The organism is Opitutus sp. GAS368, from assembly GCF_900104925.1.
Classification (GTDB): domain Bacteria; phylum Verrucomicrobiota; class Verrucomicrobiia; order Opitutales; family Opitutaceae; genus Lacunisphaera.
This window is the reverse complement of the sequence record NZ_LT629735.1, coordinates 2446655-2504325: the sequence shown is the minus strand read 5'-3', so window position 1 is coordinate 2504325 and position 57671 is coordinate 2446655. Positions and strand designations below refer to the sequence as shown.

42 protein-coding genes, 2 tRNA genes and 1 pseudogene (2 of these 45 running past the window's edge) are annotated in these 57671 nt (G+C 65.8%); 20 read left to right on the top strand and 25 right to left on the bottom strand.

Annotation, left to right across the window (positions count from 1 at the left end; all coding sequences use genetic code 11):
- The 11 genes from BLU29_RS10735 to BLU29_RS10685 all read right to left on the bottom strand — a co-directional run.
- On the bottom strand, positions 1–2551 hold the 5' portion of the coding sequence (locus BLU29_RS10735; protein ID WP_091057644.1) for an FG-GAP-like repeat-containing protein. The gene continues 935 nt to the left of window position 1, outside the view; only the first 2551 of its 3486 coding nucleotides appear in the window; the start codon lies at positions 2549–2551; the stop codon falls past the left edge of the window.
- A 390-nt stretch (positions 2552–2941) separates the two neighbouring features.
- Positions 2942–4033: a LacI family DNA-binding transcriptional regulator gene (locus BLU29_RS10730; RefSeq protein ID WP_172830254.1), complete on the bottom strand. Its 1092-nt coding sequence runs from the start codon at positions 4031–4033 to the stop codon at positions 2942–2944.
- Between the two features lie 396 nt (positions 4034–4429).
- The gene (locus tag BLU29_RS10725) at positions 4430–5914 is read right to left on the bottom strand and encodes a DUF255 domain-containing protein (RefSeq protein ID WP_157693791.1); all 1485 of its coding nucleotides are present in this window, start codon (positions 5912–5914) and stop codon (positions 4430–4432) included.
- A 94-nt stretch (positions 5915–6008) separates the two neighbouring features.
- The gene (locus BLU29_RS10720) at positions 6009–7550 is read right to left on the bottom strand and encodes an alginate export family protein (RefSeq protein ID WP_091057638.1); all 1542 of its coding nucleotides are present in this window, start codon (positions 7548–7550) and stop codon (positions 6009–6011) included.
- Positions 7551–7558: 8 nt separating this feature from the next.
- Entirely contained in the window at positions 7559–10864 is a 3306-nt protein-coding gene (locus tag BLU29_RS10715; protein WP_091057635.1) for a VCBS repeat-containing protein, read from the bottom strand.
- A gap of 8 nt (positions 10865–10872) precedes the next feature.
- Positions 10873–11697, bottom strand: a complete 825-nt coding sequence (locus BLU29_RS10710; RefSeq protein WP_157693790.1) for a hypothetical protein — start codon at positions 11695–11697, stop codon at positions 10873–10875.
- 5 nt (positions 11698–11702) lie between these two features.
- The gene (locus tag BLU29_RS10705) at positions 11703–12968 is read right to left on the bottom strand and encodes a vanadium-dependent haloperoxidase (RefSeq protein ID WP_091057630.1); all 1266 of its coding nucleotides are present in this window, start codon (positions 12966–12968) and stop codon (positions 11703–11705) included.
- Positions 12969–13127: 159 nt separating this feature from the next.
- Positions 13128–13209 (bottom strand) — tRNA-Leu (locus BLU29_RS10700).
- 99 nt (positions 13210–13308) lie between these two features.
- Positions 13309–14865 (bottom strand): amidase, encoded by a 1557-nt coding sequence (locus BLU29_RS10695; RefSeq protein ID WP_091057627.1) that lies wholly within the window; start codon positions 14863–14865, stop codon positions 13309–13311.
- Positions 14866–14951: 86 nt separating this feature from the next.
- Entirely contained in the window at positions 14952–15908 is a 957-nt protein-coding gene (locus BLU29_RS10690) for an IS110 family transposase (RefSeq protein WP_091054872.1), read from the bottom strand.
- A gap of 401 nt (positions 15909–16309) precedes the next feature.
- Positions 16310–17209, bottom strand: coding sequence for a phosphatidylserine decarboxylase (locus tag BLU29_RS10685; RefSeq protein WP_091057626.1), 900 nt, complete (start codon positions 17207–17209; stop codon positions 16310–16312).
- Between the two features lie 82 nt (positions 17210–17291).
- Between BLU29_RS10685 and BLU29_RS10680 the strand changes: the two genes are divergently transcribed.
- Positions 17292–17675: a DUF4260 domain-containing protein gene (locus BLU29_RS10680; RefSeq protein WP_091057624.1), complete on the top strand. Its 384-nt coding sequence runs from the start codon at positions 17292–17294 to the stop codon at positions 17673–17675.
- Here BLU29_RS10680 and clcA read toward each other — a convergent pair.
- Positions 17672–18985 (bottom strand): H(+)/Cl(-) exchange transporter ClcA, encoded by a 1314-nt coding sequence (gene clcA, locus BLU29_RS10675; RefSeq protein ID WP_091057621.1) that lies wholly within the window; start codon positions 18983–18985, stop codon positions 17672–17674. The genes BLU29_RS10680 and clcA overlap by 4 nt on opposite strands.
- Positions 18986–19034: 49 nt before the next feature.
- Complete coding sequence (gene clpB, locus BLU29_RS10670; protein WP_091057620.1) at positions 19035–21620, bottom strand: ATP-dependent chaperone ClpB; 2586 nt, start codon at positions 21618–21620, stop codon at positions 19035–19037.
- Between the two features lie 490 nt (positions 21621–22110).
- On the opposite strand from clpB, the gene hflX reads away from it, so the two are divergent.
- From hflX to BLU29_RS10620, 10 genes are read left to right on the top strand one after another with little or no spacing between them, the layout of a single operon-like run.
- Complete coding sequence (gene hflX, locus BLU29_RS10665; protein ID WP_091057617.1) at positions 22111–23442, top strand: GTPase HflX; 1332 nt, start codon at positions 22111–22113, stop codon at positions 23440–23442.
- Complete coding sequence (locus BLU29_RS10660; protein ID WP_091057615.1) at positions 23439–24623, top strand: molybdopterin molybdotransferase MoeA; 1185 nt, start codon at positions 23439–23441, stop codon at positions 24621–24623. Before hflX ends, BLU29_RS10660 begins: the two co-directional genes overlap by 4 nt.
- The gene (gene moaC, locus BLU29_RS10655; RefSeq protein ID WP_091057613.1) at positions 24620–25078 is read left to right on the top strand and encodes a cyclic pyranopterin monophosphate synthase MoaC; all 459 of its coding nucleotides are present in this window, start codon (positions 24620–24622) and stop codon (positions 25076–25078) included. Before BLU29_RS10660 ends, moaC begins: the two co-directional genes overlap by 4 nt.
- Positions 25075–25575 carry a molybdopterin adenylyltransferase gene (gene mog / locus BLU29_RS10650; protein WP_091057610.1) on the top strand — a complete coding sequence of 167 codons (501 nt, stop codon included), beginning with the start codon at positions 25075–25077 and terminating at the stop codon, positions 25573–25575. The genes moaC and mog overlap by 4 nt, the downstream gene beginning before the upstream one ends.
- Before the next feature lie 19 nt (positions 25576–25594).
- Complete coding sequence (locus tag BLU29_RS10645; protein ID WP_172830253.1) at positions 25595–26743, top strand: putative sulfate/molybdate transporter; 1149 nt, start codon at positions 25595–25597, stop codon at positions 26741–26743.
- A 33-nt stretch (positions 26744–26776) separates the two neighbouring features.
- Positions 26777–27757 (top strand): GTP 3',8-cyclase MoaA, encoded by a 981-nt coding sequence (gene moaA, locus BLU29_RS10640; RefSeq protein ID WP_091057606.1) that lies wholly within the window; start codon positions 26777–26779, stop codon positions 27755–27757.
- A gap of 7 nt (positions 27758–27764) precedes the next feature.
- Entirely contained in the window at positions 27765–28016 is a 252-nt protein-coding gene (locus tag BLU29_RS10635) for a MoaD/ThiS family protein (protein WP_091057603.1), read from the top strand.
- Positions 28017–28019: 3 nt separating this feature from the next.
- Entirely contained in the window at positions 28020–29522 is a 1503-nt protein-coding gene (locus tag BLU29_RS10630; RefSeq protein WP_091057602.1) for a ThiF family adenylyltransferase, read from the top strand.
- Positions 29523–29530: 8 nt separating this feature from the next.
- Complete coding sequence (locus tag BLU29_RS10625; RefSeq protein WP_091057599.1) at positions 29531–30535, top strand: XdhC/CoxI family protein; 1005 nt, start codon at positions 29531–29533, stop codon at positions 30533–30535.
- Positions 30525–31139: a nucleotidyltransferase family protein gene (locus BLU29_RS10620; RefSeq protein ID WP_091057596.1), complete on the top strand. Its 615-nt coding sequence runs from the start codon at positions 30525–30527 to the stop codon at positions 31137–31139. The genes BLU29_RS10625 and BLU29_RS10620 overlap by 11 nt, the downstream gene beginning before the upstream one ends.
- Position 31140: 1 nt before the next feature.
- Here the strand turns inward: BLU29_RS10620 and BLU29_RS10615 are convergent, their stop codons facing one another.
- Both BLU29_RS10615 and BLU29_RS10610 read right to left on the bottom strand, forming a co-directional pair.
- A complete protein-coding gene (locus tag BLU29_RS10615) occupies positions 31141–31887 on the bottom strand; it encodes a YdcF family protein (protein ID WP_091057594.1) in 747 nt (248 codons plus the stop codon).
- A 5-nt stretch (positions 31888–31892) separates the two neighbouring features.
- Entirely contained in the window at positions 31893–32168 is a 276-nt protein-coding gene (locus BLU29_RS10610) for a GIY-YIG nuclease family protein (RefSeq protein ID WP_091057592.1), read from the bottom strand.
- Between the two features lie 101 nt (positions 32169–32269).
- Here BLU29_RS10610 and BLU29_RS10605 point away from each other — a divergent pair.
- A tRNA-Gln gene (locus BLU29_RS10605) sits at positions 32270–32343 on the top strand.
- A 312-nt stretch (positions 32344–32655) separates the two neighbouring features.
- Here the strand turns inward: BLU29_RS10605 and BLU29_RS10600 are convergent.
- Complete coding sequence (locus BLU29_RS10600; protein ID WP_091057590.1) at positions 32656–33828, bottom strand: DNA-binding transcriptional regulator; 1173 nt, start codon at positions 33826–33828, stop codon at positions 32656–32658.
- Between the two features lie 103 nt (positions 33829–33931).
- Here BLU29_RS10600 and xylA point away from each other — a divergent pair, with 103 nt between their 5' ends.
- The 8 genes from xylA to BLU29_RS10560 all read left to right on the top strand — a co-directional run bounded on the left by xylA (position 33932) and on the right by BLU29_RS10560 (position 45112).
- Complete coding sequence (gene xylA, locus BLU29_RS10595) at positions 33932–35260, top strand: xylose isomerase (RefSeq protein ID WP_091057587.1); 1329 nt, start codon at positions 33932–33934, stop codon at positions 35258–35260.
- A gap of 15 nt (positions 35261–35275) precedes the next feature.
- Positions 35276–36769, top strand: a complete 1494-nt coding sequence (gene xylB / locus BLU29_RS10590; RefSeq protein WP_091057585.1) for a xylulokinase — start codon at positions 35276–35278, stop codon at positions 36767–36769.
- 313 nt (positions 36770–37082) lie between these two features.
- Entirely contained in the window at positions 37083–39227 is a 2145-nt protein-coding gene (nqrF, locus tag BLU29_RS10585) for an NADH:ubiquinone reductase (Na(+)-transporting) subunit F (RefSeq protein WP_197677692.1), read from the top strand.
- A 162-nt stretch (positions 39228–39389) separates the two neighbouring features.
- Entirely contained in the window at positions 39390–40193 is an 804-nt protein-coding gene (locus BLU29_RS10580; protein ID WP_197677691.1) for a hypothetical protein, read from the top strand.
- Complete coding sequence (locus BLU29_RS10575) at positions 40190–41092, top strand: NAD(P)-dependent oxidoreductase (protein ID WP_091057578.1); 903 nt, start codon at positions 40190–40192, stop codon at positions 41090–41092. Before BLU29_RS10580 ends, BLU29_RS10575 begins: the two co-directional genes overlap by 4 nt.
- Positions 41092–42240, top strand: coding sequence for a cellulase-like family protein (locus tag BLU29_RS10570; protein WP_157693788.1), 1149 nt, complete (start codon positions 41092–41094; stop codon positions 42238–42240). The genes BLU29_RS10575 and BLU29_RS10570 overlap by 1 nt, the downstream gene beginning before the upstream one ends.
- 33 nt (positions 42241–42273) lie before the next feature.
- On the top strand, positions 42274–43059 hold the full coding sequence (locus BLU29_RS10565; protein WP_091057572.1) for an SDR family oxidoreductase: 786 nt from the start codon (positions 42274–42276) through the stop codon (positions 43057–43059).
- A gap of 40 nt (positions 43060–43099) precedes the next feature.
- Complete coding sequence (locus BLU29_RS10560) at positions 43100–45112, top strand: beta-galactosidase (RefSeq protein ID WP_091061092.1); 2013 nt, start codon at positions 43100–43102, stop codon at positions 45110–45112.
- Here the strand turns inward: BLU29_RS10560 and BLU29_RS18815 are convergent.
- From BLU29_RS18815 to BLU29_RS10515, 9 genes and pseudogenes are all read right to left on the bottom strand, one after another.
- Positions 45109–46284: pseudogene (locus BLU29_RS18815) on the bottom strand (Gfo/Idh/MocA family oxidoreductase). The gene BLU29_RS10560 and the pseudogene BLU29_RS18815 overlap by 4 nt on opposite strands.
- A 16-nt stretch (positions 46285–46300) precedes the next feature.
- A complete protein-coding gene (locus BLU29_RS10550) occupies positions 46301–48235 on the bottom strand; it encodes a right-handed parallel beta-helix repeat-containing protein (RefSeq protein ID WP_091061090.1) in 1935 nt (644 codons plus the stop codon).
- A 17-nt stretch (positions 48236–48252) separates the two neighbouring features.
- The gene (locus tag BLU29_RS10545; RefSeq protein WP_157693787.1) at positions 48253–49647 is read right to left on the bottom strand and encodes a sugar porter family MFS transporter; all 1395 of its coding nucleotides are present in this window, start codon (positions 49645–49647) and stop codon (positions 48253–48255) included.
- Between the two features lie 58 nt (positions 49648–49705).
- Positions 49706–51976: a glycoside hydrolase family 3 N-terminal domain-containing protein gene (locus BLU29_RS10540; protein ID WP_091057567.1), complete on the bottom strand. Its 2271-nt coding sequence runs from the start codon at positions 51974–51976 to the stop codon at positions 49706–49708.
- A 36-nt stretch (positions 51977–52012) separates the two neighbouring features.
- The gene (locus BLU29_RS10535) at positions 52013–53536 is read right to left on the bottom strand and encodes an MFS transporter (RefSeq protein ID WP_091057566.1); all 1524 of its coding nucleotides are present in this window, start codon (positions 53534–53536) and stop codon (positions 52013–52015) included.
- Positions 53537–53563: 27 nt separating this feature from the next.
- Positions 53564–54502 carry an aldo/keto reductase gene (locus tag BLU29_RS10530; RefSeq protein ID WP_091057563.1) on the bottom strand — a complete coding sequence of 313 codons (939 nt, stop codon included), beginning with the start codon at positions 54500–54502 and terminating at the stop codon, positions 53564–53566.
- Positions 54503–54513: 11 nt separating this feature from the next.
- Positions 54514–56211 (bottom strand): sodium/solute symporter, encoded by a 1698-nt coding sequence (locus tag BLU29_RS10525; RefSeq protein WP_091057562.1) that lies wholly within the window; start codon positions 56209–56211, stop codon positions 54514–54516.
- A gap of 6 nt (positions 56212–56217) precedes the next feature.
- Positions 56218–57267 carry an alcohol dehydrogenase catalytic domain-containing protein gene (locus tag BLU29_RS10520; RefSeq protein ID WP_091057559.1) on the bottom strand — a complete coding sequence of 350 codons (1050 nt, stop codon included), beginning with the start codon at positions 57265–57267 and terminating at the stop codon, positions 56218–56220.
- Positions 57264–57671: the final stretch of an amidohydrolase family protein gene (locus tag BLU29_RS10515; RefSeq protein WP_091057558.1), read on the bottom strand. 441 nt of this gene lie beyond the right edge of the window; only the last 408 of its 849 coding nucleotides appear in the window; its start codon lies off the right edge, out of view; it ends in the stop codon at positions 57264–57266. Before BLU29_RS10515 ends, BLU29_RS10520 begins: the two co-directional genes overlap by 4 nt.

Here is a 57671-nt window from a genome sequence, read left to right as displayed (position 1 = left end):
CGACGTAGTCGATCCGGCCATCTTCGTTAAAATCCGCCGCGGCGATCGAAGTCCACCACCCGGTGCCCGCCGCGGCAAAGCCCGCCTTCTCTGTCCAGTCTTCGAACCCTTTGCCCTGATTGTTATGGAAATACTTCACGTTGCCCCACTCCAGCGTCAGCAGCAGGTCCGGCCACCCGTCGCCGTCCACGTCACTCCAGAGAGCTGATGTGACCATGCCGACTGCGCGCAAACCGGGCGCGAGTGTGTCGGTCACGTCCTCAAACCGGCCGCCATGATTCACGAGCAAGGCGCTGCTCGGGGCGAGGGGGTAGAGTCCGGGTACGACTTTCGCTCCCAGGAAAACATCAAGAAGTCCGTCGCGATTGAAATCTGCCGCGGCCACCGCGCCGACGCTGAGGGAAAGCGGAGGCAGGGCGTCAGCCGGGGCCGGTCGCAAATTTCCGTGACCATCGTTGAGATAGAGCCGGGGTTGATAGGCCGGGGAACCCGCGGGCTGGCCGACGCCGGAAGCGGTGAGCAAAAGATCATTCGTGCCGTCGCCATCGGCATCGAAAATAAGCGAGGGTCCGTCATTGACCGGCATATCGCCGGCGAGGGCCCGGACGGGACCGCCGACGAATTGATTGTCCGGACCAGCAAGACGAACCTGCGCCGCGTCGAGGGGCGTGCCGCCGAAAATCAGATCGTCTTTCCCGTCGCCGTTCAAATCACCGACCGCGACACCGGGCCCGCGTCGATTCTGGCGAACCGGGAGAAGTGAATTCGCACCCAACTCATCCACCGCATTTTCGTGGGCGACAAGGGAGAGGTTCATCGCCTGGCTCACCTCGGTGAATTGTCCGGTCGGCCGCACCGGTGGGTTGGCCGGAAGCGCCGCGGGTGCGGCCGGTTCGGTGACGGTGAATTTGCGGTCGACGGCGAGATTGGCAAACGACTGGATCTGGCCACTGGGCCACGAGACTGTGACCCGCTTGATGAGCGTGGATTCGCCCAGGCCGAAATGCAGCACGGGTTCGGAACTCGAAAGGACACCCCGGGCCAGTACCAGCTGCCGGACTTGAATGCCGGCATCGGTTTCAATGCGGATCACGGCTCCGACCCCGAAGCGGTTCGATTGTGTGCCCCGCAGGGCGAAAATCACCCGATGACCGGTGTCGGAATCATTGCGCAGCACGGTGACCCCTTTCTTATAGTTGGTGTAGACGAGATCGAGATCACCGTCACCGTCGAGGTCGCCGAAGGCCGCGCCGAAGCTCACCCCATTCTCATCGAGGCCCCAGGCTTTGCTGACGTTTTCAAATTTCAAATCGCCGAGATTGCGGAAGGCGAGGTTGTGTTCGACGAGCACCGGGGCGTTGCGTTGCATCCGTTGCCTTTCCGCCAGCGATTGGGCGGACCCGAGGCGGGAGATCAGGTCGGTGTTGTGCAATTCCCGGTGCATGCCATTGGTCACGTGCAGGTCGAGCCGGCCGTCATTGTCGAGGTCTTCGAAGCGCACGGACCAGGTCCAGTCGGTGGCATCCAGGCCCGTGAGAAAAGCCGCCTCCAGGCAGTGGCCCGTGCCGGTATTCAAGTACAGCGCGTTGTGGTAGTATTGCGGCACCGCCGTGGAACTATCCGGAGGATCCAGCGACTGGCCGCGGGTTGGAGCCATGGTGCGCTGGTCTTTCTGATGGGTGGTGGCCGCCATTTCCGTGGCCATCAGGTCGATGAGGCCGTCGTTGTTCAAATCGCCCAGATCCGAGCCCATGGAAGAATAGGGCATATGGGGCACCACTTGATCGATGACGTTGGTGAAGGTGCCGTCGCGGTTGTTGTGATAGAGAACGTCGGGCGCGGCGAAATCGTTCGCGACATAAATATCCGGCCAGCCGTCGCCGTCGTAATCCCACCAAATGGCCGAGTGGCCTTGGGCTTCCCCGCTGATGCCCGCGCGATCGGTGACGTTGGTGAAGGTGCCGTCGCGGTTGTTATGAAAGAGCAGGTTGCGTTGTCCGTTCGGATGCGTGGCTCCGTCGAGCAGGTTGGTTTGGATGAGCACGTCGAGCCATCCGTCACGGTCGTAGTCGCAAAAAGCAGCCATCACCGAGGCATCCTTCACATCCAGCCCGTAGGCATGGGCCTCTTCCTTGAAGGTCCCGTCACCCTGGTTGATGTAGAGCAGATTGGGCGCGTTGTACCGGCAGACATAGATGTCCAGGAGCCCGTCATTGTTCACATCAACGAACGTCGCCCCCTGTTTCCAGATGGCCGCAGCCTCGCCCTTGTCTTCCACCCCGGCCTTCGCCGTGACATCTTCGAACTTCCAGTTGCCGAGATTGCGAAACAGCCGGCAACTCTCCGTCTTGCTGACCACAAATATGTCCGGCCGGCCGTCGCCATCATAGTCGCCGATCGCGACGCCCGTACCGATTGCGCCGACGGCGAATTCGTCATAGTGACCCTGGCCCATGCGGGGATCCTTGTAACCGGTCTTATTTTCCCGGGGATCAGCATAGTTATTTTCAGTTATGATGCCGGTGTCGGCGGGAGACAGCGTGGCAAACATCGTTTTGCCTCTGGGCCCGGAGCGGGCGGCCAGCGGTGATTCACTCAGCCCCGGAACTGATACCTCCGCACTCATGGGCAAAGCGGTGAAGAGGGCGCCGATGAAAATGAAACAGGACGGTATGGGCCAATGGGCACCCCTTGCCGGGGAAATATGGGTGGACTCGACCGGCGACATGCAGTGGGCAAATACAACGAACCACGAGCAGGGAGAGTCAAGGATTGGCTGATAGCGAAGGTGATCGGACCGGGCGGTGAGTCCCTTCACCGCCGCGCATGGGCGCATGTTTACGGCGCGGATCCGACGTCGCCCCGTTCGACAAGCTCAGGGCTACGACGGACAAGGCGGAGTTCGCGCCCTACCCATCTTCTATCTTCCTTCTCCCAACCCTCAGCTCTCAACTCTCAGCTTTTCGCCCGCCTGCCGCGGGCGGCGCAATGTCTGTCCGTCGTGCCAGTGACCGTGCACCTGCAGCGTCCGGGGCAACTGCGGGATGCCGCGTTCGCCCGCCTGCAGCTTGGAAAACAGCAGATCGACGGCCGCCCGGCCGATTTCCTCGGCGTGCTGTTGCACCCCGCTCCAATCCGCGTGCACCCGCGTGACGTCGAGTGACACCAGGCTGATATCCTGCGGCACGGTGCGCCCGGGGCGGGTCAGCCAGGCGTCCATGTGATTGGGCTGGTTGCGGAAGGTCGAGAGGGTCAGCACGCAATCCACCTCGTGCTGGTCGACCCATTTCAGGAATTGGTCGGGGTTCATCTCCGCGGGCAGAAACGGGGGAATGGCGGCGAGGGACGGAAAGGCCGCGCGCAGCCCGGCATAACCGAGGGACCACCGGCCGCCGGTGATCTCGTCCTGGTATTTCTCGATGGCGAGACCAATGCGGGTGCAGCCGCATTCCGTGATCGTGCGGGCGGCCATGATCACCGCCTCGGTGTGATCGCTCAGCACGCAGTCGAGTCGCGGCGAGGCGATGCGATGGCCGACCTGGACAATGGCAAAGTCGTCCCACGGCAGCGTGATCTCGTGCGGCTCCACCGGGAAGGCCGCCAGGAGGACGCCGGAGATGCCGCGCGCGGTGAGAATCTCCCCGAGGCGCCGCCCGGTCATGCCATTGGAGCAAAGGGTGAACTCGGTGATCCCGAAGCCGAACGATTCCGCGCGCTGGCGGGCCGCTTCCCAGTTGCTGGCGAGGGTGGGTGTTTCCCGCCATTCGTGCGAATCCGCCACCGGCGTCACGAAGGCCAGGGTCCCGAGATAATTCTGCACGACCCCCCGGCGCGTGGCCCGCATGACCTGGCCGACGAGGGAATTGTGGTGGTAGCCAAGGGCCGCCGCCGCCGCGTCAACGCGGATCTGCGTGGATTTCGCCACCTTCGCCGCGCCGCTCAGGCAGCGGGACGCAGTGGAAGCGGAGACCCCCGCGCGTTTCGCAACCGCGAGCAGCGTCGGCGCCGTGCGGGGTGGCACCACGGAGTTCATGCCCTCCTTGTACGGCGAGGATCCCGCAAGGTCAAGTCCACCACCGCGGTCCCGTAATCTTCTTCTTCCTCGGTCACCGGGCCAACCTTCGGGCGAACGGACTATTCCCGGAGTTTCCGCTGACTTTTGTAGTCGGAGATGAAGATCCGCGGGGCAAGCCCCGCGGCATTGCAGAACTGGAGGCAGGACTATCAGTCCTGCGAGGCCTGCGCCGCCATTCTCCTCCAAACGCGGGGCTGATAGCTCCGCCTCCATCCAAGCCGAAGCAAGCTTCGGGGAATTAGCCCCAGAGAGATTAAACGGATTGGCGCCAGGCCTGCTGCCGGGCGATCTGCGCGAGCGGCTGAAGGAGAGCCGCATCAGCCCCGCCATGTTTCCCGCTTTTGCGGTATGGAATCATGGTGCGGCGGCCAAACCGAGCAGCACCTCGCCGGGGGGCTGCTCGTCGTATTCGATCGCCGCGAGCAGGGCGCGACGCAGCAGGGTGGCGGTGCCGGCGTCGGTGCCGGCCAGCAGGGCAAGGGTTTCAGGCGAGAGCGGGTCGCCGATGGCAGGCACGCGGAGGGCAATGCCAGACGGGAGTTTCGCGGGTGTGGCCATGTATATTCCGGTGGCAGGGTCGAAAAAGAGTTCGTTGCCCCGGGCCAAAAAGTGGTCGGCCTTTCCGTTGTCCTTGAGCGACCGGTAGGCCAGCGCGGTGGCCGCGTAGTCTGCGGCGGTCCGCGGCGCGGGCAGCCTGGCGGCCAGTTGCACCGCGATGGCCGCCAGGCGTTTTTCGGCCGAACGCTGCAAAGCCGCGATCAACAGACCTTGCGCCCCGGTGCTCGCCCAGCCGACGCGCACGAAGTTGGGCCGTTTCGCCGGATCGGCGGTCTCTTCGAGTGTGCCGTCGAGCGCTGCCGCGAAGGTGCCATCGGGATAACGCAGTTTCGTGAGAGCGAAGTCGAGCGCGCCGATGGCGGCGGCGCGCAGCGTTTCGTCTTTGCCCGCGTCCGCGGCATCGAACAGGGCCAAGGCGATGCGGGCCTGGTCGGCGAGCGTCTTCTGATAATAGGGCTCCTTCCATGCCTCATCGATGGTGCGCCGATAGAAGCCACCATCGACGGGATCATGCGCGGCGCCCCGGACGAGGGCGCGGGCGGCGTTCAGCGCGGCGTCACGGCCGGCCGCACCCCGGGCAAGGAGAAAGCGGATCAACTCGGGCTCGGGCTCCTTGGGCGCGGTGCCGAAGCCGCCGTTCACCGGGTCGATGGTCGCGATCCAGGCCTTGGCCGCGGCGTCTGACTTAGCCGCGACGTCAATCTTCGGACCGGCCCCGAGTGGCGGCACGCGCATCAGGTCGATCGCCTCCCTGGCGAGCGCCCGGGCGCGGGCCGGATTGCCGGTCCAATTGTCGAGCGCACCGCGGGCCGCCTTGAGGAAGCCCGGCTTCCCCCACTCTTCCGAGGGCGGCAGGTAGTTGGCGCCGTCGTAGGGCTGGAACTCGGGCGTGAGCCACAGGTGCACCGGCCAACCCTGGAGCTGCTTGATGCTGCGGATGTAGTGCTGGGCCAGCGCGGCAACCTCAGGCTGCGCGTCGGCGTCAACGAAGATGCAGAAGAAGTTCTCGTTGAGCCACGCGACGGTCTTCGCGCTGGTGAAGGTCTGGCTGATGGTCGCGCGGGTGAGCTCGCTCAGCGGGGACCCGATGAAGACGTAGACGCTCCGGTTGGCGGCGCGGGCCTCGGCCAGCGTGGCGTCGTTCCAGGCGTGCCAGTGGACGGCGCTGTCGGTCTGGGCGCGGACGAACGCGGAGGACGAGGCGGCGACTCCGCTCTCGGCCGGACGCGCCAGCCCGGGCCCGATGAGCAGCAGCCACGCCGTGAGAGAACGGAATCGCATGGTTCGCATTGAGTGGGAGCGCGGGCCGCGAGGCGAGCCTTGGGTGCAATGCGCCGGGCCATGTAACGGTCCCGGGCAAGGCTTACCGGAGCGGTTAAAGGTTCAGCGTGAGTTGGAGATAGACGTAGGCGGCATCCTTCGAACCGACGGCGGACAGCGATTCCTTCACGTAATCGCCGCGAAAGAAATGCGAGGCCCCGGCCTCCAACAGGGCGCCACGAGTAACGGCCCAGCTGGCCAGCAGGTCGACTTCCTGGCCGAGGGAGGTGCCGTAGGCGGGATTGATGCGGTAACCGGCGCCGCTGCCGACGGCGGCGCCGGTGAAGTTGCGCGGTGCGCCGGCGGCGTTATACCAAAAGTCGCTGCTCTTATCGAGCGCCTGCAGGTTTACCTCGAGGTTGAGGGTAAGCGTGGAGTGCGGCTTCGCCGTGAGGGAGAAGCGCAGGTCACGGGCGTTCTGCAGGCCGGTCAGGTCCATCGCCCCGTAGAGCAGGTGGTTCGACGGAAACAGATTCTGAAAGGTGCCGCTCTTGTTGTCCGCGGGGTTGCTGTCGCCGGACGCCACGCTGGCGATGACCGCGAGGCGCGGCGACCAGGGTGTGCCCTTGGGCCAGGTGTAACCGGCCTGGGCGATGAGCGCGTAGGCCGACTGGTCGAGCCGCGAAGCCGCGAGCGCGGCCGCCACCGTGGTGGCGGGAAACACGGCGGTCCGGCTGCCAAACTGGTAGGCGGCCTCGACCGTGTAGTCCCAGGGCCCGTGGGCGCCGGGTTTCGACTTGAAGCGCACGCCCAGCGTGTAGAGGTCCTGCGGTGCGGGGAAGCGCGCGGGCGCCGGCACATCGGACCAGTCGTCGGTCACGATCCCGCGGGCGACATTGCGGGCGAGCAGGTAGGTCTCGACGAGGTCCGTCTTCGACAGCCTGGGCAGGCTGACGTAGACGCCGGAGAACAGATCCTGCGGGTTGGAGCGGTTCAGGGCGTTGTTGTGCGTGTAGACGACGGCGGTGGAGAATGCATCAACGGCAACCACGGGCGTCTCGTAACGGACTTTGAGACCGTCGAACGTCCGCGGGACGTTCAGCCAGCGGGCGTGGCCCACGAGACGCTGGTCGCCGTAGACCAGCTCCTGGCGCCCCAGCTTGACCGACACCGGCAGGTCCTTGGTGGCGGGGATGAGCAGGTAGGCCTGGTAGATGTCCAGCGGGCCGTCACGCTCGGGCAGGTTCTGGCCCGGCGCCGTGGCGTTGAAACGCTCGTCGCCGAAGGAATAGCTCGAGCGACCCTCGAAGAGGAACGACACGGGGGCGCCATTGTAGCCAACACGCGGCATGACGCGGAGGAGCTGATACTGGTTGGACGTGTCGTCCTGCGGGCGCTCGGAGAAATCCCAATTGGAGCCGGCCTTGGTCGTGCCGGCGCCATCCTTGTCCTCGGAGCGGATGCGGACGTTGACGCCGATGTCCCAAGGTTTGAGCGAAGGATCCCCGGCGCGGAGGTAGCTGTTGACATAGCCCGGGAACGGGGCGGACGGAGCGGCGGGTGTGGAAGCCGGCGCGATGGTCTGGGCCCGGGCCGCGACGGCCAAAGCGATGGCAAGCAGACCCCGCAGGAAGGGCCGACGGTTGATCAAGTTCATGCGTGGATCTACTTGGGGGTGAAGAAAAGCAGCGGACCGTCACAACGCGTCACGACGACGGCGGGGCGCTTGCCCCCCGGGAGGGTGAGAGCCACGGCGGCCCGCGCCTCGCCGGTGACGACCAGACCCGACTGCGCGGCCAAAAGCGGGGTGAAGCCGCCCTGGCCGTCGCCTTTCAGGAAGAGGCCGACGCCTCCGTCAAAGCGACCCGTGGACGGTTCGGGGCCGAAGTTGTTGCCGACGCACAGCAGATCGAGCTTGCCGTCGCCGTCGAGATCGGCCGCCACGATCGCGTTGATCGGGGCGATCTGCGCGGTGCGCGGGAGCGGCGCAAACTTGAAGGTGCCGTCCTTCTGCTGGAGGAAGACCCCGCTGGCGAGTTCGGTGGCGGTGAGCTTGCGGGCCGCCGCCAGTTTGTCCTCACCGAAAATCTCGGCGAGCGAGGCGTGGGCGAAGGCCTTGTAGGTCGGGAATTTCTTTGCCAGCCAGGGGAAGGAGTAGCCGAGCTTGCTGCGGCCGCGCAGCGGCACGAGCTTGCCGCCCTCGTATTGGGCCTCGACGAGCTGCTCGCGGCCGCTGCCGTCGAGGTCGCCGGCATAGAGCACGGCTGGCTCGGCAGCGGTGGCATGGTATTTCGTGTTCAGGCCGACATTTCCGGCGATGATGTCGAGCCGGCCGTCGCCGTTCACATCGGCGACGGCAAGCGCGCTCCACCAACCGGTGATGCCGGCGAGGCCGGCCGCCGCGGTCAGGTTCTCGAGCTTTTTGCCGGTGTTGTGGAAATAGGCGACCGGGCCCCATTCGGTGGCGACCAGCAGATCGGGCCGGCCGTCGCCGTCGATGTCGGCCCAGACCGCGGCGGTGACCATGCCGATATTGCGCAGGCCCGGCGCTACCTCGTCAGTCACGTCCACCAGTTTGCCACCCACATTGCGGTAAAGGAAGCTGCGCGGGGTCGCGGGATACTGGCCCGGGACCACGCGGCCGCCGACGAAGACGTCGGTGCGGCCGTCACCGTCGAAGTCGGCGGTGGCCACGACCGAGGTGCTCTCGCCGTCGGCGGGCAGTGTGCCCTCGGGCGCGAGGGTGAACTTCCCGTGGCCGTCGTTGAGGTAGATGCGGTCGTTCTGCAGCGCGTTGCCGCGATCGGTCTGCACGCCACCGGCGGAAATGTAGAGGTCGGGCGCGCCGTCGCCATTCAGGTCGAGGAAGGCTGCGCCGACGTCGTCGGCCTCGGCCGCTGCCGCCCAGGGTTGGTCGGGCGCGGGCACGAAGGAGCCGTCCTTCTGGCCGAGGAACAGCTCGCCGGCCTGGCCGGCGGTGCCGGTCACGAAGATGTCCGGAATGCCATCGCCGTTGACGTCCGCCACGGCGAGGGCCGGGCCCTGGTTGTTGAGGCGGTGCGGCAGCAGGCGCTGGCGGATGAACTCGTCGAAGGGCCGCAGCGTATTCTCATGCTTGAGGCCGCGGCTGGCCGCGCACTCGGCGAAAAGAGCGTCGGGCCGGGCCGGGGTCTGCAGCCGGGCCGGAGGCCGCCCGGCCTTTTCGTCGCGCGGCGGCTCGGAGATCGTGAAGATCCGGTCCACGGGCAGGTTTTCGAGCACCTGCACCTGGCCGAGCGGCCAGTGGATCGTGAGCTTCCTGATGACCGTGTCGGCCCCGAGGCCGAAATGGGCGACGGGCGGCTCGCTGGCCACGATGCCGCGCTCGGTGAAGATCTGGCGGACCTGGATGCCGGTCGAGGCCGATTCGAGCTTCAGCTCGGCACCGATCCCGTCGCGATTGGGGGCGCGGCCGGCGAGCTTGATCTCCACGCGATGGCCGGTGGCCGTGTTGTTGCGCATGATGGTCGGCGGGGCGTTGCAGTTCGCATAGACGAGGTCGAGATTGCCGGTGTTGAAGAGGTCGGCGACGGCGCAGCCGAAAGCGACGGTGTTCTCGTTCAGGCCCCACGCCTCCGAGACGTTTTCGAAACGGAGGTCGCCCAGGTTGTGGTAGGCCAGCGTGGTCTCGTTGCGCGGCGGCGAATCCTTCCACATCAGGGCGCGGGCGGAGAGCGAAGGGGCCCGGTTTTGCTTGTCGACGAGGTCGGCGTCGATGAAGTTGCGGATCATGCCGGCGGTGAAGAACACGTCGAGGCGACCGTCGTTGTCGAGGTCGGCCAGGCGCGCGCCAAAGGTCCAGCCGGTGGCGTCCATGCCGGTGAGGTGCGCGACCTCCTGGAAGTGGTCGGTGCCGGTGTTGAGGTAGACGGCGTTCCACATGTATTGCGGGATGAGGTCGGGCACGCGTTCCATCTCCCAGAGGCCGCGGCCGATCTCCTCCATGCCCGTCATGAACTGCACATGGTTGCGGTCGCGCATGTCGGTGACGAGAAAGTCCACGAGGCCGTCGTTGTTGAGGTCGCCGAAATCGGCGCTCATCGAGAAATAGGTGACGTGCGGCAGGCGCTCGTCGACGACGTCGGCGAAGGTGCCGTCGCCCTTGTTGAGGTAGAGGCGGTCGGGCGTCTCGAAGTCGTTCGCGACGTAGAGGTCGGGCCAGCCGTCGCCATTGGCGTCGAACCACACGGCGGTATGACCCTGGGTCAGGCCCCAGATGCCGGCCTGCTTCGACACGTCGGTGAAGTGGCCGTGGCCGTCGTTGTGCAGCAGGTAGTCGCGGCGGCCCTGCGGGGACTTGGAGAAATCGAGGATGTTCGTGACGAGGTAGCAGTCGAGGAAACCGTCGCCGTCGTAATCCGCAAACGAGGCGTGGACGGAGGCGTCCGTGATATCGAGGCCGTATTCGTGGGCGCGCTCGGTGAAGGTGCCGTCACCGTTGTTGACGAAGAGCAGGTTCGGCGCGTTGTAGCGGCAGACGTAGATGTCCGGCCAGCCGTCCTGGTTGATGTCCACCACCGTGGCGCCGACCTTGCCGATCGTCTCGTCCTGCGCCACGCAGTCGACACCCGCCGCAGCGGCGACGTTTTCGAAGTGGCCGAGCGTCGGCTGGCGGTAGAGCGCGCAGGGGCCGTTCTTGGAGACGGCGAAGATGTCGAGATGGCCGTCCCGGTCGAAGTCCGCCACGGCGATGCCGGTCTCGAGGGCGCCAAGGGTGAGCTCGCGGAACCGGTCACCCCACATGCGCGGGTCGTTGTAGACGTTCGTCACGCTGACGCCGGACTCGGCCGCCGTGAGACGCTGGAAGGGCTTGGCGCCGGCCGGCAGCGGCGGGCGCGGGGCCAGGGGCGCCGAGGTGTAGGCGGGCTCGGCGTGCGCGACGGCCAGCAGGGTGAGCGCGGACAGGAGGTGGAGGATCGCGGCTTTGGGCATGCGGAAAATCAGGCGGGCTGGGGTTGCCGAAACGGCACGACCGCGGTGGACCGGGTGAGGAGATACGCGAGGGCGAGCGGGACAATGTAGCTGCCGCCGCGCTCGATGATCTCGAAGACCGGCGCCGGGGCGCCGCTCGTGAGGAAGAGGGACTCAGTCGCAAGTTTCCAGAGACAGGCAAATACGAGCAGGGCCGGCACCCGGACCACGAGCACGGCGACGGCGAGCACCGCCTCGAACCAGCCGACGGCAAGCATGACGCGCACGGGATCCGCCGGACCGAAAACCGCGTAATGGTGCGCGAGAGCCGGCTTTTGCAGCAGGAGCGCGCAGGCCGCGTGTCCGGCCAGCAGCGACGCGAGCATGAGCTGCAAGACCTGGATCAGGCGGCGTCGGACCGCGGCGGACATTTCCGGCCAGGCGGCGGGCAAGCGGGCGAACCACGGTCCGCGAAGGCCGACGATGACCAGCAGGGCCAGCGGCACGCCGTAATTGCCGGCGCGCTCGAAGAATTCCGGCCAGCCCTGCCCGGCCATCGGCCGCAGCAGCGCAGTCCAGGTCGCCCACGCCGCGGCCCATGCAAACAGTGCGCGGCAAGGCCAGAGGAGCGCAAGGCAGGCGACGGTCACGTCCATCGCGCCGATCCAGGGCATGAGCCGCCAGGCCCAGGTCTCCGGCACGCCGGCGGCCGCGAAATACGGCACCCAGGCCGCCTTGGTCATGAGTCCGAAGGCGCCATGGCCGAGGAAACACAGGGCCACGCCTGCGCGCAGCATCCACCACAGCGCCGCCGTGGACTCCGCGCGCCCGGCCGTTGCGGGGGACTCCGTCATCGCGATCACCGGGCCACGGGCTGAAGGGCGTTGACCCAGACCCAGTCGGCAATCTTGACGCCCATTTTCTGCGCCTCGAGATTGTCGGACATCGTGTGGATGCCGCCCACCACGCGGCTCATGCCGGCCTCCTTCTGCGCGTCAGAAAGTCTCCGGAAGCTGCGCACGGCGCCTGGCAGGGCGTCGGAGGTCACGGAGAACTCGATGTCATCCGTGCCGAACCAAAGGGCGAGCAGGCGGGCGCCGGCCGCGGAAAAGGTACTGTGTCCCGAGGTATACGACGGGAACGGCGGCGAGGCCATGTTGGGAATAAAGTCCGGATCCACCTTCACGCCGGGGTTGATCTTCGCCTCCATTTCCCGAAGGGCGTTCTCCGGCCGCCAGACATTGTAGTAGAACTTCGTCTCCCAGCAGGCGATGCCGGCATCGGCCTCGGCGAAGTTCAGCAGCGCGAAAAGCCGCGCGGTGTCGGCGGTGCCGAGCTTGCTGCGGCGGGCGAGATCCTCGGCGATCATGTTCCAGTGGCCGGGCGGCGTGGAGGTGCCCAGGTCGTCGTTCCAGAAGGGCGTGCTGAGCGTCTCATATTCCGTGCGGTCGGCATTGTCGCGGGCGCCGCGCTTCGCCACGAAGTTGAGTTCCTCGGCGTATTCCTTCGAGCCGAGCGATTCGGGCGACGGGGCGCGAAACTGGTCCGGCGAGGTCAGCACGAACGGAACGACCTTGCCCCAGAACGGCAGCAGTGGCGGGCGGAAATTGGGCGGCGTCTCGCGCCATTTGCCCGGCTCGGAGCTGGTGTAGGTGCCGGGGATCGGCTTGTCGAAGCCGCTGTTCGCCCGGCCGGCGAGGACCGCTTTGCCGACCTTCTCGCCCCACGCGACGCCGCCGACCTTGGCCGGACCGTCGGGGATGGCGGCGAGGGCCTTTTCATAAATCACCTGCAAGTTGTGGGGGTTGGCGGTGGCGCTCCACAGGGCGGTCATGACAACGTGCGCGGCGCCGGCCACCGCGGCGTCCATATCGGCGCCCGCCGGCGCGGGTTCGTTCACGAGCCAGCCCTTGTGCGTGTGCGTGATGCCGTTCACGGCGTCGAAGATCGCCACATGGTAGGTCGCGAGAAACAGCGCCGACATCGGTGGCGGGTTGCGCGCGAGGCGCGTGGTGTTGAGGGCCTGCTCGTTCCAATAGAGCACGGCGTTGTCGGCGGCGCGCAGCAGCGGGGCGGCGGACAGGGCGCAGAGGGCGAGGATAGCGGGTAGACGGGGGTGTTTCATGCGATCGGGGTAGAGGGCGGACCCGGGGGCGGTCCTGGGGGTGTCTCCGATATCGCAGCCTGCTGGGCTGGATTTCGGTCAAACGTTTCTCTGACACGACTTCGTTGCTTTGCAAACGTTGCGAGACTGGCCATTCGTTACATTCCAATCTGGTTGGATTGCCCGGGACAGGACTCGAACCTGTAAGCCTTGCGGCGAGGGCTTCTAAGACCCTTGTGTCTGCCAATTCCACCACCCGGGCGGGGGAGATTTCGGATGGCAGATTGCGGATTTCGGATTGGCGGACGCAAGGCCTAATCCAATCTGCAATCCGCCCTCTCCAATCCACAATTTAGCGGCCTTATCTGACTGTGACCGTAGGTAAAAAAGTTGGCTCGCGCCGCGCCTTCGTCACCGTCTCGAAATCCGCGGCCAGGGCCAGCAGCTTCGCCTCGCTCCACGGCCGGCCGACGAACGACAGACCAACGGGCAACCCGAAGAACTGCGCGGCCGGCACCGTCAGGTTCGGGTAACCCGCGACCGCGGCCAGGGTCGAGCTGCTGCCGCTGCCGCCTTCGCCGTTCAGCGGGTCGGTGAGCGTCGCCACGCCGCGCGTGAACATCACCAATGCATCGAGCTTGTCACCGTCGAGCGCGGCATCGAGCCCCTCGGTGCGCGCCAGTCTCAGGCACGTGGCCTTGGCGTCGAGGTAGGCCTGATCGGTGAGCGGCCCGCGGGCCTGCGCCGCGGTGAAATCCTCCTGGCCGAACCACGCCATCTCCTCCGACCGGTGCGCCTCGTTGAAGGCGATCAGGTCCGCGAGCGCCTTCATTGGTGTCACGCGGCCGGGGGTCGCGAGGTAGCGGTTGAGGCCGTCCTTGAACTCGTAGGAGAGCAGGTCGCCCGTGGCGGAGCCGAAATTGCCCAGCGAACCGACCTTCACCGGATCGACCACCTCCGCGCCCGCCGCTTGCAACGCCGCGATGAGCGCCGCCAGCGCCGGCTCCATCCGGGCGTGAAACCCGAACGGACCGCGCACGATCCCGATGCGCGCGCCGCGCAATGCGCCGGGTTTGAGCGGCGCCGCCAGCTCGGCCGCCAGACCGGCCGGGATTCCGCTGGTCGCCGGATCGTGTTCATCGGCCCCGGCGATCGCCGCCAGCACGAGGGCCGCATCGCGCACCGTGCGCGTCATCGGGCCGGCCGTGTCCTGCGACGCGGCAATGGGGATGATGCCGTCGCGGCTGATCAGCCCGACGGTCGGCTTCAGGCCGACGATGCCGCAGGCCGACGCAGGGGACACGATCGAGCCGTTCGTCTCCGTGCCGATGGCGAAAACGCAGAGGTTCGCGGACACGGCCGCGCCCGAGCCCGAGCTGGAGCCCGAGGGATTGCGGTCGAGCGCGTAGGGGTTGCAGGTCTGGCCACCGCGGCCGCTCCAACCGCTGCTGGAGTTGTTGCCGCGGTAGTTGGCCCATTCGGTGCAATTGGTTTTCCCCAAGATGACGGCACCGGCCGCGCGCAGCCGGGCAGCAACGCCCGCATCGCGCGGTACCTTCTGCCCGACCAGCGCGAGCGAGCCGGCGGTCGTTTGCATCCTGTCGGCCGTGTCGATGTTGTCCTTGAGGAGCACCGGGATGCCGTGGAGCGGCCCGCGCACATGCCCGGCCTTGCGCTCGACATCCAGCTGGTCCGCAATGGCCAGCGCGTCGGGGTTGAGCTCGATGACGGCGTTCAACCTCGGCCCGGCCCGGTCGACCTCGGCGATGCGTTGCAGATAGGCGGCCGTGAGTTCGCGGGAAGTCAGGCGGCCCGCCGCCATCTGCTGCTGCAGCTGCTCGATCGTCGCCTCGGCAAAGGGGAACGCGGCCCGCGCCGTCGTGAGCACCAAGCCGAGCAGCAGTAGTCGTGTTTTCATGAGACTGAATTGACCACGGATTTCACGGATGGGCACGGATAAAAACCAGCAAGGGTTGTCATCCTGAGTGCAGCGAAGCAGCGGTGTCAGCCGACAAGGGTAAAGTGTGGGTCTTTGAGCATGCGGTTGAGCACGACAATCATTTTGCGCATGACGGCGAGCAGGCAGACGTTGGCGGGTTTGCCGGCGGCCTGGAGTCGCTGATAGAACAGCGACAGGACCGGGTTGTGCTGGGAGGCACTGACTGCGGCCATGTACAGGACGTTGCGGACCTCCACGCGGCCACCGCGGGCATGGCGCGGCCGGGAGGTTTCGCCGCTGTCGTGGGCATGCGGGGCCACTCCGACCAAGGCGGCGATGCGCTTGTCGTCCTCTTCGCCCAGTTCCGGCAGGTACGCCAACAGCGTCGTCGCCAGCACCGGACCGACCCCTTGCAACTGCTGCATCCGCTCTGCCTTGGCCCGCAGGGCGGGATGCGCCCGCACCTGCTGCGCCACCAACTCGTCGGCCTTGGCCAGGGCGGCGGCTTGTTGCTCGCGTTGCGCCTGCAGCAAGGCCTGCAAGGTCGGGCCTGCTGTTTCCAGCCGGTTGGCCGTTTGCGTGCCTTGATCTACCAGCTGCCGGCGATAATCCAGCAGCTCGCGCAACGCGGTTACCTCGGGCAGCGGCGGCTTCTCCACGCGGGGATGCATGGCGCAAGCGTAGCGATAGATCAGCCCCACATCAATCTTGTCGGTTTTGGCCAGCGTGCCCTCCGCCCGGGCGAAGTTACGCACCCGCCCGGGCTGCAAGCGGCAGACCGGTACGCTCGCTTGGTGCAGCTGCTCCAGCAACCGGCGTTCATACCCGCCCGTCGCTTCGCATACCACGCGCACTCCCGGCAGCGGCTGGACGAGGGTGATCAGCGTGGCAATGCCCGCTGCCGTGTTCGGGACCTGCCGGCACTTCTGGCCGGCAATGGTGTAGTCCAGGCGCGCCTTGGAGATATCCAAGCTGACGTACCGCACAGGTTCGGTCGACTCTACCTTGTAATACGAGTTCATGACTCTTTCAGCGGTTCGAGGTTTGACCAGGCACAAGACCGCGACCCGGCTTCACTACGGGCTCGAGGGCCCAAGGATCCAGCGATCTGTCGGTCTTGCCGTCCACCGTGCGGCCTGCACGGCGAACGCCCTGGTGGGCGGCCTCCAGTCAATCCACCCGGACTGACTTGGCAACCCAGCCCAAGCCGGCCTCCTCCGACGAGCCATCGGGCCCATTCTCGGAGCCCGGCTCGGGCCAAACCCTTTTCAACTTTCATCGCCCAAGACATACAAGGATCCAGTGAAATGAACGCGACCGTGCGGAGCGAAGTCCGCTCCACTGGATTCTTCGCTGCGTTCAGAATGACAGGTTGGGGTTACCTATCCGTGTTAATCCGTGCAATCCGTGGTAAAGGCCTTGCTCAGCCCGCCACGCCCAGCGACTCGCCCATGCGCGCGTAGACCTCGAGGCCATCGGCACTGTGTTTCACGAGGTCGGCATCGAACTTGATCCGACCGGGCTGGAAAATCGTCACGACGCACGAGCCGCCGAACTTGAACAGGCCCTTCTCCTCGCCCTTGGGCACCGCCCGGCCGGGCACATACAGCTGCTGGATGGTGCCGACCATGGTGGCGCCGATCTCACAGACGGCCACGCGGCCGAAGACCGGCGACTCGACGAGCGTGATCATGCGCTTGTTTTCCCACAGGTAGGCCAGGTTCTGCCGCAGCGCGATGGGCGACACGGAATACAGCCAGCCGTTGATGAGCCGCGCTTCGCCCGGCGTGCCGGCCACGGAAAAATGGAAACGGTGATAGTCCACGGGACACAGCCGCGAGATGAGCAACGAGCCACCGGCAAACTCGCGCCCGAGTTCCTCGCTGCCGAGAAACGACTTCAGGTCGAAGCGCTGGCCCTTCGCATAAAAGCCCTCCGCGCCGTCCACGTTCTGGAACGCGAGGTGCCGGCCGTCCGCCGGCAGCACGGCCACATTGTCGCCCGGGGCAATGGGCCGCGCGCCGGGCTTCAGCGCCCGGTAGAAGAACTCGTTGAAGGTCTTGAAGGCATACGGCTTCTTCGCGAACTCATCCACGTCGAGGTCGTAATCCACGATAAACGGCAGCACGCGGTGGGCGCTGCCGCGCTGCGACATCTTCCAGCCGTAATAGCGCGAGACGACCGCCCGTTTCACCAGGGCATTGAGCGCGAACCGGCCCGGGCCCGTCTCATACGTCCAGCGCAGCCAGTCGCCGCCATAGATCTCCTCGGTCTCAACGACCCGCTTGGTGCGGTGGAAATAGCGGATGGGCTCGGCGGGCATGCGCGCTGTTTATTGTAGGAGCGGGTTTACCCCGCGACAATAATCTGTCGCCGCCAGGCCCACCGCTCGCCAACCTTCGCCCATGGATACTTCATTTGCCCGGACTTGGCTGCGGCTCGAAGGGTTGGCCGTCCTGCTCTGCACCCTGCCCGCCTACCGGTATTTTCACCTGCCCTGGCTCTGGTTTTCCCTCCTCCTGCTCGCCCCGGACCTCGCGGCGCTGGGTTACCTGGCCGGCAGCCGGGTTGGCGCCTGGGCCTACAACCTAGCCCACTTCTATGCGTTTGCGCTCACGATGGTCGCCCTTGGATTGCTCACCGGCCAGCGGGTTGAACTCGGCCTCGGCCTGATCTGGTGCGCGCACATCGGCTTCGACCGGGCACTGGGCTACGGGCTCAAGTCGCCCGCGGGCTTCCGCTTCACGCATCTCGGGAAAATTGGCCGCGACAAGCCGGCCCAAGCCTAGGCCGCCTGGGGCCGGCTGCGCAGGCGCAGAGCCTCGTAGATGGGCGTGTTGCCCATGGCTTCGGCGACCCCGTAGGCCATCAGGCAGCTCACGAGCAGCGGCAGCATGAAGCTGTAGACGCCGGTCAGCTCGATCATGAGCACGATGCCGGTCAGCGGCGCGCGCACGATCGCCGTGAACAGCGCGCCCATGCCGAGCACGCAGAACACGCCGGGCGTCAGGTCCGGGTTGTTGACGAACAGCCCGTGCACGCCGGCGCCAAACAGCAGCCCGCCCATTGCTCCGATGCCCAGGAGGGGCGCAAAAATGCCGCCGGCCGCGCCGGTGCTGTAGCTAACCATGGTCAGCGCGAACCGCGCCACCAGGAACACGGGCAACATCGCCAGCGCAATCCGGCCCGACAGCGCCAGCTGCACGAGCGGGCCGCCCGAGCCGGCCAAGCCGGGCAGCAACCAGCCCGAGAGCCCGACCAGCAGGCCCGCGGCGGCGCCGACGGCGAACGCCGGCCACTTGATGACGCGGTCGCGCAGGTCGAGCGTCGCCAGCAGGCAGCGGTTGAACAGCACCCCCACCCCCCCGGCGAGCACGCCGAGCACCGCCGCCCACGGCAGTGTGGCCATGCCGGGCGCGGTCATGCCGGGCAGGTGGAACACCGGCAGCTCGTCCGTCAGCAGCCGCGCGACGATGTCGCCCGTCACCGACGCCAGGAACGCGGCCACGAACATCACCGGCGTGAAATTGCCATGCAGCTCCTCCAGCACGAACACGAGGCCCGACAGCGGCGCGTTGAAGGCTGCACCCAGGCCCGCGCCGGCGCCCGCGCTCATCAGCGCCCGGCGCTCGCCGTCGCCGATCTTCACGTGGAACCACTCGGACACCATGTGGCCGATGCCCGAGCCCATCTGCACGGTCGGGCCCTCGCGCCCGAGCGTCAGACCGCCACCGGTGCTGAACAGGCCGCCGAGAAATTTCAGCGGGATGAGCCGCTGCCATTCCGGCTCCGCCTCCTTGAGCAGAATCGACTTCAGCTGCGGGATGCCGCTGCCCGAGGCATGCGGCGCGAACCGGCGCACCAGCCACACGCCGACGCCGCCCCCGATCGCGCCGACGGCCAGCGCCGCCGGCAGGCCCCAGCCGCCCGCGACTGCGACCAGATGATCGCGCCAGTGTTCGGTCTTCTCCAAGGCGATCCGGAAGGCGGAAGCCAGCACCCCCGCCACCACCCCGACGATCAGCGCCTTGAGCACGATGTGCCGGCGTTTCACTTCCCGGTCACTCAACCCCGGCGTGTCGTGGATTTGCGCGTTCATGGCCGATTCGACCAGCCGGGGCCTGCGGAGTTCAAGCCGATTTCGGGTCTTAACCCAGGGTCAATTCGCCGCCCTTCACCTTGAAGGTGACGGTCGAGTCCTCGGCCACCTCGCCGCTGAGGAGCGCGCGGGCGAGCCGCGTCTCGAGGTGCCGCTGGAGGAAGCGCTTGAGCGGACGGGCACCGAAGACCGGATCGTAACCCTTCTCGGCCACCCATTCCTGGGCCTTCTGGTCGAGCGTGACCGTGACGCGCTTGTCGGCGAGCCGCCGGTTGATGTCGGCAATGAGCAGGCTCACGATCCGCTCGATTTCCTCGAGCGTGAGCGGCTTGAAAAGCACGGTCTCGTCCACGCGGTTGAGGAACTCGGGCCGGAAGGATTGGCGCAGATCGGCCATCACGCTTTCGCGGACGCTCTCGGGAATCTCGTCGCCCTTCACGCCCTCGAGCAGGTGGCGGCTGCCGATGTTCGAGGTCATGATGATGACGGTATTCTTGAAGCTGACGGTGCGGCCCTGGCTGTCGGTGATGTGCCCGTCGTCGAGCACCTGCAGCAGGACATTGAACACGTCCGGGTGCGCCTTCTCGATCTCGTCGAAGAGGACGACCGAGTACGGCTTGCGTCGCACGGCCTCGGACAGCTGCCCGCCCTCGTCGTAGCCGACGTAGCCCGGGGGCGCGCCGATCATGCGCGCGACGGAGTGCTTCTCCATGTATTCGGACATGTCGAGCCGGATGAGGTTGGCCTCGGAGTCGAAGAGCTGCGCGGCGAGCGTCTTCGCGAGCTCGGTCTTGCCGACACCGGTCGGGCCGAGGAAGAGGAAGCTGCCGATCGGGCGGCGCGGGTCCTTGATGCCGGCGCGGGCGCGCAGGATGGCCTCGCTGACCAGCCGGACACCCTCGTCCTGCCCGATGACGCGCGTATGCAGCTCGTCCTCGAGCTTCAGGAGTTTTTCCTTCTCGCCCTGCAGGAGCTTGGACAGCGGGATGTGCGTCCACTTCGAGATGATCTCGGCGATCTCCTCGGCGGAGACCTCCTCCTTCACCAACGTGGTCTTGGCCGTGCCGGTCTTCTCGGCCTTGGCGAGTTCCTTCTCCAGCTGCGGGATGCGGCCGTGCTTGAGCTCGGCGATCTTGCTGAGGTCGTAGGCACGCTCGGCCTTGGCCATCTCGAGACGCGCAGCCTCAAGTTCTTCGCGGACCTTCTGCACGCGGCCGAGGGCTTCCTTCTCCTTCGACCAGACAGCGCGCATCGCCGTGGACTGCTCCTTGGCGTCGGCCAGCTCCTTGCGGAGCACGCCGAGCCGGCGCTTGGAGGCGTCATCCTTCTCCTGCTTGAGCGCGGTCTCCTCGATCTCCAGCTGCATGACGCGGCGCTGGAGCTCGTCGAGCTCGGTCGGCAGGGAGTCGATCTCGGTGCGGATCATGGCGCAGGCCTCGTCCACGAGGTCGATGGCCTTGTCGGGCAGGAAACGGTCGGCGATGTAGCGGTGCGAGAGCACGGCGGCGGCCACCAGGGCGTTGTCCTGGATGCGCACGCCGTGGTGCAGCTCATAGCGCTCGCGCAGGCCGCGGAGGATCGAGATGGCGTCCTCGACGGTCGGCTCCTCGACCAGCACGGTCTGAAAGCGGCGCTCGAGGGCCGGGTCCTTCTCGATGTATTTGCGGTATTCGTCGAGCGTGGTCGCGCCGATGCAATGCAGCTCGCCGCGCGCCAGCATGGGCTTGAGCAGGTTGCCGGCGTCCATGGCGCCCTCGGTCTTGCCGGCGCCAACGATGTTGTGGAGCTCGTCGATGAAAAGGATGATGCGGCCGTCGGCCGACTTGACCTCGTTGAGGACGGCCTTGAGGCGCTCCTCGAACTCGCCGCGGTATTTCGCGCCGGCCACCAGCGCACCCAGGTCGAGCGCGAAGACGGTCTTGTCCTTCAGGCCCTCGGGCACGTCGCCGCGCAGGATGCGCTGGGCGAGGCCCTCGACGATGGCGGTCTTGCCGACGCCGGGCTCGCCGATGAGCACGGGGTTGTTCTTGGTCTTGCGGGAAAGGATGCGGATGGCGCGCCGGATCTCGGCGTCGCGGCCGATGACGGGGTCGATCTTGCCCTTGCGCGCCTGGGCCACGAGGTCGACGCCATATTTCTCGAGCGCGTTGTAGGTCGTCTCGGGATTGTCCGTGGTCACGCGCTGGCTGCCGCGCATGGCCTGCAGCTCCTTGAGCACCTTGGCGCGGTCGAGGTTGAAGCTGGCGAAATACTTCTTCAGGGCCGCCGGCTGGCCGACCTTGATGAGCGCAAGGAACAGGTGCTCGACGCTCACAAACTCGTCTTGCAACGACTCCGCCTCCGCTTCGGCCTGCGTCAGCACCTCGTTGAGCGCCTGGGTGACGTAGATCTTGGAAACATCCACCGCGCCCGTGACCTTCGGCGTGCGCTCCAACTCGCGGTTGGCCGCCAGCTGCAGGGCACTGACCGTCACCCCGAGTTTTTCCACGAGCGACGGCACGATGCCGCCCTCCTGGGCGAGGAGCGCGACGAGGAGGTGCCACGTGTCGACCTCGTTGTGCGAGCGGCGGCGGGCCTCGTTCTGCGCCTCGGCGACGGCCTGGCGCGACATCACGGTCATTTTCTCGGGATTCATATATAGAAGAACCCGCGTTTCGCAGGGTGCGTTCCAAGTCCGGTGCACATTTTCCCGTTGAGGACCGCCAGTTTAGCTCCAATCCGCGTGCCCCGCTTGGGCGGCTTGGCACACCCGCGGTGCCATTCTGGCCGCGGCGTGACACTGCCGCCTACTTGGGTGGAGCCCGGCCTCCGGACGGGTTTCTGCAATTCGCGACTCCTGAAAACCCGTCCGGAGGCCGGGTTCCACCTGATAAAATTAAATGCCCGCGGGAGCAGTCACGGAAAAAGCGAGTTACATCCCCTATGCTTCTGCAACTTTTCCAGCGTGACCACCCTCGCGGGCAAAGTGGGGTTTGTTCAAAGTGGTTGAACCAACGCCCGCAGTTTGCGCCGCGCCACCTGTGGTGTCCAGTCCGCAACCGGCAAAGAGTGTGTCATGCCGCGCCGGCGAATTCCGCCGGGTTCGTTTGACTAGCCCGGGGCCGCGGCTACTGAGAGGTGACCACATGTCCAATTTTCTCGATCCGAAAAGACCCACCACCCGCGCCCTGCTGGTCGGGGTGCAGACCCCGGACATGAAGCCCGGCGAGGGGGCGGAGCTGCTCACGGAGCTGAACGAGCTCGTCGAGAACCTCGGGCTGGAGATCTCCCACTCCACCCTCATCACCCTGCGCGACCGCCAGCAGCCCAAGTTCCTCATTGGCACCGGCAAGGCTGCCGAGCTCATGGCCCGGGCCAAGGCCGACGGCGCCGACGTCATCGTGATCGACGAGGAGCTGTCGCCCGCCCAGCAGCGCAACTGGGAGGAGGAGTCCGGCCTGGCCGTCATCGACCGCCAGGAGGTCATCCTCGAGATCTTCGCCGACCGGGCCCAGACCCGCGAGGCCGTGCTGCAGGTCGCCCTGGCCCGCATGGAATATTCCCTGCCCCGCCTGACCCGCGCCTGGTCCCATCTTTCCCGCCAGCGCGGCAAGGGCAAGATGGGTGGCGAGGGCGAGACCCAGCTCGAGCAGGACCGCCGCCTCGTCCGCAACCGCATCACCAAGCTGAAATCGGAGCTGGCCCAGGTCATCTCCCAGCGCGCCACCCAGCGCATCAAGCGCCAGCGCACCCCCATTCCCGGCGCCGCCATCGTCGGCTACACCAACGCCGGCAAGTCCACCCTCCTCAACAAGCTCACCGGCGCCTCGGTCCTCGCGGCCGACAAGCTCTTCGCCACCCTCGACCCGACCACCCGCCAGCTCGTCCTGCCCGACGGCCGCACGCTGCTGCTGACCGACACCGTCGGCTTCATCCGCCGCCTGCCCCACCGCCTCGTCGAGGCCTTCAAGGCCACGCTCGAGGAGGTCGTCGTCGCCGACTTTCTCATCCACCTGCTCGACGCCGCCAACCCCAACATCGACCAGCACCACGCCACCACCCTGGCCGTGCTCGGCGAACTCGGCGCCGCCGACCGCCCCACCCTCACCGTTTTCAACAAGACGGATCTGCTCGACGAGCACACCCTCGCCCGGCTCCGCGCCCAGCATCCCGACGCGCTCTTCATCAGCGTGCACACCGGCGCCGGGCTCGACGAACTGCTCCGTCACTGCGAGGCGCTGGCCACCGACGACACCGAGGCGGCCGACCTGCTCATCCCGCACAGCCGCTACGATCTTGTGGCCAAGCTCCACGGCATCGGCCACGTGAAGCAGCAGGAGTCACTCGACGACGGCACGCACCTCACCGGCCGTTTCCCGAAAAAATTCGCCGCCCTCTACACACCCTTCATCCTCAACCCAAAGCCCGCCCCGAAAAAGCAACCGGCGGGGAAACGTCCCTCCGCCACCCGTCGATGATTCCGGTCCACGAAGCCTGGCACGCCATCCTGGCCCACGCCGGTTCGACCGAGACCGTCCGGCTCCCGTTGGGCAAGGCGCTGGGCCGGATCCTGCGCACGGCCGCCAGGGCGGACGCGGACTCACCGCCTTTCGACGTCTCCGCCATGGACGGCTACGCGCTGCGCCGGGCCGACATCACCCAGGCGCTGCGCGTGACCGGCACGGCGCAGGCCGGCGCGGCTTTCACGGGCCCGCTCCGTCCCGGCGAATGCATCCGCATCCTGACCGGCGCGCCCGTCCCCGCCGGGGCCGATTGCATCGTAAAGCAGGAGGATATCACGCGCGAGGGCGATTCCATCCGGGTCCGGCGGCCCGACGGCCCCGATTACATCCGCCGGCGCGGCGAAAACCGCCGGCGCGGCGACATCGTGGTGCCGGCCGGCACCAGGCTTGGCCCGCCGGAACTCGCCGCCCTCGCCTCCGCCGGTATCCACCAACCGGAGGTGGCCCGCACGCCCCGCTGCGCCCACCTGGTCACGGGCAACGAGCTGGTCGCGCCCGACCAGACGCCCATCGGCGCGCAGATTCGCGACAGCAATTCCACGCTCATCGCCACCCTCCTCGCCCGCGGCGGCATTGAGCTGGTGGCGCAGGTAGGGTTGCGCGATGAGCTGGCGGCCGGTCAGGCCGCCGCCGCCGCCCTGCCGGCCCACGACGTGCTGTTCATTTCCGGCGGGGCGAGCGTGGGCGACCTCGACTTCGCCCGGCCGCTGCTTGAGGCACTGGGCTACACGCTGCATTTCCACGAGCTCAACCTCCGTCCCGGCAAACCGCTGGTGTTCGCCAGTCGTGGCGCGCAGCTCGCCTTCGTGCTGCCCGGCAACCCGGTGTCCCACTGGGTGGTGTTCCAGCTCTTTCTCGCGCCGCTGCTCGAACACCTGCAGACCGGCGCAGCGGCGGCTCCCGCCCGGCTCACCGGCCGGCTCGCCGGTGGCCGCCTGCCGCCGCCCGACAACCGGCAGACCTTCTGGCCCTGCCGCGCCGTCATCGCCGGCGGCGGCTATGAGGTGACCCCGCTCCCGCTCGCCAGCTCCGGCGACAGCAGCGGCCTGGTCGGCGCAAACGCACTCTTGCCCGTGCCGACCCCGCCGGGCAGCCTTTTGTCCGGTCAAGCCGTCGAATTCATCCTTTGTCCATGAGCCACGAGCCCAAAGCCTTTTCCCATCTCGATGCGGCCGGCGGAGCCAGGATGGTTGATGTCGGCGCCAAGCCCGACTCGCGCCGCACCGCGGTGGCGGAGGGCCGGCTGGCCTGCTCGCCGCAGACCATCAAGCAGCTCCGTGCGCAGGCGCTGCCGAAGGGCGACGTGCTGACCGTGGCGCAGGTCGCCGGCATCCAGGCCGCCAAGGCCACCAGCACGCTCATCCCGCTTTGCCACCCGCTCGCGCTGACGTCGGTCGACGTCGGTTTCACCGTCGAGGCCGACGGCATCGCCATCCGCGCGACCGTGCGCACCACGGGCCCGACCGGCGTCGAAATGGAGGCGCTCACCGCCGTGTCCGTCGCCGCGCTCACGCTCTACGACATGTGCAAGGCCGTGGATAAATCCATGTCGATCGGCGGCATCCGCGTCGTCGAGAAGCTCAAGCAATGAGGATCGCCCGCGTCACCCTCAGCGACCGCGCCGCCACCGGCGTCTACGCCGACGAGAGCGGCCCGGAGATCGAGCAGGTGGCGCAGCGCTGCTTCGCCGAACCGCTGGAATGGACGCGCGTGCTGCTCCCCGACGACCGCGCCGCGCTGGAAGCGGCGCTCTGCCGGCTCGCCGACGAGGCGCAGTGCCCGCTCATCCTCACCACCGGCGGCACCGGCCCCGCCCCGCGCGACATCACCCCGGAGGCGACCCGGGCCGTGCTGGAAAAGGAGCTGCCCGGCTTCGGCGAGATCATGCGCCTGCAAAGCTACGCCAAGGTGCCGACGGCCATCCTCTCCCGTGCCACCGCCGGCGTGCGCGGCCGCTCGCTCATCGTGAATCTCCCCGGCCGGCCCCGCGCCATCGGGGAATGCCTGCCGCTGCTCGTGCCCGCGATCGCCGAGGCGCTCGACCACATCGCGGGTTTCCGGCCGGCGCTGACGTCGCCACCCGCCTGATTTGCCACCGCTCCCGGACTTGTCGCTGAACCTCCAGTTCAACCGCCGCGAACTCGCCGGGGCCTTTGGTGACATCGGCACCTCGCTGCCCATCATCGTCGCCATGCTGCTGGCCTCGAACCTCAACGGTGCGGGTGTGCTCGTGGCGTTCGGGCTCGCGCAGATCGCCACGGGATTGCTCTACGGCCTGCCCATGCCGGTGCAACCACTGAAGGCCATGGCTGTGGTCGTCATCGCCGGCCAGGCGCCAGGCGGTTTGCTGCAGCTGGCGGGTCTCATGATCGGCGTCCTCATGCTCGGGCTTTCGGCCAGCGGGGCGCTTGACTGGCTGAACCGGGTGATCCCGCTGTGCGTCGTGCGGGGCGTGCAGGCCGGGCTCGGCCTGTCGCTCGCGCGCACGGCCACGGGTCTGGTGGCCCGCGAGGGCGGCGCCTGGGGCTGGATTGCCGCGATCGCCGCCCTTGTGGTGCTGGGGCTGATGCGCAAGCACCCGCGGCTGCCCGGCGCGCTGCTCGTCGTCGGCGCGACGCTGGTCTGGGCCGCCGTGTATCGGGTGGACTGGGGCGCGGTTGGTTCCGGCCTCGGCGTGGTCGTGCCGCGCCCGGCACCCTGGCCGTGGGACCGGTGGGCGGCCGCCCTGACCCTGCTGGTGCTGCCGCAGCTGCCGCTGTCGCTCTCCAATTCACTCTTCGCCACGCAGCAGACGGTGCGCGACCTGTTTCCCGGCCGGGCGTTCACCTTGCGCACCATCGGGCTGACCTACGCGGGGCTCAACCTGCTGGCGCCATGGCTCGGCGGCATCCCGGTCTGCCACGGGTGCGGCGGGCTCGCCGGCTACTACGCGCTGGGGGCGCGCACGGGCGGTGCGGTCGTCATCTACGGCGCCTTGTGGGTCGTCACGGGGCTGTTTGCCAGCGGTGCGTTTGTCACCCTGGCGCACGCGTTCCCCCCGGCGATTCTCGGCGCCGTGCTTCTCTTCGAGGCAGCGGTGCTGGTGCTCCTGCTCCGCGACCAGCGGACGGCGCCCGCGGGACTGGCGCTGGCGGCGGTCGTGGCGCTCCTTTGCTGCTTTGCGCCTCAGGGTTATCTCACCGGGCTCGTCGTCGGGGTCGCGGGCTATTACGCACTCCGGGCCGCGGGAGTGCGTTTTCCGGTTGTGCTGGCCTGAGACTGGTTACTGTTTACCGTTGGGTTCAGCCGCATGCCGTTCGACCGCTACAACCGCAACATCGACTACCTCCGCATCTCGCTCACGGATGCGTGCAATCTCCGGTGCGTCTACTGCATGCCCGAGCAGATGACGTTCCGACCCCGCGACGAGCTGCTCTCGGACGGCGAGCTGCGCCGGCTCATCGGCCTCTTCGGCGCGGTCGGCTTCCGCAAGATCCGCTTCACGGGTGGCGAGCCCACGCTGCGCTCGTCACTGGTCGACCTCGTCCGCCACGCCACGCAGACGCCGGGCATCGAGGCCGTCGGCCTGACCACCAACGGCGTGTTGCTGGACAAGCTGGCCGCGCCGCTGCGCGAGGCCGGCCTGCGCTCCGTCAACATCTCCCTCGACACGCTCGACCCGGAGAAATTCCGCCGTATCACGCGCTGGGGCAAACTCGACGCCGTCCTCGCCGGGCTTGACGCCGCGGCGCAGGCCGGCCTGCGCGTTAAACTCAACGCCGTCGTTTCGCGCGGCACCAACGATCGTGAGGACGTCGTCGCCCTCGCCCGCTACACGCTGGATCAGCCGTGGCAGGTGCGCTTCATCGAGCAGATGCCGTTCGGCAACAACGCCGAGTTCCAGAAACGCAGCATGGTCGACGAGGCCGAGCTGCGCGATGTGCTCACCGCCGCCTACGGCCCGCTCGAGCTGGTGAACAACGGCCGGCTCGACGGCGAGGCGCGGCTCTACCGCATCGCCGGCGCCCCCGGCTGCCTCGGCTTCATCAGCCCGGTCACGAAGCCGTTCTGCGCCGATTGCAACCGCCTCCGGCTCACGGCCGACGGGGTGCTGCGGCTCTGCCTGCTGCGCGACAACGAGGTCGACCTCCGCCCGCTGCTGCGGGGCGGCGCGGGCGACGACGAGATCACCGTCGCCATCCGCCAGGCGGTGTTCGAGAAACCGTGGGGCCACGGGCTCGAGCAACACCTCATCCCCGCCACGCGCGGCATGTCCGAAATCGGCGGCTGAGTTGCCCATGAACGCGCCGCGCCGCCTGCAGCTCCAGTTTTTCGCGGTTCTGCGCGAGCAGGCCGGCTGTTCCCGGCTGGCGCTCGACACGGCCGCGCGCACGCCCGCCGAGCTTTACCGCGAACTGCAGGCCAGCCGCGGGCTCAGCCTGCCGGCGGAGCTGGTGCGCGTCGCGGTCAACGCCCGCTATGCCGCGATGGACACGCCGCTGCAGGCGGGCGACCACGTGGTCTTCATCCCGCCCGTGGCCGGAGGCTGAGCCATGTTTGAACTGACCGCCGTCTCGCTCGACCCCGCCGCGCTGCTGGCCCGGCTCGGCCGGCCTGACGCCGGCGCGAACGTGGTCTTCGAAGGCCGCGTGCGCAACCACCACCGCGGCCGGCCCGTGACGCACCTCGAATACGAGGCTTTCGACGACCTCGCGCTGGCCGAGGGCGCGGCTGTCGTGGCCGAGGCCGAGCAGCTCCACCCCGGCGCGCACGTGCTCTGCGTGCACCGCACCGGCTCGCTGGCCGTCGGCGAGCTGGCCGTGTGGATCGGCGTGGCGGCGGCGCACCGGCAGACCGCCTTTGCAGCGTGCCGGCACGTCATCGAGGAACTCAAACGCCGGCTGCCCGTGTGGAAGAAGGAGCATCATCCCGACGGCGCCGCCGAGTGGGTGAACTGCACGGCCGAGGCCGCCGCGCGGCCGGCAGCCGGTGACTACCATGCACGCCAGGCGGCGCTGCCCGAGGTCGGGGCGGAGGGCCAGGCGAAGCTGGCCGCCGCACGCGTGCTCGTGGTCGGCCTCGGCGGGCTCGGCTGCCCCGCGGCGCTCTACCTCGCCGGCGCCGGCGTCGGCCGGCTCACGCTCGTGGACGGAGGCACGGTCGAGCTTTCCAACCTGCACCGACAGATCCTATTCACCGCCGCCGAGCTCGGCGCCCCCAAGGCGCTGGCCGCCGCGGTCCGCCTGCGACTGCACAACCCGGCCATCGAGGTGACGGCGCACGGCGCCGAGTTCACGGCGCGCAACGCCCGCGCGCTCGTCGCCGGGCACGACGTGGTGCTCGATGCCACGGACAATTTCGCCACGCGTTTCCTGGTGCACGACGCCTGTCACGCGCTGGGCGTGCCGCTGGTGTCGGCCGCGGTGCACCGTTTCGAGGGGACGCTCGACGTCTTCCGCCGCGGCGACGGCGGCTGTCTCCATTGCCAGTGGCCCGACCGCGGCGCGGCAGACCTGGACACCGCGGGTAATTGCGCGGGCGGCCCGGTCTTCGCTCCCGCCGTGGGCGTGCTCGGGGTGATGCAGGCCGCCGAGGCGCTGAAGCTCCTGCTCGGTCACGAGGGCGAGGCGCCGCACCAGACCCGGCTCGTCAACCTGCTCGACGGCTCGCTGCTCGCCATTGGGCGCGCGGCGCGGCCCGGCTGTCCCGTCTGCGGCCGGCTCGAGCAGCTGCGCGCCGACGCGGCGCCCGCGGACGCGCCCGATTCACCCGTGTTCATCGACGCCGACGGGCTGGCCAGACTCGGGGCCCGGGCGCAGTCCGTTTATCTCCTCGAGCCGGGCGAACCCGGGCCCACGGACGGGACGGCGCTCGCGGTGCCGGCCAACGATCTCGCCCGATTGCGCGAACTGGCCGCCGGCGGTCAGCCGGTGGTGCTAGCCTGCCGGCACGGATTGCGCAGCGCGGCGCTCGCCCGGCTGCTGCGCGCCGAGGGCCTGCCCGCGGTTTATGCGCGAACCGGCGCCGGCACGCCGGCGCCCGCCCGCTCGACCTGACGTCACCCATGCCGGAACTCGCCCAGATTCTCGCGGCGCTCGCGGCGGCCCCCGGCCGGCCGGCGGTCCTGGCCACCTTGGTGCAAGTCGAGGGCTCGTCCTACCGGCGGCCCGGCGCGCGGCTGCTGCTGCTCGCCGACGGCACGCACCTCGGTTCGATCAGCGGTGGTTGCCTGGAGGAGGACGTGGTGCAACGGGCCGGGCGGGTGCTCGCGAGCGGCCGGCCGGAGTGCGCCACCTACGACACCACGGCGGAAAACGATCTCGTATGGGGGGTGGGCCTGGGTTGCCAAGGGGTGGTGCGAATTTTCATCGAGCCGCTGCCGGCCGCCCGGCCGCGCTGGGTGGGCGCGCTGTCGGAAAACCTGCGGGCCCGGCGTGCTACCACCCTGGCCGTTGTCCACGGGGAGGCCAACGGCGCAGCCCGCGGCACCTGCGTGGCCGGGGAACTGCCCGGGGAACCGGCCGACGCTGGGATTTTCCGTGAAACGGTGTCGGCCCCGCCGCCGCTCGTCATCTTCGGGGCCGGCGACGATGCCCAGCCGCTCGTGCGCCTGGCGAAGGAGACCGGCTGGCATGTGACCGTCGTCGATGCCCGCCCCGCTTACGCCACCGCCATGCGGTTTCCCCGGGCCGACGCGGTAGTGACCGTGTCCCGGTGGGACGTCGGGGAGTTTCTTGCGCCCGGCGAAGAAACCTTCGCCGTGGTGATGACCCATCGCTACACCGACGACCTGCAGTTTCTCCGCGCGCTGTTGCCACAGCCACTCGCCTACCTCGGGGTCCTCGGTCCGCGGAAACGCACCAACCGGCTGCTTGCACAACTGCAGGAGGAGGGCTTGGCCGCCGGCCCCGAGGTCCTGGCGCGGCTGCACGCCCCGGTGGGGCTCGACCTCGGCGGCGACACGCCGGCGGCGGTCGCGCTGGCCATCCTCGCGGAAATGCACAGCCGGCTTTCTGGCCGCGCCCCGGTCAACCTGCGCGACCGACCGGGCTCCATCCATGGCCGGTGATTTTTCGTGCGCGCTCTTGTTGCTCGCCGCCGGCGCCTCAAAGCGCATGGGGCGACCGAAACAGCTGCTGCCCGTCGGCGGCCGGCCGCTGCTGCGCCATGTCGCCGAAAACCTTCTCGCCACGCCGGTGTCGCCGGTGTCCGTCGTGCTCGGGGCGAACGCCGCGGAAATCGCGCCGTGCCTGGACGGTCTCCCGCTGCGGGTCGTCGTGAACGCCGGCTGGGCGCGCGGCATGGGCTCGTCGCTGCGGACGGGACTGCAGGCGCTGCTGGATGCGGCGCCGGCGACCACCTCCGTGATTGTGGCGCTCGCCGACCAGCCGGATTGCCCGGCGGATCATCTGGGACGGCTGATCGCCACCCGGCGGCAAACCGGCCGGACCATCGTCGCCTCGCTCGCCGGCGGCGTGCTGTGCCCCCCCGTGCTGTTCACCGCGGAATGGTTTCCCCGGCTGCTAGCGCTTGAGGGCGAGGCCGGCGCGCGCAACCTCCTGCAGGAACAGCGGGCCGCCGTTGCCACCGTTCCCCTGCCCGTCGCAACGGACCTCGACACGCCGGACGACTACGCGCGGTTTTTGCGCGATCCGGGGTCGTCCGCCCCGTGATTCAGCGGAAGAGCCGGTAGAACCAGTAGCCGTAGTTCTCGCGCAGCGCCGTCTCCGTCATCTGCCAGGCCTCGGCCCGCGGCACGAAGTCGATCGCCTGCACCGCCCGCGCGGAATCGTAGCGGAAATCCACTGGGAACGGCAGGCAATCCACGCCGGCTTTCCTGAATTGGTAGGCCGAGCGCGGCATGTGCCAGCCGCTAGTGACCAGGATGACGCGCTTCCAGCCCAGTTTTTTCATGAGCGCCGCAACTCTCGCCGCCTCGTCCGCCGTGTTGGCGACACTGTCTGTCACCAGGATCCTGTCTCCCGGCACGCCCCGGGTGATGGCGATCCGTTTTAGCTCGTCGCCCTCGGTCGACTCGGAGTCCTTCCAGGCCATCCGGGCCCCGGTGAAGACCAGCCGCTCCGCCCGGCCGGCCTGCAGCAGGACCACACCGGCGTCGAAGCGCTCGGAGGTCTCGTCGAAATTAGCCACGAACCCCGGCCCCACCCGCGGGCCGAGGATGCCCCCGAGCACCACAACCGCGTCGGCCGGCCCGGCGGCCGCGACCGGCACGGCCGGGTAGCGCGACTCCACCCAGCCCATCAGCCGGTTGCCAACGACCGGGATGCTGCCGAGGTAAAGCACGACCAGCGCCAGCATCGCCGGCCAACGCTTCTTGCGCCACAGCGCGAAGAGCACCAGCAGGGCGACGATGCCGACGGGCAGCACGAAGACCGGGAGGAGTTTGTTGAAGAAGAGCATGGATGTCAGCGGGGGCGCTTGACCTTGAGTTTACCCCGGATGAGCGCCTGTTTTTGCGGGCGCGTCAATTGCTTCAGCTGGTATTCGCGCTGCAGCGCCCGCGTCAGGCTCATCGGCCCCTCCTGGAAAACAACGCGCACTGGCAGGCGTGGCTTGGTATACTTGGCCCCCTTGCCGGCATTGTGCACCGCCAGCCGGGCTGGCACATCCTTCGCCGTGCCGATGTAAAAGGTGCGGTCGGCACACCGCACGATGTAGACGAAGGCCCGCTTGGCTGGCATGGACGCCGAGGCTCGCAATTCGGGGACTTTTGGACAAGCTCTCCGTGAAATATCCACCCTTGACCCTCCCGGGGCAGAGGGCTTCTTTCGGCCGCTCTCACTGCCTGATGGTGTAATGGTAGCACAGGTGACTTTGACTCACCTAGTCATGGTTCGAATCCATGTCGGGCAGCCAGCGAGATTTTCAAAAAATTCCGCCAAGTGTTGCACACTGCGGTAAGAAGCGAAGGAAGAGCGGAATCGGGAAGTGCGGTGCGCAACACTGGTCCCGATTTTTTGTATCGCTAATGTCAGCGAGCGGGAAAAACACTCGCAGGAGTGTGCAACACTTTGAAGTGTTGCACGCTCAGAGGCCATTGAAGCTGCGGAATATTTCGACGCCATGGAGTGCTATTCTCGGAATTTTTTCTTTGAGGCCTGCGAATGCCGCCAACTGCTGATCGCGTGGCAATTCAGCCAGCCTTGCCATCAGGCGCAGCCTGGAATGTCAGGTCCGGCCCCGGAACCTTGCCCGATATATTCGCGGACTCTCCCCGGTTTCCCGCCTAAAGGCCGCACTCAGATAGCTGGCCGATTCAAAGCCCGCCATGTCGGCGATTCTGGCGATGGGCAGGTCGGATTCCACCAGAAGCTGCCGCACGCGTTCGATCTGCTGGCGCTTAATCAGACGATGCGGCGATTCACCCAGCTGATGAATAAATTTTCTCTCGAGCAAAGTGCGGGACACCGGCACGGCGCCAAGCACCTCCTTGACGCGAATCCCGTGATGCGAATGGTCACGGATATAACGCAAAGCCGCGGCCACATGTTTGTCCGCGACCGCGACGGCATCCGTGGACCTGCGCTCCACAACCCGCACGGGTTCGATTTCGCGAGTTACGGCACGCGGGCGTTTCCGGCCGCTCATGAGCTGCGAGAGAATCTCCGCAGCTTCGTAACCCGTGCGCCGGGCATTGGGCAATACGCTGCTCAGCGGCGGATCGGACATCTCGCAAATCAATTCGTCGTCGTCCACGCCCAGCACGGCCACTGCTTCAGGCACCGCCAGTTTGGCCCGGTGACAGGCCTCAATCACCTGGTGGGCCCGGGCGTCATAGCAGGCGAATAGTCCAAGCGGTTTGGGCAGGGTGATCAGCCAGAGCGCGATCGCGCCGATCTCCTGGTCCCAGCTGCTGTCTCCGCGGGAAGACGGGGAAAAGTCCGCACAGGTAAGCCCTCCTTCCCGCAGCACCCGGGCAAAGGCCTGCCCGCGCAACTGCGACCAAAGATGCCGGTGGTCGCCACAATAGGCGAAATGTTTGAGATGCTTCTGTCGCAGGTGGACGGCGGCGAGCCTGGCCACGGCGGTATTATCAATGCTCACGCGCGGGAATTCCGAGGCCAGCCGCTCGGCGCTGACATCAACCACAGGCAGCTTGGTGTCCCGCAACGCTCTCGCAATCTCGCCGGTATCGACCCGAGCAATGATCCCGTCGCCTTCCCAGTCACGCAGCCACACCGGCAAGGGGGCTCCCCGGATCTGCTCAGTGAGGCGGAGGGACCATGTGCCGTTGGTGGCGCGAATCCAGTCATGCACGCCATGCAACAGGTCGCGCCCATATCGGTTGGAAGTCTCGATGATAAGGGCCACCCGAAGCCGATTCCTGTCGCGCCGCAGCATGGGGCAGCATCAGAGTAGCTGTGTTAAATATCAAAATAAATATGTGGATACTTGTTACCCGATCGGAGGGGGTTTCTGATACATTTCCTCATACCCGCTTAATATGAAACCCTCCCGCCCCCATTTTCCCCGCATCCCGCGCATCGCCTACGAGGGCACGCGTTCGGCCAACCCGCTGGCGTTCCGGCACTACAACCCGGACGAGATCATCGACGGCCGGACGATGTCCGACCACCTGCGCTTCTCGATCGCCTACTGGCATGCCTTCCGCGGCGTGGGCGCCGATCCGTTCGGCCCGGGCACGATCCGACGGCCTTGGGAGAAGGGCACCGACCCGGTCTCCATCGCCAAGGTGCGCATGGACGCGGCCTTCGAGTTCTTCCAGAAGATCCGCGCGCCTTTCTGGTGTTTCCATGACCGCGACATCGCGCCGGAGGGCCGCACGCTCGCCGAGTCCAACCGGCACCTCGACCAGATCGTCGCCCACGCGAAGTCGTTGCAGAAGGCCACCAGCGTGAAGCTCCTCTGGGGCACCGCCAACCTGTTTTCCCACCCGCGTTACATGTGCGGCGCCTCGACCAATCCCGACGCCCACGTCTTCGCCTATGCCGCGGCCCAGGTGAAGAAGGCGCTGGACGTCACGAAGCAGCTCGGTGGCGAGAACTACGTGTTCTGGGGTGGCCGCGAGGGCTACGAGACGCTGCTCAACACCAACCTCAAGCGCGAGCAGGACCACTTGGCGGCGTTCCTGCACCTGGCCGTGGACTACGCGAAGAGCATCGGCTTCAAGGGCCAGTTCCTCATCGAGCCCAAGCCGAAGGAGCCGACGAAGCACCAATACGACTTCGACGTCGCCAGCGGCATCGCCTTTCTCCGCACCTACGGCCTCGAGAAGCACTTCAAGTTCAACATCGAGACCAACCACGCCACGCTTGCCGGCCACACCTTCGAGCACGAGATCGAGGTCGCCGCGGCGCAGAAGATGCTCGGTTCGATCGACGCCAACACCGGCGACCTGCTCCTCGGCTGGGACACCGACCAGTTCAACACCAACGTCAAGGAGCTCACGCTCGCGATGGTTTCCATCCTGCGCGCCGGCGGCCTCGGCACCGGCGGCTTCAACTTCGACGCCAAGCTCCGCCGCCCCTCGATCGACCCGGCGGACCTCTTCCACGCCCACATCGGCGGCATGGACGCCTACGCGCTGGCCTTCAAGCTCGCGCGCCGCATCCTCGCCGAGGGGAAGTTCGAGACCTTCGTCGCCGAACGCTACGCGAGTTTCGACGCCGGCTACGGCCGCGCCATCGAGAAGCGCCGCACCAATTTCCGCGAGTTGAACAAGCTCGTGCTGACCAAGCTCGGCGAACCCAAGCCGCGCTCGGGCCGGCAGGAATACCTCGAAAACCTTCTCAATACCTACCTCCACGGCTGACCCCCGACCGCACCCGTGAGCATCTTTCTCGGCATCGACAGTGGCACGCAAAGCACGAAGGCGATTGCGCTCGACCTCGACAGCGGACGCGTCGTCGCCGAGGCTCGCGCGTCGCACACCCTCATCGCCGGCCTGCCCGCCGGGCATATGGAGCAACACCCGGCCGAATGGGTCGCGGCGCTGGACCGCGTTATCCGGGAGGTGGCCGCCAAGATCGACCGAACCCGCGTGCGCGGCATCGGCATCTCCGGCCAGCAACACGGTTTCGTTCCGCTTGATGCGGCAGGCGCCGTCATCCGCCCGGCTAAACTCTGGAATGACACCAGCACAACGCAGGAATGTGCTTTGCTGACGAAGAAGCTCGGTGGCCCCAACGCTGTCATCCGTGCCGCCGGCCTGCCCTTCCTGCCCGGCTACACGGCGCCGAAGATCCTCTGGCTGAAACGCAACGAACCGGCAAACTACCGTCGCCTGCGCCACGTGCTGCTGCCGCACGACTACCTCAATTTCCACTTGACCGGGAAGTATTTCATGGAGCATGGCGACGCCTCGGGCACCGCGCTCATGGACGTGCGCCATCGAACCTGGTCGAAACAAGTTATCCGCGCCATTGATAAGAACCTCGCTGACTGGCTGCCGGCGCTTTCCGCGTCGGGCGACCGTGCGGGCACGTTGCGGCCTGAGCTGGCGAACAAATACGGGCTTTCGGCGGATGTGGTCATCAGTGCCGGCGGTGGCGACAACATGATGAGCGCCATCGGCACAGGCAACGTGGTGCCGGGCGTCGTCAGCGCCAGCCTGGGCACCAGCGGCACTATCTTCGCCTTCAGCAAGCGCCCGGTGGTTGATCCGCACGGCGAGATTGCCGCCTTCTGTTCTTCCACGGGCGGCTGGCTGCCGCTGCTCTGCACAATGAACGTCACCCTCGTCACCGAGCAGTTCCGCGCACTGTCCGGCACGGATCATGTCGCCATGGAGCGGGCCATTGCCGCCGTGCCCGCCGGAGCGGACGGGCTTCGCCTGCTGCCTTATCTCAGCGGCGAACGCACGCCGAACCTGCCGCACGGCCATGGCATCCTCGATGGGGTCACGACCCGCAACCTCGAGCGCGGCCACCTGCTCCGCGCCGCGATGGAGGGGGTTACGGTCGGCATGAACTATGGGTTGCTCCGGCTGCGGAAACTCGGCATCAAGCCGCGCGAAATCCGCCTTACGGGCGGCGGGGCAAAATCCCCGGTCTGGCGGCAGATCATGGCCGACGTATTCGGCGTTCCCGTGGTCAGTATGGTGGAAGACGAAGGCGCGGCGCTGGGCGGCGCGTTGCAAGCCGCAGCCTGCGTCGATCCGGCCGCGACGCTGCCAACCCTGTGCGACCGCTTCGTGGAGCTGAATCTCCAGACCCGCTGCGCACCCAACCCGCGCAATACCGCGGTTTATGCCGAGATCGCGGACCGTCACGCCACGCTGCGCACACTCTTTGGCGCGCGCCGGGCCAGCGGCTCCCGCTGACCTTCCGCTGCCGGCACCATCTCCGAAGCGCGAGGACAAGAAATGAAAACTTTCCGTCGCCCCATGAGAAGACATGAAGCCCGGGATCCAGTAGATTGTTCAGCGCGACGACCCCACCCTTACCGTCCGGCAATATGCCCCGCCGCAATCACTTAAAACCCATATCTTCATGAGCCACGATCCAGGGGTTGGCCTTTTGGCAAAGCCGCCCGTCAGGGCCGACTACGGTTTGATCGGGGAGAGCGCGCAGCGGGCGATTGAACAAGGCCTGGCCGAGGCCGACTGGTATCAATGTCCGGTGCCACGGCAAACCATGCGCCGCCTCCTCGAACGACGCGATGGGCCGGCTATCCGCGACACCTTGTTGTGGTTCGCGCTGATCGGCTCAGCCGGCTCCCTGACCTATGTCCTGTGGCCTTCATGGTGGGCGGCCCTGCCCTATGCCGTCTACGCCGTGCTCTATGCGTCGACCTCAGATTCGCGCTGGCATGAATCCGGTCATGGGACCGCCTTCAAGACCGACTGGATGAACACCTTCCTGTATGAGGTGGCCTCCTTCATGGTCATGCGCGAGTCCACCGTCTGGCGCTGGAGCCATACCCGCCACCACAGCGACACCATCATTGTAGGGCGTGATCCGGAAATCGTCTCGCCGCGCCCACCCGACATCAAGGGTCTGATCGCCGGTTTTTTCGGTCTCTCCAACTATCCGAAATATTTCAAACACATCCTGCTTCACTCGGCCGGCCGGATGACCGAGGAGGAAAAAACCTTCATTCCGCCCAGCGAATTCCCGAACGTATATCGCAAGGCACGCATTTACGTGCTCCTGTATGCGATATCCGCCGGGCTGGCCCTTGCCAGCGGCAGCCTGCTCCCTCTTTTCCTTGTCGGGTTCGTAAACGTCTTCGGCTCCTGGCTGATGTCCATCTACGGCCTGACGCAGCATGCGGGGCTTGCCGAGAACGTGCTGGACCACCGGCTTAATTGCCGGACGGTCTACATGAATTTCGTCAATCGCTACCTCTATTGGAACATGAATTATCACCTGGAGCACCACATGTTCCCGCTGGTGCCCTACCATGCGTTGCCTCAGCTCCACGCCGCCGTGAAGGACGACTGCCCCACACCCTACCCGGGTCTGCTGTCGGCCTATCGCGAGATCATCCCGACCGTTCTCCGCCAGGTGACGGATCCTTCGCATCATGTGAAGCGCCAGTTGCCGGCTCCGAAGGCCCGCCTGGCCGAGGGCACCCACACCTCGGAAGTGCGGCCCGACGCCGAGGGCTGGATCGAGGTGTGTGCCGCGGCCGACCTCGGCCCGAGCGACGTGATCCGCCTGGACCACGGCCGGCGAACCTATGCGCTGTATCGTGACGCGGAAGGCATCCTGTATGCCACCGACGGCATCTGCACCCACGGCAACACCCACCTCGCGGATGGGCTCGTCAAGGGCCGGATCATCGAATGTCCGAAACACAATGGCCGCTTCAACCTGTCGGACGGTTCGCCCGCGCGCGCGCCGGTGTGCCGCGGCCTCACCACCTACCCGATCGAGGAACGGCGCGGCCGGCTCCATCTCAACGTCGTCCGCGCCGGTGGCGCCGGGGCCCGGGAGCAAAAAACCTACCGCCTGCGCGTGGTCAGCAACCACAACGTCGCCACGTTCATCAAGGAACTGGTTTTGGAACCGGTGGAACCGGCGGAGAAAATCGCCTTCACGCCCGGCGACTACCTGCAATTCGACATTCCGCCGTATGCGCTGGTCCGGTTCCGCGACTTCGAAATCCCAGAACCCTTCGCTTCCGTCTGGGAACGCCAGCATCTGTTCGAACTCGCAGTGGGCCATGCCGGCGCCGGCCGACGCAACAACTACTCCCTCGCGAGCAACCAGCAGCTTGAGCGCACGCTGCGTTTCAATGTCCGGATCGCCACGCCCCCGCCGGGCCAGGATTGTCCGCCTGGCGTCGGCTCGAGCTACATGTTCAACCTCAAGCCCGGCGATACCGTCACCGCCATCGGGCCCTTCGGTGCTTTCCACATCAAGCCGACCCAGCGCGAAATGATCTACATCGGCGGCGGCGCCGGCATGGCGCCGCTCCGCGCCCATCTCTCGCATCTGCTGGAAACCGAGCAAACCGCGCGCAAAATCGGCTTCTGGTATGGCGCTCGTTCGCGGCAGGAAATCTTCTACGCCGATTATTTCGGGCAGCTCGCCCGGCAGCATTCCAATTTCGCCTTTCACCTCGCCCTGTCCGCGCCGCTGCCGGAGGACAACTGGTCCGGGCACCACGGCTTCATTCATGAAGTGGTGCTGGAAAAATACCTGCGCGGCCACCCCCAGCCCAAAGCCGTGGAATATTATCTCTGTGGTCCACCCATGATGATCAAGGCCTGCAACCGGATGCTGGCTGAACTCGGGGTGCCGCCGTCGCAGATCGCCTACGACGAGTTTTAAACGAAACCGACCGATCGCGCCGGCGCCAACCTCTTCTCCACCCCGGCGCGTCACGGCTGCGACCGCCCGATTCCCATGTTATTCCCCACCCCGCCCAGGCTGCAGATCATCGCCAATCTCTGGACGCTTTGGGACCACCCTTCGGCCCAACGGGAATGGTCCTTGGAACGGAAATTTGCCGCCATCAAGGAGGCCGGCTTCGACGGCTTCACGTGGCAGCTCGATCGGGAGCACGGGGAGCTTGCCCGCAAGCACGGGCTGCTCGCCATCGGCTTCGTCTCATCGGCGAATCCGGGGGAGTTTGCCGGTCTGATCCGGCAAAATGTCGATGGCGGCGCACGCCGGATAAACGTCCAACTGGGCAATCACGACACCCCCGTGCCCGAATCGATCGACATGGCGATCCGTTTTTTGGAGGAAGGCGAGAAGCAAGGCGTGCCGTGCGATATTGAGGTTCACCGCGACACCTGCACCGAGACTCCGGAGAAAACCTATGCCATTGCCGCGGGCTACCAGCGCGCCACCGGACGGCTGCTGCCGATTACCTGGGACTTCTCACACTTTGCCGTCGTCAAGCATCTCGCCCCACCATACTGGGACCGCCTTATCGAGAGCCCCGAGCTGATCCGGCACGCGCGCCAGTTCCATTTTCGCCCGTTCAACGGCCATCACTGCCAAGTCCCGGTCACGGATGGCACGGGAAAATTGTCGCTGGAATTGCAGCAATGGCTGCCGGCCTTGGAAAAACTGGTCGAGACCTGGCTCGAGGGCGACCAGTCCGGTGCGGAGTTGTATGCCTGCCCGGAAATGGGCCCGCTCCGCGGCGGTTATAATCTCGCGCAATTGCCGGACAGCTGGAGCGAGGCCAAGATCCTGCGCGGCCTCATCAAAGACACCTGGGAGAAAGCCGAGGCCCGGCGGCGCACCGGCACCAAACCGAGCCGTCATGATCTGATTCAACTATGAAAACCACGATCGGATTTGTCGGAGTTGGCCGCATGGGCGCGAACATGGCGCGCCGGCTCAGGGACCGGGGCTACGCCATCACCGCCGTTTATGATGCGCTGCATCCAACGGCACTGGCCGTCGCTGCTGAATTGGGCGCGCATCCCTGCAGGGAACTGGGCGAAGTCACCGCCCGGGCGGACGTGATCTTCACGGTCGTCAGTGACGATGCAGCGCAACGGGCGGTATTCGCGGCCTCCGGCGACAGCCTGCTCACCAACGCCTCCGGCAGGATTTTCGTCAACTGCGCTACCATCAGCCCGGCCATCCATACGGAAATCGAAACCGCCGCTGCCAAGGCCGGCGCGGGTTCGCTCGAAGCCTGCATGGCATCCAGCGTGCCCCAAGCCCGCAACGGCACCCTTTACCTCATGTGTGGCGGCCGACTGCCGCTTTTCAACCAACTGAAGCCACTCCTTGGCGAACTCAGCAATGGCGGGCAGACTTTGCGGTATATCGGTCCCGCCGGGACGGCCGGCCAGGTCAAGGCCCTGGTCAACATGGTCATGAATATCAACACCGCGGGCCTCGCCGAGGGGCTCGGGCTGGGCGCGGCCCTGGGTCTCCACCTGCCGACGTTGATGGATGTCTTTGGCCAAACCGGTGCTGCCTCGCGGGTGGTGACCACCGACGCGGAGGACATGATCAACCAAGAACACACCTGCTATTTCTCCGCGGCGCATGCGGCGAAGGATAGTGGCATCGCGCTGCAGCTCGGCCGCGAACGGGGGCTCCATCTGCCCATCGCCGCAGCCACCAAAGCGCAGTATGACCGCTTGGTTGGCCTTGGCCTGGGGAACCTCGACAAAAGCGGCATCGCGGAACTCACCTTTCCCGGGCGCAGCGGCAGCCGGAAATGATGAACGCCAGCCCAGCCCGCTTTCCCCGCCTGGCACATCCGCTGGCCTTCGCGATGTGGGATTTCTCGTGGCTTGAGCGCCGCGGGCCGGGCGCCGGCTATGAAGACTGGTCCCGCGCACTGGATGAACTGGGCGAACGCGGCTACAACGCCTTGCGGATCGATCCCTATCCCCATCTCGCCGGCCCTGACGCCAGCCCCGCCCTGCTCGAACCGGTGTGGAGTGTGCACGACTGGGGCAGCGCTGAACCCCTTCAGGTGAATCCCTTGCCTGCGCTGGTTGAGTTTCTCGGCCTCTGCCGGGACCGGGAGATCACGGTGGGTCTCTCCACCTGGTTCCGCAAGGACGCCGGTGATCGCCGGCTCAGGATCACCAGCCCCGAAGCCCACGCCCGGCTCTGGTGCGACCTGGTTTCCCAGCTGCGTGCTCAGGATGTCCTCGATGCGGTCTGCTATGTCGATTTGTGCAACGAGTTCCCGGGCGAACTCTGGGCTCCGTTTTTCGACAACCGCCCGGACTCTTCCTGGAATTGCATGTCGGAAAAGGCCCTCCAGTGGATGGAGGCCGCCGTGCGGTCCTTCCGGACTGCGGAGCCCGGGATTCCCGTCACCGTCTCCGTCGTCGGCTACAACCCTTCCGTCCGCGAGCGCTGGGCTTTCATGGATTTCCTGGAGCCCCATATCTGGATGAGCCAGTCCTCGGATTTCATCGAACGCATCGGGGGCAACTACAACAATTTCGATCTCTCCGGATACGAAGCCCTGGCGGCGCGAGGGGAATCCACTTACCGGGCCGATCCCGCCCATTGGCAGCAGCTCCTCTGCGCACGGATCGAGGGCTGGGCGCAGATCGCCCGGGCCTGCCAGCGACCAATCGTTACCACCGAGTGCTGGGCGGTGGTGAACTACCGGGAGGGACCCGGCCTGGATTGGGGCTGGATCAAAGAGCTGTGCGAATACGGAGTCACCGCGGCGCTCGCCACCGGATGTTGGAGCGGAATCGCCACAAGCAACTTCTGCGGGCCCCAGTTCCCCGGCATGTGGCGCGACGTGGCGTGGCATCGGCGGCAGACTCAGCTGATCAAGTCCGCCCGTTTCGCGCTGCCGGGCGCGCCGTCCCCGCAGGCCGGTGCTTCCGCACCCCGCTAACCTTTCCCGGCCGGTCACAGACCCCTACTCCCCATGAAACTAAAGGATCAAGTCGCCATCGTCACAGGCGCCGGCGAAGGCATCGGGCGGGGCATCGCTCTCGCCTTCGCCCGCGAAGGGGCCCATGTCGCCGTGTGCGCCCGCACCAACACCCATGTCGAGGAAACCGCCCGACAGATTGCCGCACTGGGGCGGAGGACGCATTGCGGCTTCTTTGATGCCGCCGACGAGGCGGCCGTCACCCGTTTCGTCGCCGAGACTGCGGAACGCTTGGGGCCGCCCACCCTGCTCGTGCCCAACGCCGCCACCATGCCCTTTGGCGATTTTGCAGACATGGAGGTCGCGGCGTTCGACCACTGTTATGCGGTGAAGGTCAAGTCCGCCGCGTTATTCGCCAAGCACTGCATTCCGCATATGAAAAAAGCCGGCACAGGCAGCATCGTGTTCATGGCCAGCGTGGCCGGGCATACCGGCATGGCGCGGTTCTCCTTTTATGGAGCGATGAATGCGGCGCTCATCGCCCTGGCGCGCGGGCTGGCCCTCGAACTCGCCCCTTCGGGCGTGCGGGTGAACAGCGTTTCCCCCGGCACGGTCGATTCCCCGATGTTGCATCGTTTCGCGAAAGAACTCGGCAGCGACATGGAGAGCATGCGGGCGCTGTTCGATGCCGGCCACCCGCGCGGACGGATCGCGACCATCGAGGAAATTGCGGCGACGTTCGTGTTTCTCGCGGGTCCCGACGCGGCCAATATCACGGCCACCGATATTCTCTGCGACGGTGGATTCACCTTCAACGGTGTCCCGGGGCGGCGGGGCTGACGCCACCGGACAACCCTTCATCCCGCTTTCGTTCTATTTCATGCCCCTGCTGCCCAAACTCCCCTCCACCCTCGCGTATGGTGGCGACTACAATCCGGAGCAATGGCCGGAGTCCGTCTGGCTGGAGGATGTGCGTTTGATGCGCGAGGCCGGCGTCAATCTGGTCAGCCTCGGCATTTTCAGCTGGTCGAAGCTGCAGCCGGCGGAAGACCGGTTCGATTTCACCTGGCTTGACCGGGTGATGGACCTCCTGGCACAAAACGGCATCATTGTCTGTCTGGCCACGGCGACCGCTTCCCCGCCCCCCTGGATGTCAGCCAAGTATCTGGATGTCTTGCCGGTCGATGCCAGCGGTCTGCCCCTGCACCAGGGCTCACGGCAGCACTATTCCCCTTCCAGCCCGACCTACCGGCGCCACGCCGGGCAGCTGGTCCGCCGGATCGCCGAGCGCTATCGCGATCATCCGGCACTCGCCGTCTGGCATGTGAACAACGAATACGCCTGCCACACGGGCGAATGTCACGGGCCCGCCAGCACCGCCGCCTTTCGGGTCTGGTTGAGAAAAAAATACCTCACGCTCGACCGGCTGAACGCGGCGTGGGGCACCGCCTTCTGGAGCCAGATCTACGGTGACTGGGAGGAAATCCTCACGCCCCGCCGGGCCCCCCATGACCGCAATCCGTCCCAGCAGCTTGATTTCCGCCGGTTCATGTCCGACGCCTATCTCGAACTCTACCAGATGGAGAAGGAGATCCTGCATGAATTGACGCCGGGAATTCCCGCCACCACCAACCTCGTGTGGTTTGTCCGCGCCATCGACGGCCGCAGCTGGGCGCCGCACATGGATTTTATTTCTTGGGACTGCTACCCCGATCCACTGACCGGGCACGGTGCGGAGCAATTCGCCGCCGTCGGCCACGATTTGATGCGATCGCTGAAGAAAAAACCCTTTCTGCTGATCGAACAGGCACCGTCGGCGGTCACCTGGCGGCCCGTCAATCCGCCCAAGCCGCCGGGCGTCATGCGCCTGGGCAGCCTTCAGGCCCTCGCCCGGGGCGCCGATGGCGTCATGTTCTTCCAGTGGCGCGCATCCCGGGCCGGCGCGGAAAAATACATCACCGGCATGGTCGGCCATGGCGACCCGGGCCAAAGCCGTCTTTTTGCCGAAATCAAATCACTCGGCCGGGAGTTGCGACTACTCGCTCCGATCACGGGCACAACCATTCGCAGCCGGGTGGCCATCGTGTTCGACTGGCCGGTATGCTGGGCGCTCGATCTCGAGGCCAAGCCCGCACGCATCGACTATCCCGGCTGGGCGCAGGAGTTGCACCGCTATTTTTATGAGCGCAACATCCCGGTCGACTTCGTGCACCCCGGCGCAGAGCTGGACGGCTACCAGCTCGTCGTAGCCCCGGCCCTCTACCTGCTGACGAAAGCGGATGCTGCGAACCTGGAGAAATTCGTCGAGCGGGGCGGCACGCTCCTCGCGACTTACTTCTCGGGCATCGTGGATGAAAACGAACAAATCGTGCTGGGCGGCTACCCGGGCTACCTGCGCGCGCTCCTGGGGGTGCGGGTGGAGGAATGGATTCCTTATGGGGAGAAACAGGTCAACCCCGTGCGTTTCACCGGAAGCGGAAAGGAATACCCCGCGGAGCACTGGGCCGAGGTCGTCCACCTGGAGGGCGCCGAAACCGTGGCGACTTATGGTCGGGATTTCTTTGCCAACGGCCCCGCCATCACTGCGAACCGCCACGGGCGTGGCACCGCTTATTACCTGAGCGCCCGCCTGCCGGCGCCGGGCCTGAACGAACTCCTGCAATTGGTGACCGCCCAGGCTGGCATCGCTTCATTGCTGCCCGCCCCGCCCAACGTCGAGGTAACGCTGCGGGAAGAGGGCCGGCGCCGCTTTCTCTTTATCCTCAATCATGGGGACACGACCGCTGTTGTTTCGCTTGGGTCTTATCAGGGCATCGACCTTCTGACCGGAAGCAAGACGGACGCCCGGCTCAGCCTCACTGCGCTCGGCGCGGCGGTAATCCAACTGTCTTAATCGGACGCCTCGTTCGCCGCAGCCTCGACCTCGATGGCCGGGCCTGGCCGTTCCCAGCGTCCGGATCGCGCCGAGCGCAACACCGCATCGACCATCAGGTCGGTCGCCCAGCCGTCGCGGAAGGTCGGCGCCGCCGGCCGGCCGGTAGCTAGGCCCTCCAGGAAATCCGCCACCTGGTGCACAAAACTGTGTTCATAGCCGATCTGCAGGCCGTGGGCCCACCACGGTTTCATGTAGGGGTGGGTGCCGTTGGTGACCGGGATGGTCCGCCATCCGCTCGTGGCCGCTTCATCGCGACGATCGAACCAACGCAGCTGGTTCAGCTCGCTCAAATCCCAAGCCAGCGACCCGTGCTCGCCGTTGACTTCGATGGTGAAGAGTGCCTTGTGTCCGCTCGCATAGCGGGTCGCCTCAAAGGTCGCGAGCGAACCGTTGGCAAACCGCGCAAGGAAGGCGCTGGCATCGTCGATTTTCACCTCGGCCATGTTCCCGGTCTCAGCGTGCTTGCGCTACCGGACGAAGGTTTCCATGGCCGCCGTCACCTGCTCGATCGGCCCGTTGAGCCAGAGCGCGGCATCGATGCAATGGGCGAGCAGATCGCCCGTCACACCGCTGCCGGACACCGCGGCATCGAGCCGCCATGTGCCCGTCCCGCCAAGCGGGACATCCGCGGAAAGGGTCCAATCCTGCAGGAACTTGCTCCGCAGGTGGAAAATCCGACCGAGGCGTCCTTCCGCGATGAGTTGCTTCGCGAGCGTGACAGCCGGAATACGACGGTAGTTAAACCAAACCATGTTGGGCACCCCGGCTTTCTCCACAGCGGCTACCATGCGCGCGGCTTCGGCCGGATTCATGGCCAGGGGTTTTTCGCAAAGCACCATCTTCCCGGCTTCGGCCGCGGCGATAGCCATCTCGGCATGCAGGTGATTCGGGACCGCAACGTCGATCAAGTCGATGTCGGCCCGGTCGATCAACCGCCGCCAGTCGCTCTCTACGCTTTCATAGCCCCAGACCCGGGCAAATTCGCCCACCCGGGCGGTATCGCGACCGCAAACCGCCTTCAGCACCGGTTCATGCCCGCTGGGAAAAAAATGCCCCACCTGGCGGAAGGCATTGGAGTGCGCCTTGCCCATGAAACCGTAGCCGATGAGGCCAATATTGAGTTTCTTCATGGCGGTGGATGCACCGTCACCACAATTTAATCCGCCGCTGGCTGGACGCGGGATCGGCGAACGGCCCGACGCCGGCGTTGCGCGAATCGCGCTTTTTCCCAAAATAATCCGAGTCCACCACCAGTGGCTTTCCCGTCGGGCTTTCAAAAGGCAGTCCGGAGATTTTGGTTTTCCCCAGCCCTGTCGTCGCGATCAAGGGAACCTGGCTTCCGGACGCCTCCGTCGGCAGTGACAGGATAAGATGGCCGCTCTGGCCCAAGTCTTCAAACCGCCATGCAGGGCCGGCACCGGTGAACACCAACGAGGTGGCATCGACGACCGCGGGACGGGCTCCCCGCAAATAAATATTGCCGCCCGCCTTCACTGGATTCGCCGCATGGTCATACATCCAGAGGCCATAGCCGAAAATCCGCCGCGGAACCTCGTCGTTGATGGATTCCGGAAGCGTAGACGGTTCGTCGCCTCCACAGAAGAGATTGTTATAAAAACGATTGTCGCCCCCTTCGATCAGTCGCACGCCCATCACGGCGGTGGAATGCGCCGCATGGTAGGGCGTGGCCCGGTTGGGCTCCGCGCGGTTTTCGATCCGGCCGCCGAAAAGATTGTGGACATACGCACCGCCCTCCGACCAGTCGCGCAGGCTCAGCCCGGAAAGGAAAAGGTTGTTGTCCACCACGAATGGCCCGTGGTTCACCTCCATGAACAGGTCGTCCCGGTCGTTATCGTAGCAAAGGTTGGCGCTGACCCGGGTGCCCTGCGCCATCCAGTCCAGCCATATTCCCCGGCCGGCATGATGTACGCGATTGCCCTTGATGAGCACGTCGATCGCGGCGTGAAGCTTGATGCCAGCGATCTCCTCGCCCGCGAACTGGCGTTTGACCCAGATGTTGTAGACATGGTTGTCCGTGATCTCACTGAAGATCGCCCCGAGGCTTCCGCATATGCCGGCCTGCTCGCAATTGAAGATGGTGTTGCGACGGACCACATGGGAGCCGACCTGCTCCCGCGACCAGCCCGCCTTCAGCACCCGCTCGATGAGCTCGTTGTAATGCAGGGCGCCATCCCTGGTCGGATCGGCACTCCAGACATTCTGGCCGGACGCCCGATCCTTGCCGAGGGTGATGCCCGCGCATTTGGAATCACTGATGACATTGTCCTCGATGATCCAGCCCTTGCTCCAATTCGTGCCGATGAGTCCGATCTGCTCGGCCGTGGGCGCCGCCCACTGCGTGGCCGCCTGAGTCAGACGAAAGCCCCGCACCGTGATGTAGTCGCAACCGGTGGTGGCGGGATAAAAGCAGCTGTCGCGCACATTGATCTCAACCAACTCGTCGTTGGGATTCTTTCCGTGGAAGTTCGCATAGATATGCGTGCTTCGGTCGTCGCTTTCGCAGAACCAGGTCCAGGTAGATGCTTCGCGATCGCGGCTGTCCGGAAACGACTGCGGATCCAGCACCTTCGGCAGAAGCGGCACCTCGTAGAGGGACTTCCCGTTCAGATAGACCTCACCGGTATGGTGCGGCCTTCCCTTGGCCTCGAACCAGTCGCCCTGCACAAGATCCTGGTAGGGATTATAGCTGCCGAAGAAGCCGTTCGGGAGCGTCACCTGCCACACGTTGTCAGAGAACGGCTTCCACCCCTTGATCACCTCCGATCCCTTGATGGTCACCTTTTCCCCCGGCGCCGCCTGATAGACAATTCTCCGTTCTTCCGAATCGCCGCCGCGGGGCGGTGTGATCCGCTCGCGGTAAGTTCCCTCGTGCACGATGACCGTGTCACCCGGCACCGCCACTTGCGCCGCGGCGGAGATGGTGTGGTAAGGCCGGGCCACCGAGCCGTTGGCCGCCTCGCTGCTGGAAGCCGAGACGTGAAGATCCCTGGCAAGGCCGGGTTGGACGGCCAGCCCTGCCAGGAGGAGCGCCAGAATAGACTGTCTGGGCAATGGCTTCATGATTCCATGGCGCGTGGTCAGGCCTGACTCGGGCCGGTTTTCCGCCAATCCCGCCCGATCTCCTCGAGGGTCCGCCCCTTGGTTTCCGGAACGACGGTTAGGACAACGAGCACGAGGACCGCGCAGCAGGCCGCGTAAACATAGAAGGGGAAGGCATGATGGAACCGCGCCACAAACCATGAACCTTTGGCATCCATCATGGGAAAGGTCTGCGTAACGGCATAGTCGGCGAGCCAAAGAAAGAAAGCGGCGAGCCCCAAGGCCCGGCCGCGAATCGCCGTCGGGGAAATCTCGGCGAGAATAACCCAGGTCACCGGCCCAACCGACAGGCCGAAGCAGGCGATATAAAGCAGGATTAGTCCCAAAATACCGCCGTTTGGATCGGCTGAATACTGCGCCATGCAGCCCATCGCGACGAGGCTGAGACCCATACCGGTCGCGCCGAGCAGCATCAGGGGCCGGCGCCCCCAACGATCCACGGTCGCGATGGCAATCACCGTGAAAAGAACACAGGCCCCGTTGATGACGATCTGCTGGAGCAGCCCGGCGTCCACACCGGTTGAAGCGCTCAGGCGCTGGAAAATGGTCGCGCCGAAATAGAGGAAGACATTGATCCCCGTGATCTGTTGCAGGATGGCCAGCGTGATGCCGACGAAGAGCGGCCGGCGCATCGGACCGGAGAAAAGTTCAGCCCAGGTCCCCGTCTCCAGAGTGAGGGCCTCCTTGATGTTCGCGACCTCCGCCACGGCGATGTCCCGGCCGCCCACCCGAGTCAGGATTTCCCGCGCCTCGTTCCCGCGACCCCGTTCCACCAGCCAGCGCGGACTTTCCGGAATCCGGAAGAGCAGCCCGCCGAACAGAGTCGCCGGCAGGATCCCGGCGGCGAACATCGAGCGCCAGCCGGTCTCGACGAGCCACGCCTCGCTGCCCGCCCCGGCGATGAAGTAGTTGATGAACGAGGTCGCCGCGATCCCGCAGACAATCGCGATCTGATTCACCGCCACCAACCGTCCGCGCAGATGGGCCGGGGCGATCTCCGCAATATACATTGGCGTCGAAATCGAGGCGATCCCGATGCCGACTCCACCCAGGAAACGAAAAAACACGAACAAGCCGATGTCCCGGGGCAGCGCGGTGCCAAGAGCGGACAGGAAGAACATGGCCGCTGCGATAAACAGCGCGCGTTTGCGTCCAAACCGGTCGGAGATCGGCCCAACCACGAGCACCCCGGCGGCGCAGCCGATGAGAACGCACCCGGTGGCCCAGCCCCGCATGAAATCGCTGAGACCAAACCTCACCGTCAAAGGCTCGAGGGCCCCGGAAATCACGCCGGTGTCGTAACCGAAGAGCAGGCCGCCCAAGGTAGCGACGAGGCAGATCGGGACCAGGTAGTGAAGGTCGGTGCCGGCCACCGCCGGGGCGGAATTCGGAGGCGCCTGAGTGGTATTCATGACCGGAGGCAACGGGCGATCAGTCGAGCACCCGCAAAGTCGCCGCCTCCGTCGCCGCGGAAGAGCCTCCCATCACAATGCGATAAGTACCCGGCTGGACCCGATATTTCATCCGGGCATCCCAGGCCGCCAGTGTCTCCCGGGTAATCGGAAACTCCACTTTCCTGGTCTCACCCGGCTTTAGGCGAATACGCTGGAAGCCCTTAAGCTCCTTGACCGGCCGGGTCACCAGGCTGACCTCGCCATGCACATACAGTTGGACGATTTCGTCCGCCTCCCGGCCGCCGGCATTGGTGACTTCGATGGTGGCCACCGTTTCCTCGTCGGGCCGGATCTCGGCGTTCTTCAGCCCCGGCCGGGCATAGGCGAACTTCACATAGCTCAAGCCGTGGCCGAAAGGATACAGCGCCCCGTTTTCGGAGAAGACATAAGGGAAAGGCCCGGCATAGGGCTTCTTGGAATAATAGGCGGGCAGGTGTCCGACCGAGCGAGGAATGGAAACGGTGAGCTTCCCGGAAGGAACGACGTCCCCAAAGAGGATGTTCGCCGCGGCCACGCCGGTTTCCTGCCCCATATACCAGCCCTCAATGATGGCCGGCACCTGCTTGCTGAGCGCCGTGATTTGCATCGGCCGGCCATTCATGAGATACAACACGACAGGTTTGCCTGTTCCGACGACGGCCTCGATCAGCGCGTTTTGCGAACCGACAAAATCGAGCGTGACGGCGTCGCCCACGACCTTGTCGGAGTAGGCTTCGCGGCAAAGGGTTTCGGTCTCGCCGACGGCGAGGATCACCACGTCGGCCGTCTCCGCCAGTTTTCGCGCCGCCTCGATCAGGCCGCGATTTTCCGCGTCGCCGGCCATTTCCACCACTTCCATTTTCCACCGGTCATAAGCGGCGGCCGGTTCGTTTTTGACCAGGATGCAACCCGGGGCGTGCAGGACTTCCGCGCCCGCGCCGACCTTTGCCCGGATTCCCTCGAGCAGGGAAACGGCCTGCAGCGGGTCTCCGCTATAGCCACCCAACCGCACGACATTGGCGTTCGGCCCGATGACGGCGATGCGCTTGAAGCGGGCCGGGCTGAGAGGCAGCAGATCCCCGTCGTTTTTCAGAAGCACGATGGATTCCTCCGCCGCCCGCAACGCGAGTTCGCGCCGTCCTTTCGCCTGCACCGCGGCCAGCGCGTTGGCTGGATCGCAATAGGGGTTCTCAAAAAGACCGAGCTGGAACTTCCAGGCGAGAATCCGGGCCACGGCGGCATCGATCTCGTCGATCTTCACGCTGCCCTCGGCGAGGCACTCCTCAAGCAAAGGAAACCCATAAGGCACGGGCAGCTCCAGATCCACGCCGGCTTTCAGTGCCAGCCGCGCGGCCGCGGCTTTGCTGGGGGCCACCTGATGCCCGGCGTGCAGGCGCATGACGCCGAAGTAATCCGAAACGATGAGGCCGCGAAAGCCCCACTCGCCGCGCAACACGTCCTGCAAAAGCCACTCGTTCGCGTGCGACGGGATTCCGTCGATCTCATTATACGAAGGCATGACCGCCGCAGGATGGCCGTGCCGCAAAACATACTCGAAGGGAGACAAGTGAACCTCCCGCAACTCGCGCGGACCGCAGAGGCTGGGGCTGCAATTCAGGCCACCCTCCGGGGTGCCGTGGCCGGCGTAATGCTTCAGGGTCGCCATGACATGCTGGCCATCCACCGTCCCGTCCGCCGAACCCTGCAATCCCCTGACGGCCGCCAGTCCCAGCCGGCTGTTGAGAAAGGGATCCTCGCCAAAAGTTTCGTCAAACCGGCCCCAGCGCGGATCCCGCGCCACATCGATCACCGGCGTCAGGGCGTGCTGCGCCCCCCGCGTCCGCATCTCGCGCGCGACCACATCGAAGATCTCCTGCAGCATTGCCGGATCCCAGGAACTGGCCAGGCCCAGCGGGCTCGGGAAACTGGTGGCGCCGGGCTTCATCAGCCCGTGGCAGCCCTCATCGTGAAAGATGACGGGAACGCCCAGCCGCGTCTGCTCGAGCAAAAAGCGCTGCATCTCGTTCCGATAGCGCACGTCCTGCTCGAGCGGGATGTTGGAGGGTCCGACACTTCCCACGCCATCGGGAATGTGCCGGCGGAAATAGTCGGCCGTGAAGAATTCGCCTGTGGCAATGGCCGGCGCGGGCGCCGGGTTCCAGAACCCGGTCAGTTGGGCGATTTTTTCCCGGACGGTCATGCGGGAAAGAAGATCGGTGACCCGATCTGCCACGGGAGCAGAGGGTCGTTGGTAGATTGATTTTTCCATAGTGAAATGGGGTCGGTAAGAATAAGTGAGAGCGCCTCACACTTTTCCGCGCCTGGCTTCCAGTTGCTCGCGAATTTCGATCATCCTGAGATGGCTGAGCGGATAGCGGACAATGAAAACGATGGCCAGCAGGAGACCGACAACAGGAACAGCCATCAGCATCAAACGGATCAGCGTGACCGTGTGTTCCGACTGCGCTCCGGCGAGCTTGGCGTCGAAGCCTGTCAGCGGGAGGAGCATGTTCGTGCCACCCGTGCCAAGCGCCAGACCGGCCTTGATCAGCCACGAGGAGCACGCCCCGAACGCACCTTCTCGCCGTTTGCCGGTGGCCAACTCGTCGAAATCCATGACGTCCGCCTGCATTGAACTGAACAGCATCCAGATACCGGTGGCGCCCGCGCCGCCCACCAACCCCCAGATGATGGGCATGAGCCACGGAAAGCGCGGACTGAACAGCCACCAGGTGGCGACATACATCGCGACCGAAAAGAACAGCGCTCCTATGATAGTGTGACGTTTACCTAACCGTTTTGAGATCGCGCCACAGATCAGCAGGCCGACCACCGCCATCAGCGAATTCGTGACCCCCATGATCGTCCACCAGCCGTTGCCGCGGGCCAGATCGCCACCACATACATGGTAGATCGCGGTGTAGTAGGCCAATCCTCCCACCATGCTCTGACCTGCGGCGAACGAAACGACCATAAGCAGAAGCATCCTGAACGGTCGGCACTTGAACGTCTCCACCAGCGCCTCCTTTAGAGAGATCTTCCCCTGGTTCCGTTCCACCACCTTGTCATAGTAGCGCTCGCGCAGCAGCAGGAAAGAAATGATCGCGGTGAAGATCATGACCAGGCCAAGGACTGCAAAACAGACCTGAGCCCCTAACACGACGTTGGGCCGCTGGTCCGCCGCGGCGTTGTGCCAAGCGGCGCCCGTGGTCAGCAGACGCCCCAAGCGCCCTCCCAGATCAGCATGCGTCGCACCCACCCAGACAACCAGCGTCGTAAACCAAGGCGCGCCGTAGATCATGAACTCTGGGATCTTCTGGAATGCAAACCGGAACGAATATAGGTTGGTGCGCTCATTGTAGTCGGGCGTCATCTCCGCCCCCAGACTCTGGTAGGCCATGTTGAACGAACTCATTACCGGGATGAACACCGCCGAGGATACGATGATGAACCAGAAATAGGCCTGATCGCTCCAACCCCTGCCAACGAAGAACAGCATCGGCATGCCCAGCCCGGCAAGAACACCTCCGACCAGAATGAAGGGACGACGCCGGCCGTAACGCGTCCGGGTGTTGTCTGAGATTCGCCCAAAGATCGGATCCGAAACGGCGTCGAAAAGCCGATTCAACATCATCGCCAGCCCAACGAGCACGGGGGAGACACCTAGATAAATGACGAAGACCGTATTTACGAGATTGGGATACAACCAATGCCCCCAGACGTCGTGGCAAGCCCCCAAGCTGTAAGCAAATTTCTGCCGCAATGGCACGCGGTCCTCGGGAGCCATCTCGTGTTTAGGCGCAGTCGGCAGGGTGGTAGGGGTAGACATAAAGGCCTGGGGGCGGCACCGGGAAGGTTAGTAACTCCACTGTTTGTTTCGAACGGGTTTCAAAATCTTCTGCACCTGCGCCACAAGCCCGGCATCATAAGGTTCCTCGTGCCAGAGGACATTGCGACGCACGGAGTCCGGATTGGCGGAACTGAACATTGTCGTGGGTATCTCCGGATGCTGGCTGGAAAACTGCAATGCCAGCTTCGAGATCGAATAACCCTCGCGTTGACAGAACTCCGCGGCCGCTCGGAATACCGCGCGATCCGCGGCCGTCGCCGGATGCCAGCTCGCCGGACCGGCCTCGGTCAACAAGCCGCTGCCAAAGGGTGACGCGTTGATGATGCCGATGCGCCGGGTTCTCGCCAGCGGCAGCAGATCCAGCAGCGTCGTGTCATTGAGGCAGTAATGATTATGCACCAGCGCAGCGTCCACGTCGTAGTCCGTGAAAATCCGGCGCCATAAATCGAGCGGATAGACGCCGAAGCTCACGGCCCCGATCCGTCCTTCCCGCTTCAGCTCCCGCACGGCGACGAGTCCCTCGGTCAGCGCCCGTTCCACATGCTGGCGGGCCTGGTATTCGATATCATGCAGGTGCAGGACATCAAAATAATCGGTTCCCAACCTGGCGGCACTTTCCTCCAGCGAGGCGCGAATGCGGGTGCGGGAGTAATCGAGCGTATCGCTGCCATACTGGCCCGGCGCGGTGTATTTCCCCACCTTGGTCGAAAGGAAGTAGCGATCCCGACTGATGCCCCGCAACGCTTTCCCCAACACCGCTTCTGCGCGCGTGCCGCCATAGGCCGGTGCCACATCGAAGTAATTGATGCCGCACTCCAGCGCGGCGTGCACCGCCTCGATGGCCCGCGCCTCATCCACGGTCCGGAAGACGCCGCCCAAGGCGGACGCTCCAAAACTGAGGGAGGATACTTTGGGCCCCAGGTGGCCGAGCGGCTGGTATTTCATCTCGGAGCGGATTACCGCAATTGGTAGTAAAGAAATCCCACCGCGGCCAGCAGGAGAACCGCCAGCACCCGGGGATCGTGCGGCCCGATGAGCCGCCCCGCGAGAAAATCCCACGGACGATTCCAACAGACCTTGGCCACTTCCTCCTGATCCATCGTCGGGGTCAGCAGGCTCGTCACGACATAGATGAGAACACAAACCGCCGCGAGCATGGGGCCGACCAGCATGAAGGGAATGCCCAGGCCGTTGGCATGGTCCGTGATCAGCCCCGCAAAGCCCACCGGCAGACGATCCGCCCCCAGGAGCATCCTCCCGATACCCGGCAGATCGGACACGAAATAGACCGCGCCGATGAGCGATCCGGCATAGAGCGTCGCCATCGCCGCCTGCTTCGTCCCGCGCTTCCACATTACGCCGAGCACAAACACCGTGGTGACCGCCGGCGCGAAGGTCATGGGGATTTTGTTGATCGCCTCAAAGATCGTTCCGAACTGGTCGCCCTGCGTCGACCAAAGCATGGCGAGAACCATGATGACGCCCGTGGTGATCCGGCCAATCCGAACCACGCGGTCATCGGGCGTGTCCGGCCGGTGGCGTTTGACAATGTCCATGGAGATCAACGTGGCGCAACTGTTCAGCGCCGCCGCCATGCAGCTCATCAACGCCGCCGCCATGCAGGCGGCCAGCAGGCCCTTCAAGCCGACCGGGACCAGGTGGTTGATCAGCACCGGCAGCATGGTGTTGTAATCGGGACTGTTCGTCCCCGGTAAATTGGGCAGGTGGATTGCTCCGCGCTGCCAGAGGACATAGCCGATGACGCCGGGGAAAACCATCAGGAACACCGGAGTGATCTTGAGGAATCCAGCGAACAAGGCCCCGTTTTGCCCCGCCAGCAGGTTTTTCGATCCGAGCACACGCTGCACATGGGTCTGATCAGCGCACCAATACCAAATCCCCAGGATGGGATAACCGAGAATCACCCCCAGCCAGGAAAACCCGTTGAGGGCTCCGTCGGCATTCGTGATCGGCTGCAACATGTTCAACTGACCCGGGAAAACCACGGCCTTGAACGCGGCGATATCCGGCACCCCGGCGCCCGGCAAGGCCCGCAGGCCCAGGACCGTCACCAGCACGGCGCCACCCAGCAGCAATCCCACCTGGATGTTCTCGGTCATGACCACGGCCTTGAGCCCGCCCAAGGCCGTGTAGGTGACGGTGAACAGGGAAAGCACGATGATCGTGCCATACATGGGCACGCCCAGAAAACTTTCAAAGACCTTCGCGGCGGCGAACAGGCTGATCCCGATGTGGATGAGCAGCGCTCCAAGCAATCCAATGACCGCGAGAAAGGTGCGGGCGGCGGGGCAATACCTCCGCTCCATGAATTCCGGCAGGGTCGCGACCCCCGTCTTGATGTAGAAGGGAGCGAAAAGCAGCGCCAGCAGGACCAGGGTGAAGCAGGCCATCCACTCGAAGTTGCCGATGACCATCCCTTCCTTCGCCCCACCGGCGGCCAAACCGACTAGGTGCAAAGTCGAGATGTTCGAAGTGAAGACCGCCGCGCCGACGGTGAACCAACCCAGCGATTTTCCCGCGAGAAAGTATTGTTCGGTGGTCGCCCCTTTGCGGTATCCCACCCAGATGCCAAAGGCGGTGATCCCGATGAGGTAGATCGCGATGATGGTAATATCTATCCAGGAAAGATTCATGATGGATCAGGACATGCTGAGCTGGACCTTGACGCCGTCGTCCTTTGCCATGGCCTGCTGAAAGGCCCGGTCAATGTTGGCCAAGGGCAGGACGCTGGTGACCAGGGGTTCGAGGTCGATGCGACCCCGCTCCGCCAAACGGATCGCCTCTTCATAAATGTCACCGTAGCGGAACGACCCGACCAACTTTATCTCGCGGCTCATGATCCGGTTCGCCGGCAGCGGAACCTCCTCCGCCATGAGCGTGCCGATCTGCACGATGGTACCGCCCGGGCGAACCAGGTCGAAGGCCTGCCGCAGCGCCGCCGCCGAACCGGAGGCTTCGAACACCACGTCAAATCCATCTCCGGTCAGGTCCCGCACCAGGCCTCGTAACCCGGGAGCCGCTGGATCCAGGGCCAGATCCGCCAACCCGGCGGCCCGCCGCCGTCTCGCCTCCACCACGTCGCTCAGGGCCACTGGTGCGGCTCCGAACATGCGGGCGGTCATGGCGACGAGCAGACCGATCGGTCCGCCACCTGTCACCAGGACCCGGCGCCCCGAAACCGTCCCCGCTTTTTTCACCGCCTCGAGGGCGACCGCAAAAGGCTCGATCATCGCACCCACGCCATCACTCATCGTCTCCGGGAGCGGATGACACTGGTCAGCCCGCACCGCGACAAAGGCGGCGAAGGCCCCGTCCGTCGGCGGGGTGGTGCTCGCGCTGCCCAGCATGACGGTGTGTGGGCACAGGTTTCTCCGGCCGCCCGTGCAATATTCACACCCTCCGCAGGCCCGCGCCGGATTGACAGTCACCCGCGTGCCCGGAGCCAAGCCCTCGACCCCATCGGCTACCGCGCCTATCTCGCCGCTCAATTCATGTCCCAGCACAAAAGGACCGTTCGGCACAAACCCGCCGCAACGTCCATGGCCGTAATAATGAATGTCCGAGCCGCAGATCCCGGCGCGACACACCCGCACCAGCACCATGCCAGGCGCCAAGGCCGGGCGCCGGCGCGTCTCCAAGCGAATGTCCCCGGCCCCGTAAAATACCGCCGCTGCCATGTCCGGGTTCATGGGCGCCGCCCTCCCCCGAGCCGATAGATCCGGGCACAGTTTCCTCCGAGCACGCCTTCCCTTGCCTTTGCCGGCAACCTTTCCACGTAGCTCGTGACAACATCCATCACCCCGGCATAGGAACCCGCCAGCGTGCAAACCGGCCAATCGGATCCGATCATCAGACGATCCGGACCGAAGGCTTCGGTGACAACATCCAGGTAAGGATAGAAATCCTCCCGCCGCCATTTGCTCCGCCGTGCCTCTGTGACCATCCCGGAAACCTTGCACGACACGTTGGTCAGATCCGCGAGCATTTCGATTCCTTGCTGCCACACCGGCTGCTCCCGGCTGCCGATTGCCGGTTTGGCAATATGGTCGAGGATGAACCTCTGCTTGGGAAATTCCTCGGCCAGTCGTATGGC

Excerpts from the sequence above, each read along its gene's own strand:
- BLU29_RS10715 (WP_091057635.1), bottom strand. The coding sequence starts at position 10,864 with ATGCCCAAAGCCGCGATCCTCCACCTCCTGTCCGCGCTCACCCTGCTG.
- clpB (WP_091057620.1), bottom strand. The coding sequence starts at position 21,620 with ATGAATCCCGAGAAAATGACCGTGATGTCGCGCCAGGCCGTCGCCGAG.
- mog (WP_091057610.1), top strand. The coding sequence starts at position 25,075 with ATGAGGATCGCCCGCGTCACCCTCAGCGACCGCGCCGCCACCGGCGTC.
- BLU29_RS10565 (WP_091057572.1), top strand. The coding sequence starts at position 42,274 with ATGAAACTAAAGGATCAAGTCGCCATCGTCACAGGCGCCGGCGAAGGC.
- BLU29_RS10600 (WP_091057590.1), bottom strand. The coding sequence starts at position 33,828 with ATGCTGCGGCGCGACAGGAATCGGCTTCGGGTGGCCCTTATCATCGAG.
- moaC (WP_091057613.1), top strand. The coding sequence starts at position 24,620 with ATGAGCCACGAGCCCAAAGCCTTTTCCCATCTCGATGCGGCCGGCGGA.
- BLU29_RS10635 (WP_091057603.1), top strand. The coding sequence starts at position 27,765 with ATGAACGCGCCGCGCCGCCTGCAGCTCCAGTTTTTCGCGGTTCTGCGC.
- BLU29_RS10720 (WP_091057638.1), bottom strand. The coding sequence starts at position 7,550 with ATGAACTTGATCAACCGTCGGCCCTTCCTGCGGGGTCTGCTTGCCATC.
- BLU29_RS10530 (WP_091057563.1), bottom strand. The coding sequence starts at position 54,502 with ATGAAATACCAGCCGCTCGGCCACCTGGGGCCCAAAGTATCCTCCCTC.
- BLU29_RS10695 (WP_091057627.1), bottom strand. The coding sequence starts at position 14,865 with ATGAAAACACGACTACTGCTGCTCGGCTTGGTGCTCACGACGGCGCGG.
- BLU29_RS10525 (WP_091057562.1), bottom strand. The coding sequence starts at position 56,211 with ATGAATCTTTCCTGGATAGATATTACCATCATCGCGATCTACCTCATC.
- BLU29_RS10560 (WP_091061092.1), top strand. The coding sequence starts at position 43,100 with ATGCCCCTGCTGCCCAAACTCCCCTCCACCCTCGCGTATGGTGGCGAC.
- nqrF (WP_197677692.1), top strand. The coding sequence starts at position 37,083 with ATGCGCCGCCTCCTCGAACGACGCGATGGGCCGGCTATCCGCGACACC.
- BLU29_RS10730 (WP_172830254.1), bottom strand. The coding sequence starts at position 4,033 with ATGAACTCCGTGGTGCCACCCCGCACGGCGCCGACGCTGCTCGCGGTT.
- BLU29_RS10630 (WP_091057602.1), top strand. The coding sequence starts at position 28,020 with ATGTTTGAACTGACCGCCGTCTCGCTCGACCCCGCCGCGCTGCTGGCC.
- BLU29_RS10535 (WP_091057566.1), bottom strand. The coding sequence starts at position 53,536 with ATGTCTACCCCTACCACCCTGCCGACTGCGCCTAAACACGAGATGGCT.
- BLU29_RS10550 (WP_091061090.1), bottom strand. The coding sequence starts at position 48,235 with ATGAAGCCATTGCCCAGACAGTCTATTCTGGCGCTCCTCCTGGCAGGG.
- BLU29_RS10690 (WP_091054872.1), bottom strand. The coding sequence starts at position 15,908 with ATGAACTCGTATTACAAGGTAGAGTCGACCGAACCTGTGCGGTACGTC.
- BLU29_RS10520 (WP_091057559.1), bottom strand. The coding sequence starts at position 57,267 with ATGAACCCGGACATGGCAGCGGCGGTATTTTACGGGGCCGGGGACATT.
- clcA (WP_091057621.1), bottom strand. The coding sequence starts at position 18,985 with ATGAACGCGCAAATCCACGACACGCCGGGGTTGAGTGACCGGGAAGTG.
- BLU29_RS10625 (WP_091057599.1), top strand. The coding sequence starts at position 29,531 with ATGCCGGAACTCGCCCAGATTCTCGCGGCGCTCGCGGCGGCCCCCGGC.
- BLU29_RS10685 (WP_091057626.1), bottom strand. The coding sequence starts at position 17,209 with ATGCCCGCCGAGCCCATCCGCTATTTCCACCGCACCAAGCGGGTCGTT.
- BLU29_RS10615 (WP_091057594.1), bottom strand. The coding sequence starts at position 31,887 with ATGCTCTTCTTCAACAAACTCCTCCCGGTCTTCGTGCTGCCCGTCGGC.
- BLU29_RS10660 (WP_091057615.1), top strand. The coding sequence starts at position 23,439 with ATGATTCCGGTCCACGAAGCCTGGCACGCCATCCTGGCCCACGCCGGT.
- BLU29_RS10575 (WP_091057578.1), top strand. The coding sequence starts at position 40,190 with ATGAAAACCACGATCGGATTTGTCGGAGTTGGCCGCATGGGCGCGAAC.
- BLU29_RS10620 (WP_091057596.1), top strand. The coding sequence starts at position 30,525 with ATGGCCGGTGATTTTTCGTGCGCGCTCTTGTTGCTCGCCGCCGGCGCC.
- BLU29_RS10540 (WP_091057567.1), bottom strand. The coding sequence starts at position 51,976 with ATGGAAAAATCAATCTACCAACGACCCTCTGCTCCCGTGGCAGATCGG.
- hflX (WP_091057617.1), top strand. The coding sequence starts at position 22,111 with ATGTCCAATTTTCTCGATCCGAAAAGACCCACCACCCGCGCCCTGCTG.
- BLU29_RS10570 (WP_157693788.1), top strand. The coding sequence starts at position 41,092 with ATGAACGCCAGCCCAGCCCGCTTTCCCCGCCTGGCACATCCGCTGGCC.
- BLU29_RS10610 (WP_091057592.1), bottom strand. The coding sequence starts at position 32,168 with ATGCCAGCCAAGCGGGCCTTCGTCTACATCGTGCGGTGTGCCGACCGC.
- moaA (WP_091057606.1), top strand. The coding sequence starts at position 26,777 with ATGCCGTTCGACCGCTACAACCGCAACATCGACTACCTCCGCATCTCG.
- BLU29_RS10705 (WP_091057630.1), bottom strand. The coding sequence starts at position 12,968 with ATGAAACACCCCCGTCTACCCGCTATCCTCGCCCTCTGCGCCCTGTCC.
- BLU29_RS10680 (WP_091057624.1), top strand. The coding sequence starts at position 17,292 with ATGGATACTTCATTTGCCCGGACTTGGCTGCGGCTCGAAGGGTTGGCC.
- BLU29_RS10710 (WP_157693790.1), bottom strand. The coding sequence starts at position 11,697 with ATGACGGAGTCCCCCGCAACGGCCGGGCGCGCGGAGTCCACGGCGGCG.
- BLU29_RS10725 (WP_157693791.1), bottom strand. The coding sequence starts at position 5,914 with ATGCGATTCCGTTCTCTCACGGCGTGGCTGCTGCTCATCGGGCCCGGG.
- xylA (WP_091057587.1), top strand. The coding sequence starts at position 33,932 with ATGAAACCCTCCCGCCCCCATTTTCCCCGCATCCCGCGCATCGCCTAC.